A 57,671-nucleotide genomic window follows, 5' to 3' on the forward strand; every position below is an offset into this window, starting at 1 on the left:
GCTGATTGAAGAAGATGATACGTATGAAACGGCGTTATTAGCTTTTCAAAAGGGAGCATTCGTTGCTCGAAAAAATAAGTAGAAGTGAGCATGACATAATTATCACATTGAAAGATAACAAATGTCAAAAGATTGAGTGCTGTATGATTTGAAGGAGATTGACCAATTGAATTTCAAATTAGATTGAAGAGGTAATAAATAATGGGATTCGTAAAGAATCCGCCTTCAGCATGTTCCTCTCTAGGTCTTAAGTCTGAGGAAAATAATGAAGAGAACAGGTATACTTATACTATGAAACAGGGAATGACTGCATAAGCAGGTATTTCTTGAAAAATCGATTTCAAGCAAGCAAAATGTGTATGAAATACGATATGTTAGATGAAATATAGTGCATATAAATTCGCACATATAAATAAAGGAGCGATTTTGTTGACTGAACTCGAGAAAAAAGAACCTGTATCGATTGTGAAAGATAATAATGTAGAAGTAGTAGTGGATACAGTAATAAAAGATGCCGAACTTGAAGAATTAAATAAAGAAGCTGATCTGTATGTACAAAAGTTAAATAGCGAGCAAAATACAGATTTATCAAAAGTATTGTCGCAGCTTGGAGACTTAGGAGATAAAGAGCAACAAGCAGCAGGACAAACGTTATCAGCATTAAAACGTCCTGTAACAGCGATGATGAATGGAAAGAACGAAGAAATTCCAAATACATTGTTAGAATTACGCAAAGTGGTATCAGAGCTTGATCCGAATTCATTAAAAGCAAGTGGTATGAAAAAAATTATGTTTAAAGTATTCAAGAAAAATCCACTTGAAACATACGTGCATAAATATCAATCTATAGATAAGCAAATTGAGGAGATTATAAGATCCCTTTTAATTGGTCGTGATAACTTACAAGAAGATACAGTTGGTCTTGAAATGTTAAAAGAGCAATCACATGATAAAATCCACGCTCTTGATAAACAAGTATACTTAGGAAGAAAACTGGCTGGCATGCTTGAAGCTGAGAAGCAAAATCCAGAACGTCAAAGAGATATTCCGTTAATAAATGATGCATTAGAAAAGATACTTGTACGAACACGTAATATGCAGCAAGCAAAAAGTGTATTATTACAATCTATCGCATCTGTCGATATTATTAAGAAAAATAATGAAAAGCTAACAGAAGCAATTCGCAATGCAATTACGATGACACAAAACGTTGTAACGGTTTCAGCTGCAATACAGCTTGCATTAACAAATCAACGTAAAACAATTGATGCTGTTAATGCAACAAATGAAGCGATTGAATCAATGGTATTAAGCAATTCACAAGCATTAAAACAAAATACAGAAGAAACAACAAAACTCCTTGAAAATCCTGCAATTAGCATGGATAAATTACGTGAGTCATTCCAAAATGTATTCGCCGCTATTGAAGCATCTGAGAAATCGTCAGAACGTATTATTGAGTCTAGTAAGAAATTTGTAATTGAACTAGATACATTTAATGATGAGATGAAGCAGAAACTCATTCAGCGCCCAAGGAAATAACAGACTTTTAGAGGAGGTGAAAAAATGAGTTTCATTCAAACAGTATTAGTACTATTGGGTACATTGCTTTTAATCGCATTTACTGTCGTTGTTTTAGTTGTATACTTCGGACGTAAACTTTATTTTTCATGGACGAAACCATATAAGAGAGCGCAAGATTCCATTGAGAAATTATCGAACAAATCAACACCGTTTTTACAAGAATTTACGCAACATCCACTCTTTTATCGCTGGGTTCGTACAGAAGGGAAAAAAGAACAAAATACTTTAAACACTCTTTTCTGTACTTCAGGCCAACGTACGAGAGAGCAAGTTTTCTCAATGTTACCGAAAGAAAAGCAGAAAAAAGTGCATGTGATGGCAAAAACAACGAAAAAGCTTACGAATGAAGATATTGATATCGCAACAATGAAAGTGAAAGATTTCTTGAGACAAGAATCACAACAAACTGTAAAACCGACAGACTTATCGTTTTATAAATTGTATTTCTATGATCGATATCCAGATGCATTAAATACAATTCAAGCGTATAAACGCTCGATTAATCCTTCACTACAAAGAACGGTTGATGAGATTACAATTTCAGTATTAAATGCACTTCCGTATTATCAAGAACAACGTATGTTTGAACAACAACATAAACTTGAAACGTTCTTAATGAAAGATTTAACAGCGATGCTATCGTTGGTAGTACAATTACCACCTTCACAAAGACCAGAGAAGGAAGAAGAACTGAAAATCTACTTGCAAAATTTCCAAAAAGAAATGGAAGAAGTAGAACGAGATATTCGCGACGCCATTGATCATGATTTGAATGTAAAGATGAGAGCAGCGACTGAGAAGTTTAAGAATAAATAGAAGAGATCGCCTAAAAAGTTGAATGTTTCAGCTTTTAGGCGTTTTTTTTATGAATTGAGAGAGTGTAATCTTTTGTGAAATTGTATATCAAAACGTTTATAAATGGTAAAATATAGAGTGGTTTTTATACTTTGTGTAAACAATTATTATAAAAGGGGTATGATATTGTGTTATTTGAGTTAGTCATACTATTTGTAATTCTATTTTTATTTCTTGGCTATCCTACTAGTAAAGCCTGGGATAGTTTCCAATCGAAGAAGGAGAATTCCTCAAGTATACTAAAGTTCGAACCACAGGAAATATTATCAATATGTTTGAGTTATTTTATCTTTGGTTTAGGTATTTTGTGGAATGCAAATGATGTAAGAGGAGGAATACCATTACATAAATTTGAAAAGAACGGAATGATGTCTGATCAATATGCTTCTTTAGCACATGACCACATTGCTATAATAGTTCTCTTAGTTATTTTAGGTGGGGTTTCGTATTGGAGATTAACAACAGGCCTAACAAAACTTTCACCAATATTTTATATTTTTTATAGTACTTTAATGATAGTAAACATTGTATATACATTCATCTATATTACCCATACAGGCTTTGCCTTTTATACGGAACTCGGAGGATTGAGATACATTCCAGTTTTTTGTATTCAAGTTGGGATGCTTGCATTTAGTCTATTATTCATAGCTAAATTAAGAAATTCATTAAGTTATTTCATACAATCACAGCATGAGAAAGATTAAAAGCAGAGCAACAGAATTATATTATTTCTGTATCGTATTTCTTTTGGATATCAAAAAATGGCTACAATCTGGATGATAAGTTTATTTCCTGTCTTGTTAATTGTTCAATTTATTTTAATACTGTTTGGCCAAAAACCAGATAGTTTTATAAGAGTGTTTATGGAAACAAGTAGCTTTAATTATTCTAAGATTCCTGCCCCAAGTCCTCAAATTGTCTCTGGAGATGGGCATTATTTATGTACAGTTTCTGTGAAAGGGCATAAAAACATTGTTAAGCCATTACGAGCAGGAAGTAGGCATGGAGAAAGAATTACAGTTAATCGACAGTTATTAATTGCGAACGCCTTTGAAAATGTAATTGAGGAGCGCGTACCAAAATGTCATAAAGTTATTCGTAATTTTTATGATAAATACGGTTATCCGATTAGTAAACATATTAATACGAAATGGTCGGCTGATTTTGTTTATATTTTAATGAAGCCACTAGAATGGTTCTTCTTATTTGTACTTTACACAGTAGATAAAAACCCTGAGAATAGAATTCATATTCAATATAGTGAACTACGAAAATAAAAGTAAGAGCCCGCATTCAAAAATGGGGGCTCTTACTTTTATTTTGCTTGAATAGTAGATTTACTAGAAGCAACACTTTCATTATGCAATCGATCCACTGCTGTTACTACATACGTGTACGTTTCTCCAGAAATAACGGTTTTATCTACATAAATTTCTCCAAGTTTTGTTTTTCTTACAGTAGTAAGTAAATTTTTCGGATTTTGTATGTCCACTTTATTTTTTCTATTCACACGGTAAATAGCGTAATAAGCAGAATCATTCTCGCTATTGTCAATGATACCAACAGCAATACCTTCATCTCTTGGAATGGCACCTTTTAAAGTAGGTTGTTTTGGTGGATCATGATCAAGCCAAGGCATAGGCGGGATTAATGCAGGATGTTTATATATGTCTTTTGAGAGTCTATCTTTAATTCCTAGTGGATTATTATTTATATCTTTTAAGCTGAAATGCATGCTTCCTTTTATTTGAGGATATAGCCGATTTAATGCAATTTGTCTTGGATATTCTTCTGGATCAGACCAAGCAGGAACAGAGTTGTTATTAATTTTATAAGCCGCCTGACCGATGTATAGATGAATGGGTCTATTATTTGTTTCTTTTATCCACCAATCTACTAATATATCATATGCAGCAGGCGTGAAACCAACATTCCAATATATTTGCGGTGTAATGTAGTCAATGTATCCTTTTTGTATCCACTCACGTGTATCAGCGTAAAGGTCATCATAGTTTCTTTGACCTGCGGTTGTGTTAGAACCGGTTGGATCGTCAGCTATATTTCGCCATACGCCGAACGGACTTATGCCAAACTTTACGTATGATTTTTCTTGTTTAATAGCAGCGTGTAACCCTTTTACAAGTTCATTGACATTGTCACGTCGCCAATCTTCTATATTAGTAAATCTACCGTTATTATAAGTTTCGTACGTTTTTTGATCGGGAAACACTTCACCAACTACTTTATAGGGATAAAAATAATCGTCCATATGAATGGCATCAATGTCATAATTTCGAACGATTTCTAAAGCGCCTTCTGTTATAAATTTTTTAACTTCTGGAATGCCAGGATTGTAATATAACTTTCCGCCATAAGGTACAACCCAATCGGGATGTTGCCTTGCAGGGTGATTATTTGATAATCGATTTATATCAGTGTGATTCATCGTTATTCGGTATGGATTAATCCATGCGTGGAATTCTATATTTCTTTTATGAGCTTCTTCAATCATAAATGCGAGCGGGTCATAACCAGGATCTTTTCCTTGTATACCCGTAATGTACTCAGACCAAGGACCGTGATTTGAAGGGTAAAAAGCATCAGCGGTTGGTTTGATTTGTACAACGACTGCATTCATACCAGTGTTTTTTAAATCGTCTAATAGTCTTATAAATTCTTGTTTCTGATTTTCAATAGGTAAGCCAGTTTTTGAGGGCCAATCAATATTGAGAACAGATGCTATCCATACAGCGCGTAATTCATGTTTTTTGTACGTAGTAGTTACTTCAGCATAAGTAGAATGAGGGGAAATGAAAGAGAAAGGAATAAAAAAGATGACGATACAACATATCATTAATAAACGCTTAATGATCATTTATACGCCTCCCTATTATATGATTATTTAAAATATTATACGATGTGAGGTTGGCCTTGCAATTGAGAAAAATAAATATTGAAACATTAATTTAATAGGGGAAATATTTTTAATGAAATTTACTTTCAATATAACTAATTCATTTCATTACTTCATATGCTTGTTAGTAAAGTGAAACTTTCTTTCATTTGAAGGAAACAATTTATAAGTATAGGAGGATTCATAAATGAAAGTTTTATTCGTTTGTTCTGGAGGGATGTCCAGCGCAATTGTTGTAAACGCTTTAAAAAAAGAGGCGGAGAAAAAGGGTGTAAACATGGAAGTGCATGCAATTGGAACAAGTGAGGTGGAAGAAGAAGTAAAGAATGGTTGGGATGTTGTAATGGTTGCACCTCAAGTAAGACATCGATTTGACTCTGTAAAAAAATTTGCAGAAGAAGAATCTATCCCCTGCGGTATCATACCGCCGCAAGCATATACGCCGCTTGGTGGACCGACTTTATTAAAAACTGTAAATGAATTAATTAGTTAGGGGGAAGCGTTATGAATAAGTTTCTCACGTTTCTTGATAAAAACTTATCTGGACCGATGGCAAGGCTTTCTGAACAGAGGCATTTACAAGCGATCCGTGATGGAGTTATTTCGGCGTTACCATTTATTATTGTAGGAAGTTTCTTTTTAATAGTAGCATTTCCACCATTACCGAAAGATAGTTTCATATCCGTTTGGGCATTAAAAAATCAAACAAGTATATTAATACCATATCGTTTAACGATGTTTATTATGTCTTTATATATAGCATTTGGAATAGGTTATAATTTAGCGAAAAGTTATAAGCTAGATGCTTTATCAGGGGCACAGCTTGCAGTATGTTCATTACTATTAACATTAACACCTGAATTAATTGATAAAAAAGGCTTTATGCTTCCGATGACAAATCTCGGAGGTCATGGATTATTCGTGACGATGATTGTTTCTATTTTATCAGTTGAGATTTTAAGGTTTTGTAAGAAGAATAACGTAACAATCAAAATGCCAGAGCAAGTACCATCATCAGTATCGCGTTCGTTTGAAGCACTTATACCTGCAGCTTTTGTTATTATTATTATGAGTCTTATTACAGTCGTTTTTAAAGTGGATCTACATTACGTTGTAGATAAATTAGCCGCACCGTTAGTAAAAGCTGGTGATAGTTACTTTGGCGTTATTATACCTGTATTTTTAATTACATTTTTCTGGTCCTTTGGAATACATGGTGTATCAGTTGTAGGTACTGTGGCAAGACCGCTTTGGGATGTGTATTTAGGAAAGAACGGTGAAGCTGTAGCAAGTGGTGCGAGTCATTTTCCATTCATTGCACCAGAGCCGTTTTATCAATGGTTTATTTGGATTGGTGGCTCGGGAGCAACGTTAGGACTTGTGTTAGCGATGATCGTATTTGGGCGATCAAAATATTCGAAAGCGTTATCGAGAACTTGTATTGTACCTGGGATTTTTAATATTAATGAACCAGTTATATTCGGTTTGCCGATTGTATTGAATCCAATTTTAATTATTCCTTTCGTTATTACACCATTAGTAACCGCTACTATAGCGTATGCTGCAACTGCAATGGGATTTGTAACACCAACTCATATAATGCCGCCATGGACATTACCGGCCCCAATTGGTGCGTATTTAGCTACTGGAGGAGATTGGCGTGCAATTGTATTAGTTTTTATTAATATAGCAATATCATTCCTTATTTACTTACCATTCTTTAAAATGTACGACAAAAACATGCTTGAAATTGAGAAAAATGGTGATGGGGAATCTGTTAATCCGTAAGTTTTATATTTTATTTTTGAGTGATAGGCATTTTGTCTATCACTTCTTTCACATTAAGTCCAGAGAGGGTGAAATGGAATGAATATAAAATTTAGTTATAAAGGTGTATTTTTATTACTATTTGGAGTGATATGTGCGAATTTACTTTTTGTACCTTTATTAAGAATGCTAAATTTATCACAAATGCATAGTATATGGCTCGTTACAAGCATTGCGGCAAGTGTTTTGCTTACAGTAGTTGTTTCTTTCATTGATGGATCGTTTGCGTCGAAAGCTCAGTTGTTTTTTAGATTTATATTATTTTCGATTGGTTGTACGTTTGTAACTTACATGATTGTTTTTTAGTAAATAGGAGGTCATGCATGTTATGTATATTGTAGGGATAATGTCTGGTACATCGTTAGACGGAATAGATGTAGCACTCGTTTATATAGAAGGAAGCGGTGTAGATTCTAAAATCGAACTCATCCATTTTACTACAGTTCCATTTTGTCATGATATAAAAAATGAAATACAACAATCCTTATCAATAGAAAATTCAAATGTTCAACTTATATGCAGTTTGAATTTTAAGCTCGGTTTATGTTTTGCCAATGCTGTAAAGGAAGTTTGTAAAGAGGTCAATCTTTCTTTGAAACAATTAGGTTTAATAGGTTGTCATGGACAAACGATTTATCATCAACCAAAGCAAGATGATAATATGATACCTTCCACATTGCAAATTGGGGAACCAGCAGTAATAGCATACGAAACGAACACGACGGTTATCTCAAATTTCCGAACGATGGACATGGCAGCAGGAGGACAAGGTGCACCACTTGTACCATATTCAGAGATTATTTTGTATCGTCATCCAACTAAAAATAGACTACTACAAAACATTGGTGGGATTAGAAATGTTACAGTAATACCAAGTCACTTAAGTGATAAGAGCGTTATAGCTTTTGATACTGGTCCAGGGAATATGGTAATTGATGAAGTATGTCAAAGGTTATTTCAGTTGCTATATGATCAAAATGGTAGGATTGCAAAACAGGGAGTAGTTGTAGATGAAATTTTGACTTATTGTATGAACCATCCATTTTTGAAAATGAATCCACCAAAATCAACTGGTAGAGAACAGTTTGGAGAAGAATTTGTAAGTGAATTATTGAAGCGATATGAAAAGCATAGTAAAGAAAATATATTGACGACTGTCACGATGTTTACAGCAAGTTCAATTGTTCATCATTATAAGGAGTTTATTCTGCCATATTATGAAATCGATGAGGTGATTTTAGGTGGTGGGGGAAGTTATAATGATACACTTGTTGAAATGGTACGAAATGGATTGAAAGAAGAAAAATGCGCAATATGTATTCAAGAAGATTTAGGCTATTCTTCCGCAGCGAAAGAAGCTGTCGCATTTGCGATTTTAGCAAATGAAACGTATCATCGTAATCCGAGTAATGTGCCAAGCGCAACAGGTGCAAAGCAATCTGTAGTTTTAGGGAATATAACATTCCCTCCAATATGAAGAAAATGAGGCGAACATATATGAAGTATATGATTGGAGTAGATGGTGGGGGAACGAAGACAGAAGCAATTGCATTTAATCAAGACGGAAACGAAGTTGTACGAGGTATGAGTGGGTTTGGAAACATATTAATAGATTATGAAAAAGCAGTTTCGCATATTATGGAGGCGATCGATCAATGCAAGAAAGCTTTAATAGATGGGCACTGCGTTTGTATTTGTTTAGGATTAGCGGGTATAAGTGGAGCGAATACAAATGAATTAACATTACGTCTAAAAAATAAGTACGGAACACAAATTGAAGCTTTTAATGATGCAATGATTGCACATGCAGCTGCTTTAAAAGGGAAAGATGGAATTTTAACAATTGGCGGTACAGGCGCGATTTGTCTTGGAAAGAAAGGAGAAGTGTACGAATATAGCGGTGGATGGGGACATATTTTAGGAGATGAAGGAAGCGGGTATTGGATTGCGTTACAGGGTTTAAAGAGAATGGCAAATCAATTTGATCAAGGAGTTGCACTTTGCCCATTAAGCTTAAGTATTCAAGACGAGTTTCAACTTTTGACATCGTCACACATAAAAAGACTAGTATACACCTCTTCAAAAGATAAAGTTGCAGCAATTGCACCATTCATTATTGAGGAAGCGAGAAATGGGAATGATGATGCACATAAAATTATCCTGCAAGCGGCTACGGAATTAACGAGAATTACGGTGAATATTTATAATAAGATGCAGTTTGATTTATCCACTCCAATTGCAGTAAGTGGAAGCATATTACGTTTCGTTCCTGAAATATATACTGAATTTAAGAAATGCTGTGAGAAAAGTATAGGGGAAGTTACATTTGTATCACAATCAGAACCAGCAGTGAAAGGGACTTATTATTTAATGAAGAATATATATTTTAAAAAATAGCTGCATGAGAATTTTTGTATGATTTGTAAAAATATGATGTTAAGATGTATAAAGGGATGTAGATAAAAAGTACAATATACATAGTCATTGAATATTGTATAAGTACTCTCATGTAGAAAGTGAATGATTACATGATTAATAGTATGCAATTTTTGTATTTGGTCGCTTCTTATTTATTTGGAAACATATTGACCGCTTATATAGTAACGAAATGGAGACATAACGTTGATATTCGGAATGAAGGAAGCGGGAATCCTGGCGCAAGAAATATGGGGCGTGTATATGGAAAAGGATATTTTGTCGCTACATTTTTAGGTGATGCGATTAAAGGGGCAATTGTAGTTTCTATTGCAAAATACCTTTTTGAAGATTTTACATTTGTAATGTTAGCTTTACTGGCTGTTTTACTTGGACATATTTATCCAATTTTATTTAAAGGCAAGGGCGGTAAAGGGATTTCAACATTTATTGGAGGGTTAATCGCTTTTGATTATTTGATAGCGCTTACTCTAATAGGCGTTTTTATTGTATTTTATTTAATATTTAAAGGATTTACTAAGCCAGGATTAATTACAATCGCTTGTTTACCAATTTGCATGATTTTTTATTCTTACTCTATTGTTACGACTATTTTAAGTGCTCTTATAATTGTACTTATTTTATATGTAAATCGAGAATGAAATGAGCTTTTAATAAGTGGAGTTAATCTCCACTTATAATTTTTATTAAGTAGATAGTGAGGATAAGTAGAGAGATAAAGGGGATAGGACATGGGGTTAATTTATAAAGTTGCTGATCAAGATTGGGAATTTGAAAGTATACATAAATTGAACTATAAAACATTTGTAGAAGAGATTCCGCAACATGAAGAAACGAAAGAACGTTTTCGTATAGATCGTTTTCATGAAGAAAATACATATTTAATTTGTTTAGATGAGGATAAGTTAGTGGGGATGGTTGCGTTGCGAGGAAAACGACCATTCTCATTAGATCATAAAATTTCAAATTTAGGTTTTTACTTGCAAGAACATGGAGAAAACGTATATGAAATTCGTTTACTTTCAGTAGAACGTGAATATCGAAATGGAAGAGCGTTGTTAGGTTTAATTCGCTTTTTACATCGTTATTTGCTTCTAAATGGATATGAATTGGCACTCATTTCTGCAACAACACGTGAACTCCCTTTATATGAACAAATGGGATTCAAATCTTTCCATACGTTAGTTGGCACAGAAGCAGCAGCCTTCCAGCCAATGTATGTAACACCTGCTATGTTTGAAGAATCGAGTGTTGGAAGTATTATGACGAAAGAATACACGTTTTTACCTGGTCCAGTAGACATTGAAGACAATGTTCGAAAGGCATTTTCTACCCGGCCTATTTCGCATCGATCTAAGTCATTTCATGTGACGATGGATAATGTGAAAAAACGGTTACTTCAAATGACAAAAGCAAAACGTGTACAAATAATGTTAGGAACAGGGACATTAGCAAATGATGCGATTGCTTTACAATTACGTTCTTTAAAAGGGAAAGGACTAGTATTAACAAATGGGGAATTTGGTAATAGATTAGCTGGGCATGCAACACGCGCACAGTTACATTTTGATACGTATAAAAAAGAAATGGGAGAGCCGTTTATTTATACCGAATTAGAAGAAATAATGACAACTGGAAATTATGAATGGCTTTGGTTTGTTCATCATGAAACATCAACTGGAATTTTAAACGATTTAGACGAGCTAAATACTCTTTGTAACAAGTACCAAATGAAACTATGTGTAGATTGCATTAGCTCAATTGGAGCAATTTCGTTAGATTTGAATGATGTGTATTTTGCTAGTGGTGTTAGCGGTAAAGCGATTAAATCATATACAGGAATTTCTTTCGTTTTTCATAACCACATTGTAAAAATAAACGAGGCTGTGCCTGCCTATATGGACATTGGCATGTATGAAAAAAATGAAAGCATTCCATACTCACAATCATGGAATTTAATTTATGCATTGCAAGAAGCTTTGAAGAGATTTGAAGATGAAACGGCATTTGTAAAAATAAAAGAGACATATGATTATGTTGAAGAAGCTATTACTGGTATGGGTTTAAAGTTTGTTTCACCTAAAGAACATGCTGCGTCAATTATACTTACCATTCAATTACATAAAGGTCTTTCTTCTAAAGCGTTAGGAGATGCGTTAGCGTTACAAGGATATATCGTCCATTATGAATCAGCGTATTTACAAAAGAATAACTGGATCCAAATTGCCTGCCTAAATCATTACAAAGAACGTGATATGAAGAGGATGTTGAATTGTTTGCAAATGTGTGTATTACAGAGTGAGGTACATATATAAAGACTTTTACTTAATATACGTGGTTTCGTATAAAGGAGTTGCTACATACGAAAACTTAGGAATAGATCATTGGAAGAGGTGTTAGTATGATAACTGAAAAACTACCATTACATATAGCAGACATTAAAAAAGCTCAAAACATTCTAGACAGAAATGCTCGTAAAACCCCATTAGTAAAATCTTTTTATTTGACTAGTAAAACGGGCGGGGAAATTCACTTGAAATTGGAAAATATGCAATTAACAGGTTCTTTTAAATTCCGTGGCGCATTTAATAAAATGTCGCAACTCACGGATCAAGAAAAAGAACGAGGCGTAATTGCATGTTCAGCAGGTAATCATGCGCAAGGAGTTGCATTATCTGCACATTTACTTGGTATTAAGAGTAAAATTGTTATGCCAATTTCTGCACCACAGGCGAAAGTTGAAGCAACTAAAGGATATGGATCTGAAGTGATTTTACATGGTGAAACTTTTGATGATGCAAAGGCAAAATGTGAGGAGATTACAAGGGAAACAGGTGAAACATACTTACATCCATATGATGATGTAGAGGTAATGGCTGGTCAAGGTACAATTGGATTAGACATTCTGGATGATATGTGGGATGTTGATACTGTTATTGTACCAATCGGTGGAGGCGGAATTATTTCTGGTATTGCTGTTGCATTAAAATCTTTTAATCCATCCATTAATATAATTGGTGTCCAAGCAGCTAATGTACATGGGATGAAGGCATCTTATGACAAAGGTACAATTGTAGAACATTATGAGGCACCTACTATAGCAGATGGTTGCGCAGTTAAAATACCTGGGAATTTAACTTTTGAAGTTGTAAAAGAATTAGTAGATGATATTGTAACAGTATCAGAAAAAGAGCTGGAAGTAGCGATGAAAGATTTATTACAACGTGGAAAAGCTGTTGTAGAAGGTGCGGGTGCATTAGCTACTGCTGCTCTACTGGCAGGGAAAGTTGATCAATATATTAAAGGGAAAAAAGTAGTAGCGGTAATATCTGGTGGGAACGTAGACTTACAGCGTATTTCGAGTGTCTGTGAGCAATTTTTTGTAGCTAATGAAGTAAAATAGTATTTTAAAAACATTAATTATATGAAGTAAGAGCTAAGAGAGATTATCTTAGCTCTTACTTTTTGTCTATTGTTTACTGTAAGTAAAAATACACTTGTATTATTTGCTGTTTAATGAATTGTTTTATGTAATCGTCTATTTTTACGCATATCTTGTAATGTTACAATAATTATTTCAATATTGTCGAAACGTAAGCAGAAATTTAATATAATAGTTTTAATGTGCTAATGAGCGGTTAGGAGGGTAGGTCATGAATAAAGAAGAACAGGTCATTAACGGTTTAAGGGAATTATATAATAAGATGGTTTGGCTTAATAAAGATAAGATGGAAGAAGGTCTTAAGGGTTTTAAGTCTTCGGAAGTCCACTGCATTGAATATATTGAAAATAATGCGGATTCTAATGTGACACAACTTGCAGAGGCTTTTTATGTGACTCGTGGTGCTATAAGTAGAATGACTAAGAAGCTTATGCAAAAAGGCCTTATTGAAAGCTATCAAAAGTCGGAAAATAAGAAAGAAATTTATTTTAGGCTTACTGAACAAGGGAAAGAAATTTATAAAATCCATGAAGATCTGCACAAAGAGTTTCAAGAGCGAGATAAAGCCGTATTTGAGCAAGTAACTGAGGAAGAATTCGAAAGTATAATTAGCTTCGTGGAAAAGTATAGTAGGCATTTGGATGCAGAAATAAAGAAACAAGGTATACATATTAAGTCATAATAAAGTTGAAGCATTCGGGCTTTTACGGGTAGTTAATCCCAAAAACTAACTTATTTTTCCGTTCGTGCGGGATACATTTAAATAATAAAAAGGTAGCCTGTTCATAGTAAGGCTACCTTTTTATTATTGTATTTTTGTTGACTAATCAACAAAACAGGGTTATTATTTTGTTGACGAAGCAACAAAGTGTTTTGGGGAGAGAAGTTAAATGTCTATTTTTAGATCACAAAATGAAAGCGAAACTGAAAAAAACATAGATAAACATGCTTTAATATTCGGCCTTATTTCTGTATTTCTTTGTGGTATAGGTTTCAGCATCATTATGCCTGTAGTGCCATTCTTAGTGCAGCCTTATATAAGTAGTCCGGAAGAACAGGCTCTAGTTGTTACGCTATTGACCTCTGTTTATGCGGTTTGCGTGTTTTTTGCTGCTCCTGCACTCGGGGCTTTAAGCGATAAATATGGTCGTCGTCCATTACTTTTAATATGCCTTTTCGGTTCTGCACTCGGGTACTTAGTTTTTGGTATAGGAGGGGCTTTATGGGTACTATTTGCTGGACGCATAATAGAAGGTATAACAGGCGGGAGCATAAGTACTATCTTCGCATATTTTGCAGACATCATTCCTCCAGAACAGAGAACGAAATACTTTGGATGGGTGAGTGCAGTTGTAGGTGCGGGAACTATCATTGGCCCAACACTTGGGGGATTACTTGCCAAGTTTGGTGATACTGTACCTATGTATTTTGGAGCAATCATAACTTTATTAAATGTTGTTTATGGGATCAAATACATGCCTGAGAGCCTTGACAGAAATAATAGGTTGAAAGAGATTACTTTTGTAAGGTTGAATCCTTTTGCACAGCTTGCAAACATACTTTCCATGAAAAACTTAAAATGGTTACTTGTCTCAGCATTTTTACTTTGGATACCTAACGGATCTTTACAAGCAATTTTCACACAATTTACAATGGATACTTTCAGTTGGAAACCTGCATTAATCGGACTTATGTTTTCAATTTTGGGCTTTCAAGACATTATTTCACAAAGTTTTATAATGCCAAAGCTTTTGATCAAGCTTAGTGATAAACAAATAGCGATACTTGGGATGGTTTCGGAGATTATTGGCTACAGTTTTATTGCAGCATCAGCTTTATTTTCACTCTATCCACTTCTTATCGTTGGAATGTTACTGTTTGGTTTTGGTGATTCAATTTTCGGGCCTTCATTCAATGGGATGCTTTCAAAGTCTGTCAGTTCTAGTGAACAAGGAAGGATTCAAGGTGGAAGCCAATCTATTCAAGCTTTAGCAAGAATGATTGGCCCTATAATTGGAGGACAAATATATGTATCACTTGGTCATGCTGCACCCGCTTTTATGGGTATGATTCTTATAGCAGCTGCAATAGCGGTGTTGTATAGAGGTACGCATATAACTACGTAAACTACTTCTGGATTCTGTTGCTGAAAGCGTTTCGGACTCCACTGAATAACAGATGTATATAAGAATAAAAATAGGATGTCAGAACTTATGAGCAAGTTCTGACATCCTATTTGTCTCTAGTTTGAGAGCTAAGAGAAATTTTTTTCTTTCGAAAGGATGTATCCTGTAAAAGCATGGTGAAGAATAATATTCAGTGGGGTGCACAGAGTTCGCATTAATTAAAGTTCACTTTATTTGAAACTAGAAAAGTTAGGTAAATGAATAGATAGTTTAATTATGCTTGTGCTGAAGTAAATAATGACTCCATTTTTATTTTGCTCTTCTCTCGAATTTCAGCATCAGCATGTCGCATAACATATTTATGTGCGATAGCGATTGCTAAAACATCATCTAACAAGCCAATCCCGATAATAGCAGCTATATCTGGAATGAAATCAATTGTTAATACGTAATAGGATAAAGCGGCTAATATTATAAGTTTCGCTTTAGTAGGTAACGCTTTCTTTTTCATTGTGTAGAATAAAATAATACTTTCATATACGCTGGATTTACCGAGGTTTACAGAGCTTTTTTTGAATTTTTTCCAAAGTGTCTGTTTCTCCATATAAACACTCCTTTTACAAAAACATCGATTTTTTAAAAGGATAGACAAAGAAGTAGGGAAATAATCAATTTTATTGTTTTTCTTATTGTATATTCCATAAAAATAGGGAATTACCTGTTCAAAATAATAGAATGTTGGTTATGTAACGACTCACAGTGTTTTGTTACATAAGTATGTATAGTAAAATATATGTAGACGATTCAGTTATTATTAAACATTTAATAAGCGGTATGGGGGAAGAAAAATGAAGATAATAGAACTACCAATTGAATTCGAATTTAATGAGAGAAAACAATGTATTTATCCGAGCTTAATCATATTAAACAATGAATTAACTTTAGTAGATACAGGTTATACAAATTTTTCACCTTTAATTGAAGATGCAATTTTAAAACATGGATATGAGATGAAAAACTTAAAAAATATAATTATTACTCATTATGATGACGATCATATAGGGTCTTTATACGATTTTAAAGTGAAATATCCTCGAATTAATATAATTGCGAGTGAAATTGAATCTTACTATATTAGTGGTGATATAAAATCAGAGAGATTGGTTCAAGCTGAAGAAATGTTAGAACGTATGCCAAATGAAGAAAAAGAATTTGGTAAATGGTTTATACAGCAGTTAAAAAATGTAAGGCATATTCCTGTTGATGAAAAAGTACATGATGGTCAAATGATTTTGAATAATGAATGTAAAATAGTGACGACGCCAGGGCATACTTCGGGGCATATTTCATTATATTTTCCGAATTTAAACTGTGTAATTACGGGCGATGCAGCGGTTCAAGAGAATCAAGAATTAGTTATAGCTAATCGGAAGTTTTGTTTAAATATAGAAAAAGCGGAAGAGTCTTTAAAGAAAATTAAAAACCTTAAAGCGACAAGCTATTATTGCTATCATGGAGGAAAACTTACTGTATAAAAATTTATATTTGTTCACGAATAATAAAGTCACTTCAAAAATGAAATAGATGTTTAAAAATAGCATTGAAGTAGTGTCTATTGTTCTCCTATCATTTTTAAAATACAATTAGATAAAAAGGGGAATTATATGCATAAATTAGTTATTATTGTATTTAGTCTTATGCTAGGGTTTATAACGTTCCAAATCCCTGTAGTATCGGAATGGATACAAAACTCAGTCTTTTGGTTAATTGTTATTAGTTTGTTATCATATTCATATAAAAATGATCACAGTGATAAGAAAGATAAAAATGCTGATTAAGAATACTATTAAAAATTTTTTCACTTGTGTTAGCCCATTATTAGGAGGAACACTCGTTATATAAAATATTAAAAACCCGATCTTTCTTATATCGAAAAGATCGGGTTTTTAATTCATAGATTCCGCAATTCTTATCAAATCAGTAACATTGTATTTTCTTTTTATGTATAGTTTGTTACCAATTGCAATTGTATATTGAAAACCATTCTTCTGAAAGATAAGTTCATATGCTGAATCAAAATGAGGATTATATAATGCTTTTATATTATTTTTTAAGCTATAGAACTTAGCTCCCCTATGTACATAGAAGCCTAATTTGTTTTGAACTGGTGAAACAGTGATTTTAAAAATCCCATTAATATCTTCATTGTAGTATTGGAGGTTTAAGTAATCGTTATAGATGTACCCTTGAAATTCGTGAATTTCGAACGGGAATTTTGTAGGAGTAAGTATATGTTCCTTACACTTCATTTCATATTCTTTTACAGTAGTAGCTTCTTTCATAAATGGATTCGTTCCATCATAAATTTGATTAATTTGAGATATTTTATTATTCTTTGTTACTATTTCTAAAATGCAACCGATAGTAAATTCATTATCAGTGTCTTTGGAATAAGAAATAAGAATTGTAGTATCTTCTTTTGGAGATGGTACTATTTTAATTTCATGAATAGGTTTGTCCTTTTGGAAAGTAGGTAGTTCAACTCCTTCTGTTACATATGACTGCATTAATTTTTTATCATTTTTGAGTAAAGCATGTTTGAATTCACTGATTACATCTGTTTGAGATTTCGCCATTATAATTGTGGTGGATTGAAAATATAGTAAGAAAAATATGCAGAAAATCTTTATTAATGTAGTGGTCAATTTTATCACCCTATAATTATATTTCCGTAACATTGAAATATATATGTATGGGAGAACGTATATACTTTAAAAGTGGTTATAGGAGGGAGGAACGTGGGTTCGTTATTTGATGTAATAGCAAATGTTATTTTGTTTTATCCTCGAAATGATATGAAATTAAAACATCATATCGCAAAATTAAGTGAATTTGAGTGGTTTCGAAGGCTACACGAAGATACAAAGTATACAAGATTAATTTGGAGTAATAGAAAAATTAAAAGGTTCATTTTGTCTTCTACTAACATGGAAGCATTAATAAATTCCGAGAAAAAGCAAAAAGAATTTGTCCACCTAGTACATGATGAATATAAAAAAAGAAGATAAGAATTTTTTTATTTTTCATATTTGGCGAAACAAATGGTACAATGAAAGCTAATGTGAAAAATAAGGAAAAGAAGTGGTCTATTTGAAAAACTTTTTAGAATTAGGAATTAGTGAAACGTTTAATCATACATTACGTGAAAATGGAATTACAGAAGCAACACCGATTCAGGAGAAAGCAATTCCTGTTATACTGTCAGGTAAAGATATAATTGGTCAAGCAAAAACTGGAACAGGTAAAACACTCGCATTCGTTTTACCTATTTTAGAAAAAATCGATCCAGAGTCTAGTGATGTTCAGGCTTTAATTGTTGCACCAACAAGGGAACTAGCACTGCAAATTACAACTGAAATTAAAAAAATGCTTGTTCAAAGAGAAGATATTAATGTACTAGCGATTTACGGCGGACAAGATGTAGCGCAACAATTGAGAAAGTTAAAAGGTAATACACATATTGTTGTAGCAACACCAGGACGATTATTAGATCATATACGACGTGAAACAATTGATTTAAGTAATCTTTCAACGATTGTACTAGATGAAGCAGATCAAATGCTTTATTTCGGTTTCTTATATGATATTGAAGATATTTTAGATGAGACACCTGGTAGTAAACAAACGATGTTATTCTCAGCAACGATGCCAAAAGATATTAAAAAATTGGCGAAACGTTATATGGATGAGCCGCAAATGATTCAAGTACAAAGTGAAGAAGTAACGGTAGATACAATTGAGCAGCGTGTCATTGAGACGACAGATCGTGCAAAGCCAGATGCACTTCGTTTTGTTATGGATCGTGATCAGCCATTTTTAGCAGTTATTTTCTGTCGTACAAAGGTTAGAGCAAGTAAGCTTTATGATAATTTAAAAGGACTAGGTTATAATTGTGCTGAACTTCATGGTGATATACCTCAAGCGAAACGTGAAAGAGTTATGAAGAGTTTCCGCGAAGCTAAAATTCAGTACTTAATCGCAACGGATGTAGCAGCTCGTGGACTTGATGTAGATGGTGTAACGCACGTATTTAACTTTGATATCCCTGAAGATGTAGAAAGTTATATTCACCGCATTGGCCGAACAGGACGTGCAGGTGGATCAGGTCTTGCAATTACGTTCGTTGCAGCGAAAGATGAAAAACATTTAGAAGAAATTGAAAAAACGCTTGGTGCACCAATACAAAGACAAATAATCGAACAACCGATGATAAAAAATGTAGATGAAAATGGAAAACCGGTACAAAAGCCGGCTCCAAAGAAATCAGGTCAATATCGTCAAAGAGATAGCCGTGAAGGTTCAAGAAGTGAATCAAGACGTGATTCGAGAAATAGCTCAAGAAGTGATTCAAGAAATAGTTCGAGAATTGATAACAATCGATCATTTAATAAGCCAAGTAATAAAAAAGGTAGTACAAAACAAGGTCAGCAAAGACGTGGCCGTTAAACAGTTATTATTCAAAAAGAGTCGCAAAGCGTTGCGGCTCTTTTTTGTTTTTATGCAACGAAGTCGATATAAGTACAAGAGTGATTGCATAGAAACAACCTTTAAAATTTCATTCACCGTATTAAAAAATTTAAAATTCATAAAGGAAATAGAAAGTAGGATGGTGTATATGTACAATAATAGGAAACTTTTTACTAACTAAACATATAATTTAAATAGACCGACAGTCGGTCTGATGGGAAGGAGAACTTGAATGCGAATAGTAAAGGAGTATGAGGAGCGTAGAAAGGAAATTTTAGAAACTGCTGAACGTTTGTTTGTTACGAAAGGTTATACGAAAACAACAGTAAATGACATTTTAAAAGAGATAGGGATAGCGAAGGGGACGTTTTATCACTATTTTAAGTCGAAAGAAGAAGTAATGGATGAGATCATTATGAGGATCATTAAAGATGATGTTGCTAAAGCGAAAATAATCGTCTCTAATCCAAATATCCCAGTATTAGAAAAGTTATTTCGAGTTTTAATGGAGCAATCGCCAAAATCAGGGGATGTAAAAGATAAAATGATTGAGCAATTTCATCAGCCAAATAATGCAGAAATGCATCAAAAAAGTTTAGTGCAATCCATTATACATTTATCTCCTGTATTAACAGAAGTTTTAGTGCAAGGAATTGAAGAAGGAATATTTTCTACTCAATATCCACAAGAAACGATTGAACTATTACTATCCTCAGCGCAAGTTATATTTGATGATGGGTTATTCCAATGGAAACCTGAAGAAATGATGAGGAGAGCGAAAGCATATATTAAAATGATGGAAGCCTCTGTTGGAGCGAAAGAAGGATCCTTTGATTATATGATAGAGGTTTTAATGAAACAGAAATAATAGTTTTCTGTTTGTATATTATAGACCGACAGTCGGTCTAAATTAAAGGGAGGGTGTGATTATGATGTCTATTAGTATAAAACCTTCGATGAAAGATTTTTATTTAATGGTGAGTGGGCAAATTATTACTATTTTAGGTTCAACACTTTTACGTTTTGCTTTGTCATTATATGTACTAGATATAACAGGGCGTGCTGATATATTCGCAGGACTATATGCGGTAACGAGTATTCCATTTTTGCTAGCCCCTTTTGGCGGAGCGATAGCAGATCGTTTCAATCGCCGTAATTTAATGGTTATTTTTGATTTTATAAACGCTGCGATTGTATTAAGCTTTATAGTTTTATTATTTATTGGATCTGTATCTATTATATTGATTGGAACAATTATGTTTTTACTAGCAATCATCAGTGCAATGTACGCACCAGTTGTAATGGCGAGTATTCCTCAATTAGTTCCAGAGAAAAAGTTAGAACAAGCGAACGGTATCGTAAATGGTGTGCAAGCGTTATCTAATATAGTTGCCCCTGTATTAGGAGGAATATTGTACGGCATAATTGGTTTGAAAATGCTCGTAATAATAAGTTGCCTCGCTTTCTTTTTATCTGCGATTTTAGAAATGTTTATTAAAATACCATTTATAAAAAGAGCGCAAGAAAGCCATATAATACCGACAATTGTAAAGGATATGAAAGAAGGATTTATATATGTTTTAAAACAGCCATTTATTTTGAAGGCTATGTTACTTGCAGCTTTACTAAACTTAATTTTGACACCGTTATTTGTTGTTGGAGGACCTATTATTTTACGAGTAACTATGCAGAGTAGCGATACGATGTATGGAATTGGGATGGGGTTAATTGATTTTGCAACCATATTAGGTGCATTGTCAATCGGTTTTTTTGCTAAAAAGTTACAGATGAAAACATTATATTATTGGATGCTTATTATAGCTCTATTAGTAATACCAGTGGCGCTATCAGTCACACCATTTATTCTTAATTTAGGACACTACCCACCATTTATCCTCTTTATACTTTCTTCTATTCTAATTGCAATGATTATGACGATTGTATCCATCTATGTGATTACTGTAGTTCAAAAGAAAACACCAAATGAAAACCTAGGAAAGGTAATGGCAATTATAACAGCGGTATCTCAATGTATGGCGCCAATTGGGCAAGTTGTTTATGGTTTTATGTTTGAAGAATTCAGTGTGAAAATTTATTTACCTATATTAGCTATTAGTCTAATAATGATAATAATAGCGATAGTGACGAAGAAAATATTATGGAATGAAGGGAACTAGCTTAATATGATTAGGAAAATGTTAAAAAGAGATTTCTCTCAAAATAAAATGATAATTACCATTTTATTTATGTTTATCATGTTATCGAGTCTGTTAATGGCTAGTGCTTCAAGTAACGTTATAAATCTATTGAACTCAATGGAGCAATTGTTTAAAGTATCAAACGCACCACACTTCGTACAAATGCATGCTGGAGAAATAAATCAAAAGTCAATTGATTCATTTGTTGCAAAAACTTCTTTTGTAAAAAAGCAGCAAACGGCAGAGATGATTCAAGTAGGCGGATCTAACATTTTTATAAAGAAGAGAAATCAAGCGGAACATAATAGTGTAATGGACATTAGTCTCGTTAAACAAAATACTAATTTTGACTTTTTATTAGATTTAAATAATGAAGTGGTTGATGTTAGGAAAGGGGAAATAGGTGTACCAATTTATTATATGCAAAAATATAATTTGCGTATTGGAGATAAAATATGGGTTGTTAAAAATAATAATGAACTAGAATTTACTATTTCGGCATTTGTTCGTGATGTTCAAATGAGCCCATCAATTGTTAGTTCAAAACGATTTGTAATAAGCGATGAAGACTTCGAAAGAATAAAAAGAAATTTTGGAGAAAGCGAATATCTTATTGAATTTCAGCTAACAGATTTAGATAAAATAAATGTATTTGAAACTTTATACGAGTCATCGAACTTACCTCAAAAAGGTCCCTCTATTACTTATTCACTCTTTAAAACACTCAATTCATTAGCAGATGGAACAATAGCTGCAGTACTTATCATAATAAGTGCATTATTAATGCTAATCGCGATTTTATGTATTAGATTTACGATTATGACTTCAATGGAAGAAGATTATCGGGAAATTGGTGTTATGAAAGCTATCGGCATTACAAGTAAAGAGATTCAAAAATTATATGTAACAAAATATATTGTTATTGCTGCTAGCGGATGTATATGTGGATATATTTTTTCATTATTTGTTACAAAAATATTCACCTCTAATATCTCACTTTATATGGGAACAGCAAATACAAGTATTTTACATTTTATTGTACCATTAATAGTTATAACTCTGCTATTTATAGCAGTTATCCTTTTCTGTCGTATCATTTTGCGAAATTTCAGGAGAATTACAGCAATAGATGCTTTACGATCAAGAGATAATCTAGGAAAGAGGAAGTTTAAAAGTTCTTTTTCTCTCTATCAAACTAAAATTACAAATGTAAATATATTTATTGGTATACAAGATGTAGTAAAACGATTTAAGTTATATCGCGTATTAAGTATCGTTTTAATCATAGCTGTATTTATGATTGTTGTACCTGTTAATTGTTTGTATACGATTCAGTCACCGAAGTTTGTAAATTATATGGGAACAGGAAAAAGTGATATTCGAATAGATTTACAGCAAACTGAAAATATAGAGAAACGATTTAAGGACGTCATATCATATTTACGAAATGATGAAGAAGTAGAAAAATATGCAGCATTTGTAACGAGTACATTTAAAATAGTAAAAGCTGATGGTACACATGAAAACTTAAATGTAGAAGTGGGAGACTTCACTAAATTTCCATTAGACTTTATTCAAGGTATGGCACCAAAAAATGAAAATGAAATTTCTCTTTCTTATATGAACGCAAATGAATTAAAAAAGAATGTAGGGGATAAGATTGTTTTATTTGTAGAAGGAAAAGAGAAAGCATTAACTATTAGTGGTATGTACCAAGATGTAACGAATGGTGGGAAAACAGCTAAAGCGAGCTTCTCTTATAATAAAGAAAATATATTATGGTATGTAGTAAATGTAGATATGAAGCCTACTGTGAATCTGCAAGAAAAAGTGAAGGAATATAAACACAATTTTCATTCTGCAAAAATAACAGATACGGATGATTATTTAACGCAAACTTTAGGAGAAACAATTAAACAATTAAGACTCGTAACTCAAGTAGCTATTTTGATTGCGATATTGATATCAGTTTTAATTACTGCGATGTTTTTTAAAATGCAATTGGCAAAAGACTCTTCGCAAATATTAATTATGAAAAGTATAGGCTTTTCTTACAAGGATATTCGTATACAGTATATAACTCGTTCTATTGCTATAGTGTTAATTGGTATTTTAACAGGGACATTTCTAGCTGCTACGTTTGGAGAAATGTTAGTAAGTTGGTTAGGCTCATTTATAGGAATGGCTCACATAAAATTTATTGTTAATCCAATCGTATCTTACGTAATATGTCCAGCTATTTTATTTATATCTGTGGCCGCAACATCATTTTTCAGTAGTTTTACTGTGAAACAAACAAATGATTTAAAAGGAAATGGGGAGTAGGAGGTGTGTAATTTGAAAAAAATTTTAGAAGTAAAACAATTAAATAAAAAATACTCAATAGATGGAAACAGAAATTATCATGTGTTAAAAAATATAGATTTAGAGATAAATGAAGGAGAGTTTGTATCGGTCATGGGACCATCGGGTTCTGGGAAATCGACGTTACTATATAATATTAGTGGAATGGATCAAATGTCATCAGGAAGTGTGAAAATTAATAGTAAAGAAATATCATGTATGAAAGAAGTGGCATTAGCAAAAATACGTCTTAATGAAATAGGATTTATTTTTCAACAAAGTAATCTTCTTAGAAATTTGAATCTACTTGATAATATCATCTTGTCAGCATATTTAGCGAAATGCGAGAGTAAGAAAACGATAAATAAACGTGCTTTTGAATTGATGGAAAAGATGGGGATAAGCGATATAGCGACCCATTATATAACCGAATCATCTGGAGGACAATTACAAAGAGTCTCCATTTGTAGAGCGCTCATCAATAATCCAAATATTATTTTTGCTGATGAACCAACCGGTGCCCTAAATTTAAAATCAACAGAAGAGGTAATGCAAATATTATTAAATATTAACCGTGATGGAACTACTATTATGTTAGTGACTCATGATGTAAAGGTAGCAGCGAAAACAGAAAGAGTCCTATTTATGGTGGACGGAGAAATTGTAAGTGAAATACAGTTAGGTAAGCTTAGGAACGATGATTTAAAAGCGCGAGAAGAGAAGTTGTTAAAATGGTTATCTATACTTGGATTTTAAAGAGAGAATATTTTTGACTCCTATTGAATGTAGGAGTTTTTTCTTTGTCAGAAAATCAAAAAGGATATATAATAATTTTCTGACTATTGAAACGTGGAGGCGTACAAATGAAAAATGAAACGTTACATACACAAGAAGATATTTTAAAAATGCTTGATTCATTATTAAGACCAGCAGAACCATTTTGGAATGAATTTTATGCAAATAGAGAAAAGGACGTTCCGTTTTTTGCAAATGTTCCAGATGAGAATCTAGTTTCGTATATACAAAAAGAAAGAGTTTTAAAAGGGAAAGTATTAGAACTTGGATGTGGTCCAGGAAGAAATGCAATTTATTTAGCGACTGAAGGATTTGATGTAACTGCAGTGGATTTATCTGTAGAAGGAATTAATTGGGCGAAAGAGAGGGCATTGGCAAAAGGAATAGAAATTGATTTTATTTGTGATTCGATTTTTAATTTAGAGGGTCAAAATGAATTTGATTTTGTATACGATTCGGGTTGTTTACATCATATTCCACCGCATAGAAGAATAAATTATGTGGATTTAATTAAAAACGCATTGAAATCGGGTGGTTATTTTGGATTAACGTGTTTTGCAGCAGGCGATTTAGATGAGAGAAATGGTTCAGAAATAACAGATTGGGATGTATATAGAGGGTGGAGTCTACAAGGTGGTCTTGCTTATTCGGAAGAAAAATTAAGAGAGATATTTAAGGGATTTGAAGTGATTGAAATTAGAAAGATGGAACAGATTGAGCAACCAAATGATATGTTTGGAGAATCATTTCTTTGGGCAGCATTATTTAAGAAGAAATAATAATGTAGATAATTGACAAACTCATCGTTTTTATAGACAATACATTTATAGGAATGTATGTTCGGTTTTTGTTAGCCGATGTATGTTTTACATAAATACATAACAAGGGGTTGTGTCCATATGAGTAACACAAATCAAAAAATTACTACGTTTTTAATGTTTGAGGGCAAAGCTGAGGAAGCGATGAACTTTTATACGTCGCTATTTGATCAATCAGAAATTGTAAATATTTCTCGCTATGATGAAAATGGACCTGGTAAAGAGGGAACTGTAATTCATGCAACTTTTACGTTACACGGGCAAGAGTTCATGTGCATTGATAGTTATGTAAATCATAATTTTACATTTACACCAGCTATGTCTCTTTATGTAACTTGTGATACGGAAGAAGAAATTGAAACGGCTTTTAATAAACTAGCTCAAGATGGAGCAGTACTTATGCCTCTAGGATCTTATCCGTTTAGTAAAAAATTTGGCTGGTTAAATGATAAGTATGGTGTGTCTTGGCAGTTAACGCTTGCTGAATAAAAAAGAAGCGTCGCTTATTTGTATAATGTGTTCAGTTAAGAGGTGTAAAACTTGTTTTGATAATAGTTTTGACACTCAAAATACACAAGGGAAAAAGGATGGCAAGTGCCATCCTTTTTGACATATATTGAATTTTTACCGTTTTTAAGAGCCTTCTTCGACTAATACCCCGTGTAACAAGCCAAAATTCTTAATCAACCTGTAACTTTATAGCTTTAGTGGCAATAAAGGTTTTAATATGCTTATCTAATATCCTTGTTCCACCAAAATCATCCTCATAAAAACCCGTTATAACAAAACCAGCTTCAATTTGACCTTTGATTTGGTCTTCTAAAGTATGTGCGTATTCTATTGTTTGATTTGAATTGATGTAATCTTGAACTTCATTCTCTGGTAAATAATCCAATGTTGATGAAGGTATTGAATGTTTAACATCAAGAATGCCTTTTTGTTCTTGGTTGTCATCAAAAATCCATAGTAAAGGATTTGTAAATCCAGAAATAAGAATGCCTTTATTCTTTAAAACTCTTGAAACTTCATTCCATACAAGATGAACATCTTTTACAAACAAATTAGAAACAGGATTTACAACAATATCAAAATATCTATCTTCAAAATCACTAAGGTCTGACATATCTCCTTGTACTGTTTTTAAAGTCAAACCCTCCCGTTTTGCTACCTTTTCATCTTGTTCCAATTGCTTCTTAGATATATCAGTAACTGTTACATCTGCTCCAGCAGCAGCTAGAACTGGTGCTTGTTGTCCGCCACCTGATGCTAAACAAAGTATCTTTAATCCCTCTAATGACTTTGGAAACCAATCTCTAGGAACTGATTTTTCTGTGGTGACTGTGATTTCCCATTCACCTGATTTACTTTTTTCAATAATCTCGCTACTTACAGGTTGCGTGTATCTAGAACCTTCTTCAACCTTCTTATCCCATGCATTACTGTTTTGTTGTATAGTATCCATTATGATTATTCCTCCTAACTGTCTAGTTGTATTTTAAATGTAAATTTAATACTTATTTATACATTCCCTTTAATTGATTTATGGGAGCTCTTTTCATTTACTTAAGGACAGAAGGCGTAGTCTTTTCTAACCATAGAATGCCATCATATTGTTCTGTCGGAATCATGATTTCTTCATTTTCTTTTATTCCCCAATAACTTGCTGCAGTAGGAGTAAACATCCATGAAGTTTCTGGTCGGTTACTTTCTCCTTTTAAGTTAACGAAAACATGGGGACTTCCCACTGTGCTGATGATTTTTTCAACGCTTTGTTCTTCATGTTCGTTATTTACAAGAATAACATCTTTATTGCGATCATCCCAACTGCTTTCACTATACGCAAATACGCCAATCGTGTACATTTGGTCTTTGATACGCTGCGGAAGATAATCCATCATATTAGGGGCTACATAATTGTATTGTTGCACCTTCGACCAGTCTGATATCATTTTCGAATTTTGTTTTCGAATATGATAATTATGCCCCCACACAATGATTTTTTTGTTTTTATACTGCATTTCAGTGAGCCATGCGAAGTTTTGTGCCATTTTTCGATCTCGGATGTAAAAAGAATAGTCTGTCAGGTTAGGTGAGGGGATGCCACCTCTGACTTTCATATCTGCATCTAAATGCGTTTTAATCGCATCAATCCGTATACTGATTGATTTCTCAAGGAAATTCACATCATACGCAGCATGAGGTGCAACTTGAGTCAATTCAGATTTATGATTCTGAATAAATGTTCTAACCTTTTCAAACTTGTTAATTACGGGCTGTATTTCTGCTTTAAATCGATCATAAGGATACGTACCTTCATATTTACTGTAATACCTATCTAGTTCAATTAACTCTGACACTGCTTCATCAAACTCACTCGCCACTTCTGGATTTACTTTTTGCAACCATTCTTTTGCATAGGAGCGGAATGAAGAATTATAAAACAAATTCATATCAAAACCAGCTAATGTGAGTGGCTTTCCTTTTTCTTTTTGTTCTTTCATATAGGTAAATAATTGTTCAAGTTCCTCAGTTTGCCATACAAGGTATAAAGATTGTTTCATTGCTTCTGTAGCAGTTAAGTGATCAATATTTTGCTGAACAGCTGCTGCTTCCCCAAGCCCTGTTTCAAATGCAATCACATCATATCCCATTTCCTCATGTAAGTACTTAATCATACGTATTTTGGATTGATTCATTTCCTTTGCACCATGCGTACTTTCACCAAGTACAACAATACGCTTGTCCTGTACAGCCTCTTTAAGAAATGATAAATCTTCTGTTGTTTGGGAAGTTGGTTCATTTAATTTTTTTGCATGACCGTTTAACCATTCCTCCCATTTGGGTTGATCGACTGGTTTTTCTGCCGCGAATGCTACAGATGTAAAAGTGGTACAGGCAAGAAGAGTACTCATTAGTCCAAGTTTCCATTTATTACACACAACAACGCCTCCAAGTATCATAGTTTACAAGTTAAAAAAGTAATACTAAAATTTACTAATATACCATTATTTGTAATAATGAATATGAGAATTTTTAACAATATTAATATTACGAAAATTTAAAAGGCTCCTTCGATGTAGAGAAGAAACCTTTCTTTCTATAGCACATTTTGCATGAATGCTTACTACTTTATTCTTGTGTTATCATTTCTCTTCACATTGTTTTACTTTGCTCAAGCAGTTCCATTACCTCAGGATCTTATGTGGAATCTGGAATGAGTACATGAATTTCAAAGTTCATTTTTATGCTTTTCGTATCTATTTACTTATATTTTCATTCTTACTGAACGCTACATCATTAGCAGTTTGTTTATATCCAAGGTTGCCTCGTGTGAAAATAAGTATAAGCAAAGCTAAAAGGCCTAATCCTATCACTACAAATATATCCGTATTCTTTAAAACTGCGTTGGTGGAATGAGTTTGTACCAAACTAAACGTATTTACACTCGTATGAACGAGCATGACAATAAATAAGTTTCCGTGATGGCAGTTATAGACCCAAGTGAGAATGATTGAAATCGGTAAACACAGCAAAATAAAAATTGGCAAATGAATATATAGGATTGAAAGGTCAGAACTTGGTCCACCCCTTTGTGCAGCCGTTAAGAAATGCGGAAGATGCCAAAATGCCCACAAAACACTTAGTAGTAATGTACCTTTTAGTGGTCCAAATTTCGATTGTAATCGAGGTAGAGCAAAACCGCGCCATCCGATTTCCTCAGGGAAGGGTCCGCCGAGAAAGAAAATAGCTACAAAAGAGATGAGATAGTTTACAAAAAATTCAATATTTAAGCTATGGAAAGTAGGTATCCCTCCATTTACTATCACCATACCTAGAAACATTACAGCAGGGATAACGATGAGAGTAAACAAGTACCACTTCAAACCAACTTTAATAGATATGATGCTTTTTCTAACTTTTTTCCATGACTCTTTGCCTTCAAGAGTGTGAAACATAATATACGCTGCTAACATAGGACCTGCAAATACATTGGCATAAAAGAAAATATCAAACGCTTTTGATTTAGGGAGAATACCCCATTGCGATAAGATAAATGGAATTAAAACAACCCACGAGAATACATATGCCATTATAAAAAATGAAGTTAACGGATAGGATTCCAAATACCCTCTCAGACCACGTGATGAGTTTTGTGATTTTGTTAAATCCTTCAGCATAATCACCTCTTCAATTATAAAATACTGCGATATATGCTAATTCTACATGATCTCATAATGAACCTTTTTGATGTAATAAAGTTAAGGTTTTTGTAAGAAAGGAGCGATACTTTACAAATAAAAGTAGAAATTTCTATAACCGTTTCATTCATTTCTTTGTCTACATTTAGTGCATCTGGGGGGCACCACATTACCATCATGTTAAATGTAAGTAAAATTCCGTTTAACTAGATTTCTTTCTGTTTATTTTTACAAAAAGAATAGCGCTTTTTTGTTTTTGAATACAATTTTTAGTTTGGTAACATTGGGTGATATCTAGTTATTAAACAATTTAAACATCGATACCCCCACTTGAAATTGTTATAATTAAAATGTTTTCAATATTTTAATAATGGAGGCTGGAGAATGAAAATTGCAATAGTCTGTTTCGATAACTTTACTGATATAGATGTTTTTTTACCATGGGATTTATTAAATCGCGTACGTTTAGTTGGCGGTATTTCTGATTGGAATGTCCAACTATTAGGAACGGAAAAAACTCATATATCCTCGTCTGGTTTACGCATCCCCATGACAGGAAGCATAACTGATATTCCTTCCGCTGACGCTGTAATATTTGCAAGTGGTAAGGGTGTACAGGATTTATATCAAAATCAAGAATATCTTAATAGCATTCATGTAGATCCTCATAGACAATTAATAGGCTCTATGTGTTCTGGTTCACTACTACTAGGAGCTAAAAAATTGTTAACTGGCAAAAAAGCAACTACATATCCATCCGCAGTAGAACTACTTAAAGAATATGATGTAGACGTTATTGAGCAAAGTTTCGTAAATGAAGGAAATATCTCGACTGCCGCAGGTTGTTTTGCTGCTCAAGATCTCTCAGCTTGGATTATAAGAACCCTAATTAATGAAGAAATGGTTGATACTGTGCTAGAAACTGTTCAGCCAGTGGGAAAAGGTCTATATTTTTAATTTTAAATCAAGTCAGAAATAGATAATCTGACTTGATTATTTATAATATAACGTTTTTGTTCAACGTCTTCTTCAGTGAATCCAAGTAATTCTCCTAAGTAGGGCTACCGTCACATCGCTATCAAGCTAAGGATTTGAAATCATCTCAAAATAGAAAAATTCACCTTTTGCAGTTAATTGCTGAATTCGGCTTATTTTTTGCGTGTTGGGGAACTACCAATTTCTTAAGTTGATGGTGATGGGCATGTGGTGCAACCCCATCACCATCAACTTAAAAGTACTAAAAAACATATGTAATAAAATAGAGTTTTTTCACCTAAACTTTTGATATTCTACAAGAATATTAGTAGACATATTCAAATAAGCTCTCGCAGGCCTATTTTTAAAAATTCATTATTGTACGCAGAACGTGATTTTTGTGTACACTCATACACCACACCCAGGATATCAAATGCCGTTTTCTTCTTATATTGATGGGATTTCCAACCATTTTTCTCAATCATCTGTAAGATTTTCTGGAGGACTTGTACAATGTCTTCTACATCCTTGTTTAATGCATTATGAAGGGCGAAAAAATAAGTTTTCAGGATTTATATAAGCAATTCTGACAACTAAGAGATGAACTAAGTTATCTGAAGCAACCGCCCCCTTGAAACCGAATAGGAGAGCAACATTTCAAATAATGTTCCATGATATAACTATCTATGTAATATAACTATGTTTGAACAAGGAGATGGGAGCATGAGTAAGTTAACAGGCAAAATAGCTTTAGTTACAGGATCAAGTCGAGGAATTGGTCGCAATATTGCATTGCGTCTGGCACAAGAGGGGGCCTTTGTCGTCGTTCATTACGGGAAAAGACGTAAGGAGGCAGAAGCAGTTGTTCATCAGATCGAGCAAAGCGGAGGAAATGCTTGCGCAATTGGTGCTGACCTTAGTACTTTAGATGGTATTCAAGATTTATTTACTACTTTGGATGATACTATTCGGGAATATATGGGCGGTGACGGATTCGATATTCTTGTCAACAATGCTGGAATTGGTCAAATTATCAGTTTAGAAGAGACGACGGAAGAATCATATGACGAGGTAATGAAGATTAATGTCAAAGCACCACTTTTTGTTACTCAACAAGCTTTGCCACGTTTAAAAGATGGAGGACGCATCATTAATATTTCATCTTTTGTGACACGTGCAGCTTCTCCAAGTGTCTTCGCGTACAGTATGTCTAAAGGTGCTATCGACACATTTACGCGCCTTCTAGCCAAACAACTAGGGAGCCGTAATATTACGGTAAACGCCATCCAGCCTGGAATTATTAATACAGAGATGAATGCTGAGACTTTGGAAAACCTTGATGGACAAAAATATGCGGCTAGTCTTTCAATCTTTAACAGATGGGGAGAACCCGAGGATGTGGCAGATATTACCGCCTTTCTCGCTTCCTCAGACAGCCGTTGGGTAACTGGTCAATTACTGGATGCAAGTGGCGGATCTCACCTATAGAACTTGTAAGATAACGAATTTATAAGGATCTTCAAATGAAGTGACCCCAAAAAGTTAGGCGCATATTTTAAGCAGTTACTGAGGAATGAACTCTGTATTGGACAGGGCTCATTCCTTTTAATTCGTTTGTTAAGGAACAATAAGATAGGTGTTGCATAAGGAGGGATTAAGCGAGGAGTAAAGGCATTATGTAGAGAAACGAGATCTTATCACTTGTAAAACCAGTGATACATTAAAACAAGCATAGAGCACTTTACAATAAAGTGGGTTTCGCTATATTCCAGTATTAGATGAGGAAGAAGGGTATTTCAATAGATATATATATAGTCGATTAGCTTAAAAAAATGGATCCTAGTAGTAAAAAGCTGCCTGTTCATAGTTTTATTAAGGAGACAAGGAAATATATCAAAAAAGATGCTTCATTTTACTAAATCTTCTTTACGATTAAGCGTTTTCCGTATATTATATAATTTTTTTGGGAGAATGAAACTATATTAAGGGATTCATATCCATGCAAAGATAATTGGACTGCTGCCAAAAGGGTGGGGAGATGGGTACAGACTTACCCTTGGAACAATGCAATATGAAAAAGCCCTGCAACATTTAACAAAAGCAATTAACAAATATACGACAATTAAAAGTTTAGTAACATTAGATAATGAATCTCTCGTATGGCCTATTCATGTGACAATTGTTAGTTGAAAAAATGTATTAGACTCCAACTATATGAAATTAGGAGTGTAGAGAAGATGTCAAAAACTTACTTTATAGAAGATTTATATGATTTAAGCTTTGAACATAAAAAAGACTTATTGAAATTATTTGTTAGTGAAAATGAAACATTATGTTTTTTCTACGCAGAAGAAAATTTAAAAAGTCTAAATAATAAAGAGAAAAAAATGGTTTTAACAAATTTATATGAAAAAAGTCAAAAGTGGATCGTTCCATTGGGGCAAGTAAGAGAACTTAAAGGAATGATGTGGTATAAAGTAAAAATTGATGAAGAAATTATTCAAGCTATTGAGATAGAACAATTATTTTGGCGTGTAATTGTAAAGGACGGGTATCCTGTAAAAGATTTTTCATATAGCTTTGCATTAATTGAAGATGATTGTATAGAAGAATTGGTTATAGAAGAAAAAGAAAAAGAAAAAAATAGCTTTATTAATAAAGTTTGTCCTAAAATAAGAGAGATGTTTGGAGAGAAATTGAAAATTAGTTAAAGTAGTTTCTTCTTATGCAAAAACTTTAAGTAGTCTCTATGCCTAGGACATACTGATACTAATAGTTCCGATAAGGTATATCATTCAACTGGTATTATCATCTGAAATTGTAAAATTAAATCAATTGTGATGCAAATTAAACAACGATGATTCCTAAGTGTGGAAGGATCATCGTTGTTTTGAATGAAGCGCCAATAGTAAAGTTTGGTGAAATGAATTTAATAAACCTTATTATTGATTGGTACAAACAGATAATACATGTTTTGAAAAATATAACACGTAAAACAATCAATCCAGAAAAACTGAATTACTGGATGTACATGATATTTTAAACTCTACAACAGTAGTTTCTCGGTTTTTTTCTGTTTAGAGTGATTGTTGTTTCCTCAGTATTTTTCCAAGTTTAGCTAACAGTTCAGGCTGATCCCCTTGGCTCATTACAACTTCAATAAAGATAAGTCGATTCATATTAAAACTGATTTTATTGAAGACTTCTGCTAACTCTATTTCATTTTCTACTTTAAATGTGAGACTTTTTTCTTCTGATCCGAACACGTTTGCTAGTTTCGTGTAATCCCACATTTGTATGTCATTATACGGTTGGTTTTGGCCGTGAATCGCACGTTCAACAGTGTATCCGTTGTTATTGATTAAAAATATAATTGGTTTTAAATTTTGACGTAGTATAGTGGACAACTCTTGAACAGTTAACTGGAAAGAACCATCACCAATAATTAAAATGTTACGCCGTGTTACATTAGCGAGTTGTGTTCCTAATAAAGCAGGGAGTGTATATCCGATAGATCCCCATAACGGTTGTCCTACATATGTAGCGTTATTAGGTAAAGGGATAGCGGCACTACCGAAATATGGTGTTCCTTGCTCTGCAATTAAGACGTCGTTTTCTTGTAAGAAGTGGTACAATTGTTGCCAAAAACGTTGTTGCGTAACGATTTGTGCTTTTGGATTGAACTCTTTAGTAATAGATGATGATTCTGAAATAAACGACTTAATTTCAAGTGTTTCTTCATTACGATGCTCGATTGAATCACTTAAATGTTGTAGTACATCTTTCATTACAACCGGTCCGTATTTTTTATCTATAATTTTCACAGTATAGGGATGAATTTCTATAACTTGTTCTTTCGTAAAACCTTGTGTAAAGCCACCGGTAATAGTATCAGTTAATTTCACACCGATACTAATGATACAGTCAGATTCATCAACTCTTTTTCGCAAGTATGGAGGACTAACATCGCCAGTGTAAATTCCTATAAATTGAGGATGTTTTTCTGGGAATATGCCCTTGCCCATACTTAGTGAAGCGATTGGGAAGCCAGTTTTTTCTACGAATTGATGTAAATCCTCATCAGCATGAAAACGATTCACTTCAAAATCAGCTAATATAACCGGTTTTTTGGCGCTATTTATTTTGGAAGTGGCATGTAGAAGCATTTTATCTAATGCGTCTTTATTACTTACTATGGGATGATTTAAGATTGGTTCCGTAGGTTTATTAATTGGTTTATTATATACATCGATCGGTAAATTAATATGAACAGGGCGTTTTTCATTCCAACATGCACGGAGTACACGGTCAATTTCCTCAGCGGCATGCTCAGGGGTTAAATTAGTTTGTGCCACAGTAATTTCTCGATACATATTGGAAAAGTGATCGAACTTTCCATCACCTAATGTATGATGAACGAGTTCTCCATTTTCCATTACAGTTGTTGTTGGTGTGCCAGTTATTTTTATAACTGGTACGTTTTCGGCATATGAGCCGGCAATGCCGTTTATGGCACTCAATTCCCCGACACCAAAAGTGGTAATAAGAGCAGCGACACCTTTTATGCGAGCATATCCATCTGCTGCATATGCCGCATTTAATTCATTACAGTTGCCAATCCACTCTAAATTTTTATGTGCAATCACATCATCTAAAAAGGCAAGATTATAATCACCAGGAACACCAAATATATGCTCAATTCCTAATTCGTATAATCGATCTAATAAATATGTACTTACAGTATATTGCGTTTTCAAGAGAATCATCTCCTAATTATTTTAGTTCGTGTAGTGAATGCTGCAATAGACTACAGAAGTTCAAGTGCGTTGATTAAAATATTCATTACTGGATTGTGGTATAATTTACATACAGGGGGAAAGTAGATGACACAACATAAAGAAGAACAGATGAATGAGGCATTGGCATTATTTTATTTTGCATATAAAACATTTACTGAAAAACCAGATGAAATTATAAAAGAATATGGTATACAACGAGTACATCACCGAATTTTATTTTTTATCGCACGTTTTCCAGGGATAAGTGTAAATGAGTTACTATCGCTATTAGAAATAAGTAAACAAGCTCTTCACGGACCACTGCGTCAACTTGTGGAAAAGGGACTAATTGAAAGTAATGAAGCTACTCATGATCGTCGAGTAAAACAATTATCCTTAACAGAAGAAGGGACAGATTTAGAGAAAAAACTAAGTGATGTTCAAAGAAAGCAAATGGGTGCTATTTTTTCAAAATTTGGTGAATCATGTGAAGAGAATTGGCATCAAGTTATGAACGAAATGGCGAATAGCCGTTCAGGTCATGATGCATGGATATCGAAAAGAGAAATTCCAGTTGATCAAAAATAATGAGAAATAGGCCTTTCTTTATAGTTTGAAAAAGAAAGAATTTTATCCATGCATTTGGCAACTATGGATAAATCATAGAGTGAATGGATAAAAAGATGCATTACTAGATACTTTATACGTGTACGCGATGGAACAATAAAATTCACATTTCCGAGAGGGGAATTATAATGATAAAACTTGTACTTATTCGTCACGGACAAAGTTTATGGAACCTTGAAAATCGCTTTACTGGATGGACGGATGTAGATCTATCAGAGAATGGATTAAGTGAAGCAAGAGAAGCAGGAGCAATATTAAAGGAAAATGGTTATACTTTCGATGTTGCTTACACATCTGTATTAAAACGGGCAATCCGGACTTTATGGATTGTGCTACATGAAATGGATCTTACTTGGGTGCCTGTACATAAATCGTGGAAACTAAATGAAAGACATTATGGCGCACTACAAGGATTGAATAAAGAAGAAACTGCAAAAAAATATGGAGAAGAACAAGTTCATATTTGGAGAAGGAGTGTTGATGTAAGACCACCTGCTCTTACTGAAGATGACCCTAGATATGAAGCGAACGATCCAAGATATAAAACACTTCAAAAAGGTGAATTCCCATTAACTGAATGTTTAGAGGATACGGAGAAACGAGTGCTTAATTATTGGCATTCAGAAATTGCACCGTCATTAAAAAGTGGTGAGAATGTAATTATTTCATCTCATGGTAATACAATTCGATCGCTAGTGAAATACTTAGACAACCTTTCAAATGATGGTGTAGTTTCATTAAATATTCCAACTAGCATTCCGCTTGTTTATGAATTAGACGAAAATTTACGTCCAATTCGTCATTATTACTTAAGTATGGATGGAGAAGTACCTGAAGGAGAAATTCCGAAACATATTTCTTTTTAACATGAAAATTTGTAACGCATGCTTGTCTACATATACAATGTAGATTCATGATAAAGTGAAACTTTAATCAGTGAGGGTTTTGTTCATCCCCACTGATTATTAGTTGAACCAATCGGGCTGCCCACAAATAGCGGGATAAAAGACGTGGCCTGCTTCTAATGTATATGCGATGTAGCTAACTTTAGAAGGTTGTCCACGTCTTTTGTCATAAAGAGAGCTGCTTGTGCATGTAATGATATCGTGAGTAGTTTTTGAATGGAGGGTGATGTGATTGGTGATCTCTAACATTCGAATCGGATTATTTATTTTAGCGATCATTTTTGTAGTTCTTGTTTTTTTTTATTGGAGAAATGAAGAGTTATACGAAGAGAAAAAACAGAGAATTCGAAAAACTTGGTATGGATTATTCATAACATCAGTCACAGTTTATTTCATGATAAAAGGAATCGATTTAACCCTCTGGAAAAACTTACTAATGTTTACTGCGATGGTCATTTTCGTTGATATTGCGTTTATTTTAACACCTAACATCTCGGAAATATGGGGAGCGAAATTTAGCGATATCGGTAAAACTGTTCAATCCATAAAGCGGTCATTAATCGCTTCAAAAGCAAGAGGAGAAATATATACGAACATTATCCAAAATATTAATCCAGCAGCATTTGGGACGATGGAATGGCATACAGAAGAGGAATATACAAAAAGCTTAAACTCATTTTTAGATTCATATGGGGAAAAAATTGGAGCAAAAATTGTTGTATTTGAAGCAGCAAATGAATTAAATACGGGCTTTCGTGGTATTCGCTCTCAATTTAGTATTACAGTACCTTTAGAACATATAGAGCAATTAAATGAACAAAAAGCAGTACAAGTAGAGAACGTTGGGATTATACCAGCAAAAATAATGAATGACGTTTTTATAGTTATTGATGGGAAGAAAAATAGCCTTCAAGATCGAGATTTTGAAAATGTATATAATTTAACCATACATCATAGTTATTTTAGTAAGTAGGACAGAATCATTTTTCTGTCCTTTTCTTCTATACATAAATTCAAAACAAAATACGACAAAGTTGAATAAAATGGGACAATCATTCCTACACTAGCACGTAGAGGTGATTGTAGTGATAAAGGATTATGACAATGATTTTTTTAAAGAAGATGATGAGGATGCAACAGATTTCTCTTTAATAAAAGGAGATACTTTGCAGCAAGTAGAAGAGTTAGAAGAAGAATTAAAAAGAAAATCATAAGTATACAACTCTGTCTGCATCTGCTATATAATATAAATAAAAGGTTGTATCTTTTGAAAAGGGGGAGAAGAGATGGCTGAAATCAGTGTACAAAAGTCTTCGTTTTTTAAAGAAAAAAAAGAAGAATCAAATACAGATTTCTCTCTTGTGAAAGGTGCATTAACGGAAAATATAAATCGGTTAGAGAAACTGATGAATAATAGCAGTTCAAAATATATACGAGTGAAAAAAACAAAAGAAAATGCATAGTACATTTTCTTTTGTTTTTTTATTTAATAGTAAACTTATCTTTTACTTTTTCAGGTAAATCTGCTTTCTGAATCTCTTCATAGGACTTTACTTCAATTGATGATATTTCATTTTTGTTATTATCATCTTGATCAACACCCTTACAATGTTGTAAGAGTGTTGTACATAAAATGAACAATATATATAAAATATTAAAAAAGTTAAAACAAAGGTAAAATAATGAATCATGGTATAATGATAAAAGACTTACATATTATTTTGTCATTTGGAGAGGAGCTTGAAAAATGTATTCTACTTTAGAACAATTAACAAAGCACCCTGTATTTTATCATTTTGCAGAAATTTCAAAGATTCCTAGAGGATCAGGTAATGAAAAGGAAATTAGTGATTATTTAGTTGGCTTTGCTAAAGAGCGTAACTTAGAAGTGATTCAAGATGAAGCATTAAATGTCATTATTAAAAAAGAAGCAACTGCTGGCTATGAAAATGTAGCAGCTATTATCATTCAAGGTCATATGGATATGGTTTGCGAAAAAAACCAAGCAACAGTACATGATTTTGAAAAAGATCCAATTGAATTACGAATTATTGGAGACATGTTATACGCAAATCAAACAACTTTAGGTGCTGATAATGGTATTGCAGTTGCGTATGCATTAGCTTTATTAGATTCAAAAGACATTCCACATCCAGCACTTGAAGTCGTTATCACTACCGAAGAAGAAACGACAATGGGCGGGGCTTTTGCTGTTGATCCAAATCATTTTGAAGGAAAGATTTTTATAAATATTGATTCTGAAGAAGATCACAAATTACTTGTAAGTAGTGCAGGTGGTGCGAAAGCTGTTGAAACAATTCCAGTAATTTGGGATGAAGCGCCAGCGAATACGGATGCATACCGTCTATATGTTGGTGGTCTAAAAGGCGGACATTCTGGTATGGAAATTGATAAGCAACGTGGTAATGCGAACAAAACATTAGGGCGAGTATTACATGATTTATCAACAAATATGGAGTTTAATATAAGTGAAGTTCACGGCGGATTAAAAACGAATGCAATTCCGCGTGAAAGTGTAGCTACAATTTTATTACGTCAAGAAGATGTAGAGAAGGTAGAAGAAAAGCTTGAGTCATGGACAAGAGTATTACAAGAAGAAATGCGTGCTGTTGATCCAGATGTTCATGTTACACTTACAAAGTTGGATGAGAAAGTAGAAAAAGTATTTGCTAAAGAAACACAAAAGCAGCTTATTTCATCATTATTCTTAATTCCGAATGGTATTCAAAGTATGAGCATGGATATTAAAGGTCTAGTAGAAAGCTCAACAAATTTAGGTGTTATTGAAACATTGCAAGATGAAATTAAATTACGTAACGAAGTACGAAGTTCTGTAAGTAGTTTAAAACAGCATGTTGCAGAAGAAATCAAATATATTGCCGAATTAGTTGGTGCTACGTTTGAAATTGAGTCAGAGTATCCAGAATGGCCATACAATCCAAATTCACAAATTCGTAATTTATTTGAAAAAGTTCATCAAGAAAAATACAATAAAGATATTGAAATTTTCGCTGTGCATGCAGGGATTGAATGTAGCGCATTCGTTCAAAAAATGCCTGAATTAGATGCAATTTCATTCGGACCAGACATTTTCAACGTGCACACTCCGGATGAACATATCAGTATCTCTTCTGTAGTGAATAACTGGGGATTCTTCATTGATGTAATGAAGGGTACGAAAGAATTAGCTAAATAATAATGATGAAATAAAAGTAGCCTATAAAACTTTATAGGCTACTTTTTTGTGTTGGAATTTATCCCGCATTAACGGGCAGTAAGACCCCCACCTCAAAATTCAGCGAGAGCAAAGAAGTTAGGTGGGGGATCAACTGCCCGTAAAAGCCCGATTGGTTTAACTAATAATCAGTGGGGGATGAATAAAACCCCCACTGATTAAATTTTCACTTTATGAGAAATCATTTTTCGTTAGTATGTAATATTAAGCTTGAACAATTAATAAGGATGAATTGTTGATGTTTTTTAGTACTGATGAAGGGGTGGAGAAATGAAGGGAAGAAAGCATTTTATTGTTTGTATGTTTTTATTGTTTTTCACATTTAGTTTTATTGGTGTTCAGAAAATAATAGCGGAAGAAGTTGAATTTTCAGGGACAACAGCTCCATTGAATGTAAATGTTAGAGAGGCAAAAAGTTTGAGTGCAAGTATTGTAGATGTGATTCCCGGAAATACAAAAATATCTTTTAAAGGATGGGAGTATGGTGAAGCGGTTAAAGATTACTGGACAGGAAATTTAGATAATCGTTGGTTTTATTATTTTAAAGATGGAAAAAAAGTATATGTAACGTCAGCGTATATTAATGGAAATCCTCCAAATACATCAACAAATCGTAAATTATCTGTACCTAACATATTACAAGAAAGATCAAATTGGTGTTGGGCAGGCACTTCGGTTTCAGTTTTAAATTATTTTGGGAAAACTCCTTCACAAGATCAGTACGTTAGGTATGTCAAGGGTGGATCATATAATAATCCTGCAACTTCACGTGAAATACAATATGGATTATCGGGATATGGTGTTAGCTCAGCTATAAGTCCTGGAGCAAAATCGTATGATTGGTTCAAAAATCAAATTAATAGTGATCAACCGATGATTGCACTCATTATGTGGCAAAATGGAGCTAACATCGGACACTTTCTAGTACTTGATGGATTTTATAAAGGAACAAATGGAACAGATTATATAACGTACATGGACCCTTGGTATGGTGATCATTATAATCATAATTTCAGTACGTTCCATAACAATAATAATTTTTGGTGGAGTGAAACTGTTTATAATATCCATGCAAACTAATAATATTAAAAGCGGGGGTTCATTAATGGGAAAACTACTTAAGCTTGTAATACCGTGCATTTGTTTAATGACCGTTATTATTTTCGCTAGTAAAATTAGTTATGCATCAAAAAATAAAAATGAACCAGTACAATCGATTGCATTAAAAGATTATCAATATAGTAAGGGAAGTTCTTCTGAAAATTTAAGTTTTGAAAAAATAACAACATCCTCATTTTCGTTACCAATCTATGAAACAATTCCAGCACAGCAAATTTTAAATAGCTCTGAATTTAAGCATTTACTATTACCAACAAATGAAAAACTGTGGTTTATTATGAAGGGTGAGCAGCCAGAAGGATTAATTGTTGCGAATGATACTGAACCGATTCGAACGGGCGGAGAAAATAGAAGTAAAGATTTATATGGGTTATATAAAGCAATAAAAAATAATACAAATGAAACAAAAGATATTAGTTATTTTGAATTTGAAGGGCAAGGAATATTGGTAGTAAATCAAAATAATGATCAAGAAATATATCTTAGTAAAGGTGCCGCTGCCATATTAAAACTTCCTGCTGGTCAAAAAGCATTGAGCAGTGAAGTAATACAGAAAATGAAAGAGAGAATCGTAACTGCTTTTGAATAGTTAATTATAAACTGAACAAATATATGTATTTAATATGAAATTTCATGTACTGTATTATTTTTAAAAATGAATCATTTCATAAATAATACAGTAGAAGGTGTAGAAAAGATAACAAGAGAAACCAGTGTGGGATGTTATGAAAAATGATGATTATAGTAGGAATAGTTGATTCTTATTTGTTATTTATACGTGGGTGAAAAGAGATCAGGTAAGAGGATTCATGCCAGGGGTATAAACATAATAATGCATATAAAAAGGTTAGAGAGGCTAATTCTCTAGCCTTTTTATGTGCATTCCAGAAGTTTTAAAAATAGTGAAGTTACTCCCTACTCATCAAGGTGAAATCTCATACCATCTCCAAAAAGAAAATATTATATATTTTGTTTGGAAGGATACTGTTCGTTTTGTATAGAGTTCGATTCAAATCACGACTATCATTTGGAATGTTTAAATAATTTAAATAAATCAAACAGAAAAGCTTGACCTTCACACTATGTAAAGGTTTACAGTAAGACAGAAAAGGAGGTTAAGAAATGAAAAAAATAACGAATTTGTGTATGAGTGCTGTACTAACCACATCTATTATCAGTGGTTATGTTTTAGGTAAGGGGATTGAGAAAGTTCAGGCGAAGGAAATTGAAAAAACGCAGAGAAAAGATATGAAGAAAGTAGAGGTGCAAAAACAAGTAGGAAAGTATACAATGCCAGATGAAAAAAGCAAACATGAAGGAACGTGGCTACAATGGCCTCATGAATTTACATATGGGCAAAAATATCAGCAAGAGGTAGAGCCGATTTGGATTCAAATGACAAATACTTTAAGCAAAGGCGAAAAAGTTCATATTGTTGCATATGATCAAGAAGAAAAAGAAAGAATTACTGAAGTTTTAATGGATCAGGGGGTGAATATGGGAAAAGTTGATTTCTTTATCGCACCTACTGACGATGTATGGGCTAGAGATACTGGACCGATTTTTGTTTATGATAATGACAAAAACCTAAAGATATTAGATCCAGGATTTAACGGATGGGGAAAGAAAACACCATATAAGAAAGATGCTCGTCTTCGTGAGAGTCTTAGCAAACAGTTAGGTATTGAAAGAATTGATTGGAATAAATTTGTTCTTGAAGGCGGCGCATTTGAATTAGATGGTAATGGAACTGCTTTATTAACTAGAAGTGCTGTGACGAATAAAAATAGAAACGCTAAATTGTCAGAAAAAGATATTGAAAAATATATGAGTGACCTTGGGATAACAAATTTTATTTGGTTAGATGGAGTACCCAACTTAGATATTACTGATTTTCATATTGATGGATTTGCAAAATTTCACGATAAATCTACTATTATAACGTTAAACAAAAAAGATTTAGCTGAATGGGGAACGTCTGATAAAGATATTAACAAGTTGTTGCAGGCAAAAGATGCTGAGGGGAATAAATACAAGTATGTATATCTGCCGCTAAGCAAGAATAATGTTACATTAGCAAATGGGAAGCAGCTTGATTATAAAGGTTCATATATTAATTATTATATAGCGAATCAAGTTATCTTAGTTCCTAACTATAATGATCCTAATGATAAAATAGCAAATGAGATGATTCAAAAACTTTATCCTGATCGTAAAGTGGTGGGGATTGATGTAAGAGAGCTTTATAAAAATGGTGGTATGATTCATTGTATTACTCAACAACAACCAATCAATTTGAAATAATATATTTATAGATTTTTTTAGTTGTCTATTTCTTATGAAGACTTGTTTATCCATAAGATAGGTAAAGATGCCATGGTATTTTTACCTATTTTGTTGTGTTTTTTATGAGTTAATTATTATTTTCCTATAAACTGCAGAAACTAATATATTTTATGTATAAAAGTTAGATTATTTTAATGCTCTTATTGCAGTAATATGCTGTTTAAGGGGAGTTCAAAATTACACAATTTGACTTGTGTAATTTATTGCGTTATGCTTTTTTTTAGTATAAACGAAAGGCTTGAAGATAATGATTCGTCGTTTGAGAAAGCTAAAGAATGTAGCAGTCGTAGTAAGCTTCTAAGTAAATTGCAAAAATCTACACTACTTAGAAGCGAGGAATAAAGTTATGAAGCATCCATTATTTAATCATTGGTCAGAAACAAAGTATATAAAAGATATAGTAACAAATCCACTCATTGAGGTAGGAGAGTACTCCTATTATTCAGGCTATTATGGTCATCAAAATTTTGAAGATGGCTGTGTAAGGTATTTGTGGGGGGATGCTAAGTCCCGAGCGCTTTTCAATCCAATTGAACAGATGGGTTGGAAACTTGATAAACTCATTATTGGAAATTATGTTTGTATTGCAAGTGGAGTTGTCATTCTAATGGGTGGGAATCATAATCATCATCCTGAATGGATTACAGTATATCCATTCGCTGAGCAAATTGAACAATCATATGAACCGAAGGGTGATACAGTCATTAAAAGTGATGCTTGGATTGGAATGAATGCTATCATAATGCCTGGTGTTACAATCGGTGAGGGTGCAATTGTTGCAGCAGGAACTGTCGTAAGTAAAGATGTTCCGCCGTATACAATAGTTGGTGGAAATCCTGCTAAGGAAATAAAGAAACGATTCACTGATACAGAAATGAAAATGCTAATGGAAATGCGTTGGTTTGATTGGAATAGAGAATTAGTTGAGCAGGCAATTCCTATTTTATCTAGTGCATCCATAGAATTATTATATGATTTTTATAAAAAGGAAGTAAAAAATAAATAAATCAGCTAGAAAAACTACATTCAATATAGGGTGTAGTTTTTTTATTACAAAAAAATAATAGATTAGACTAAAGAAAATTCATCTCTGGTATGAGTCTAGCAATAGCTGAATTGAATAATTAAAATCCTTGATAGCTAATAAACGTATGCTTGGTTACCAGTGTGTCTCGATATTTAATCGGGACACACTGGTTTTATCCCGCTATTCGCCGGGCAGTAAGGCCCCCACCTCAAAATTCAGCGAAAGCGAAGAAGTTAGGTGGGGGATCAACTGCCCGTAAAAGCCCGATTGGTGTGGGCTGATAATCAATGGGGGATGAACAAAACCCCCACTGATTAAAGTTTCACTTTATTTTTTGTAAATGTGGAACAAATGTATTATTTAGATTGTCTATTAATTGTAATCCTAAAAAATATGAAAGTACGGATCATTTTGAAAAATACAAAGGTATTAAAAAGAGGGATGTGTGTGGGAATACGAAGTGTCAGTGCCCTAAAAGGGTTTGATGAGATGGTCTATATGAAAGCGATCCTAACGTCTTATATGTATATAGAATTTGAGAACACTGTCTATTTTTTGGGGGATTATGTTAGAATAACGTTTTTTTGAGTACAAAGATATTGGAGGTAACAGAAGTGAAAGGTATGTTTTGCAAGAGATTTATTGCAATAGTAACAGTGCTTACACTATTTTGTAGCATTGTTGTTACATCTGGAAGAGCATCAGCGGAAACAGTTCCTGCTATAGACGTTGAAGCAGGATCAGCAATTTTAGTAGAAGCAAATTCTGGGAAAATTTTATATGAAAAAAATGCAGATGAATCATTAGCAATTGCTAGTATGACAAAAATGATGAGTGAATACTTAGTACATGAAGCGGTGGATAAAGGAAAACTTAAATGGGATCAAAAAGTTAAAATTTCTGAATATGCATATAAGATTTCGCAAGATCGCTCATTATCAAACGTTCCATTAGAAAATGGTGGCTCTTATACAGTTAAAGAGTTATATGAGGCAATGGCAATTTACTCTGCAAACGGTGCAACAATTGCTTTAGTTGAAGAGATTGCTGGAAAAGAAGTTAATTTCGTAAAAATGATGAACGCTAAGTCAAAAGAGTTTGGAATGAAAAATTATAAATTTGTAAACTCTACAGGTTTAACAAACCATGATTTAAAAGGACATCACCCAGAAGGAACAACTCCAGACGAGAAAAATAAAATGTCTGCAAGGGATTGTGCGATTTTAGCGCAACGTCTCATTCAAGATTTCCCAAAAATATTAGATACAGCAAAAATCCCCAAAAAAACATTCCAAAAGGGTGGCAAGTATCCAATTGATATGGTGAATTTTAACATGATGTTACAAGGCTTAATTAAGCAATACGAAGGTGTAGATGGGTTGAAAACAGGAACTACTCCAGAAGCTGGTGATTGCTTCACTGGTACAGTAGAAAGAAACGGTATGCGCCTAATTTCTGTAGTGATAAAAGCAAACTCTCATACAGCACGTTTTGATGAGACGAAGAAATTATATGATTATGGATTTGCGAATTTTGAAGTGAAGAAAGTTTATGGGAAAGATGCAGTAGTAAAAGGGCATGAAACAGTGCGAGTAGCAAATGCAAAAGACAAAGATGTAGTTGTTCAAACGAAGCAAGCTGTTTCACTTCCAATGCCAAAGGGCAACAATGACGTTTATAAAAAAGAATTTAAAGTACCGAATAAAGAACAAGAAGCGCCTATTAAAAAGGATGTAACAATTAGTAAAATGATTATTTCGCCTAAAGATAGTACAGATCCTGGATTTTTATCAGGTAAATCATTACAAGTAGACCTTGTAACAAACTCTGATGTAGAACAAGCAAATTGGTTTACACGTTTTATGCGCGAAATCGGATCTTTCTTTAGCGGTATGTGGGATAGTGCGGTTGATATAGTAAAAAGCTAATTTTATGGGATGAAACTAAATGTTAGTCTGAAACAAAAAGTTTCAAAGTATTATAGATTTTTATGTGGATAGCTTGGAATTGAAGATTACATTAATTTTCAAATTTGGTCCTTCGGAACTTTTGGTATTGCAATCAAGCTAAGATAAATTTGTATCCATATAATCAAAAAACGCTATTCTTTTTGTAGAAATATACAGAAAGGATGGCGTTTATTATGAATCTTTCGATTTAAAGGGTTCTGATGCAAGGTTAGTTTAATAAAGTTACATGATGAAAGAACATTCATTATTCCACCAAGTGAAAATGAAAATTGATACCTGGTACTTATTTCTGTTATCAAATTTTATAAAAATTTAATAAAATCTTTTCTTTCTATTAAATATTTTGCTTTAAATTAATTATATAAAGAAATGGAGGCCAAAAAATGAATTTTTTAAAGAAGTTTAAGTATCTTTTTATAGCATTTATCCCTTTGTATATAGTTATTCTTTAATTTCAATCGAATAGAAAACAAAGTATTCGAGAAAAAAGTACGATTTTAATGGGATATACCATATAGAGGGCTCCCTAATAATTTCACTTGAAAATCGGTAATTAATGAAACCAAGAATAATCATATGATACACGATTACGAGTTAATATACCCAAAAGATATGATTACTAGAGACAATCTTTGATACTGACAAGTGAGGTGACGTCGATGAGAGGGACATTAATAAAAATCGGAGTATTTATTTTGGTTTTAACAGTAGGGATATATCTTGCGAAATCCGTATATGACCATCATACGAACCGAGCTAAAGTAAGAGACACGATTCAACAAATATCAATAGAGCATGGTATACCGCCATGGATTCCTTTATCTATTGCATTCCATGAAAGTAAGTTTGATCGAAATGCAGTTGGAGATCAGGGCACATCATTTGGATTGTTTCAGCTTCATCGAGGTGGACTAGCACCTAAAGATTTAACGAATGAAGATTTGAAAAATGCAGAAACCAATACTCGAATTGCAATATCTAATATGATAAATGCGTATAACCGTGGTTTACAGCAAAATTTAAAAGGGCCAGAGCTATTAAAACATGTTGCAAATACCTCAGGGTGGCCTGGAAATAAGGGGGTTCAATGGACAGATAAACAGACAGACTATAACGAGGGTTTAGAAAACAGTTTTAAAATGTTTTCTAAACGACAATACGATTTTATAGAATGAAATTTCTTTTTTCTTTCTATTATTATATAAATTATGCCTAGATACGAAAGTTCCCTAAAACAGATACATAGATTAACTTTGTACTGCTTACATTAGGAATTTAAAGAAACAATATGTACAATTCTCCCACTACATTCGCATAGTGGCCTTTATGAACAGCAAAATTTACAATTTACAAGGAGAACATTTTATGAGTAAGAGAATAAAAGAATTAGATTCCATACGAGGGTTAGCGGCACTTACTGTGGTATTTGGACATTTTTGTTTAATGCTACCATCGTTGCCTAATTCTATTAAATTTTCCCCGCTTAGGTTTTTATGGGCGGGTGGGGAAGCTGTTATCGTTTTTTATGTACTAAGTGGTTTTGTGTTATCTATGGCACTTTATCATTCAAAAACAAATTATTGGGGATATTTAATTAAGAGATTTGTAAGAATCTATATTCCTTATTATTTTTGGATAATCGTTACCTTTGTTTTATTTATTTTATTTTCGTCGTATGAAGTGGTAGGACTACGGGATTGGTTCTATGATAGGTGGCAAGGGTCTATAACAAAATTAGATATTCTAAACCACTTTGTGCTTCTTAATAACTTTTTTACGGAAAATTATAATCCAGTTATTTGGTCATTGGCTCAAGAAATGCGTATATCTATTGTGTTTCCTTTGTTATTCCTTCTTTTTTATAAACTGAATTGGAAGAAAACGATACTATTTGCTTTGAGCTTTTCTTTAATTAGTGTTGTTCTTAATATGTTGCATATTGGGAAAGCTGAAGGATTTTATAATGGTTATGCTGATACACTGCATTTTACATCTATGTTTATGGTTGGAATGTTACTTTTTAAGTATCAGGAAAAACTTATCTACTCATATAGGAATATGAAAAAATTTAAAAAAGGATTTCTTATTGCATTAGGGATTATTCTATATTTATATTCCATTTTAATTTATGGTTTTTCCCGTAATGATACAACTTTCTTATTAAAAGATTGGGGTGTCGTAATGGGGGTTAGTATATTTATTATAATGGCTATGAGTAACCTAAAAGTAAAAGCATTTTTAAATAAGAGTGTATTTGTATATTTAGGAGAAATTTCATACAGTATCTATTTGTGTCATTTTCCAATCATGATGGTACTATTTAAACTTTTGTATACAAAGATACCTATCTTTTTCCTTCTTACTTTGTGCATTGCAATGACACTACTTTTTTCTATAGTTTCATATCATTTAATCGAAAAGAAATGTATCAACTGGGCAAAACAAAGAACAACAAATTTTTTGAAAAAAGTATAATTCCTAGATAGATTTTATTTCTTTAGTAAATATATGAATATGACCGATTCCTAAGTATACTTAGGAATCGGTCAATTTTGGATTCTAAATGTAAATATAGTAAAGTGGAATATAATTGAAATCGAAAATCACTTAGAAATAACAATACGGTGTGAGCTATTGTATAGTATAGATATGGTTAATAATAAAGGGGGAATACATATGTGGAAGCGATTTGTAGCAATTGGTGATAGTTTTACAGAGGGGATAGGGGATGAAGTTGAGGGAATTGCATTAAAAAGCTGGGTAGATCATTTTGTTCAACTGTGTGAAAACGATATAGAATATGCCAATTTTGCAAAGCGTGGGTTAGTAACTAAAGAAATTCGCTCGCAGCAATTGGAAAAGGCTTTAACTTTTAATCCAGATTTGGTTAGTCTCATTGCAGGGGCAAACGATGTTTTAAAAGGACGTTGGAATCATGATGCATATAAGAACGATATGGAATTTATGATAGATACATTAAGTAAAGCAGGGGCTGATATTATTATAGCAAACCTTCCAGATTTTACAGTTAGGCTTCCTTTTGCTTCTGAAAAAAAACAAGTAATAAAAGAACAATTATTAGAGGCAAATGAAGTTATACATTCACTGAGCAGAGAGTATAAGCTTCATCATGTTGATTTTTGGAATCATCATTTAGTTAATGATAATACGCTTTGGTCTAAGGATTTAATTCATCCAAACTCAAAAGGATATGTAAAAGTTGCTGAATTGATTTTTAGTAGTTTGCCTGTACATGACTCTTCTAAATAAGCTGTAGAATGACCTAAACCCCTGTCGCATGCTGTACAGGGGTTTTTGGTGCGAAAAAGAAGGATATAGAGTGCTTATAAATTATACTTTAAGTAATTCTTTTTATTGTTTATATTTTTGTTATTTTCTGTTGCAGAATCCTTAGTATAAGGATTCTTTTTTTGTATCAAAAATCTATAAAGAAAAAAAGATAAGATCGGTGAAAATGAACTAAAAGGTATTTTAAATGAAATTGTTAAAACAACACTAATAATGATAACGTTCGCTAAATATATTCGCTCCTTATGTTTGGAAGAAACTTGAAATCTTCCCTCTCGGAATGCAGCTTAACCATAAATTTAATCTTTTTGTAAATATGGAACAATTTTATAACTTACACTGTCTATTAAGCGTTAAAACATTTTTAACTAAGGGAGAAGATTGAATTGAAAAAATTATGGATACTGCTTTTCTTTTGTTTTGCAGTTATGTTGGTAGGATGTAATAAAAATGAACCGCCAAAACAAGCATTTGAAGAATATATCAATTTATGGAATGATAAAAAGTTTGCAAATATGTATGATCATTTATCAGAACATGCAAAAAAGACGATTTCCAAAAAGGATTTCGCAGAGAAATATCAAAAAATCTATGATGGTATTGGAGTTAAGAATTTAAAAGTCAAAACGAAAGGAGAGAATACGAAAGATAAAGAACTTTTTCTTTTTGAAGTTAATATGGATACGGATGGAGGAACTGTTTCATTCATCCATGAAGCAAAACTCGTGAAAGATAAAGATAAGGAGTCTTGGAAAATAGATTGGACACCAGACTTCATTTTCCCAGGTATGAAAAAAGATTACAAAGTCCGTATGCAAACAGAACAAGGAAAACGCGGAGAAATATATGATCGAAATGGAAAAGGGCTTGCAACGAATGGTAAAGCGACTGAGGTTGGAATTATTCCAGAGAAACTAGGTGAAACGGCAGCGCAGACAAAAGAAATAGTAGCACAATTACTTGATATGTCTACAGAAGAGGTCAATCAGAAGCTCGCAGCGAAATGGATAAAACCAGACTCCTTTGTACCAATTGGTATTTTAAAAGAGGGAACTAGACAGAATGATTATATTGAATTAGAAGGGGTTTCATCTCGCCCAGTAAATATTCGTACGTATCCATTAGGAGAAGCAGCCGCACACTTAACTGGATATATAGGAAAGGTGAATGCAGAGGAGTTAAAATCGCTTCAAAAAAAAGGTTATCAAGCAGATGATTTAGTAGGTAAGACGGGTTTAGAGAAAGTACTTGAGAATAAATTGCGTGGTGAAAAGGGTGGACGCGTATTTATAGAAGATGAGAATGGGAAAGAGATTAAAAACGTAGCAAAAAAAGAAGCAAAAGAAGGGGAAAATGTTACGTTAACAATTGATGCTGCAATTCAAGAAAAAATCTTTAATGAGATGAAAAATGAAGCAGGATCTAGTGCAGCGGTCAATCCTAAAACGGGTGAAACAATCGCACTTGTAAGTAGCCCTGCTTATAATCCAAATACAATAGTTAGAGGAGCATCAAAAGCCCAACGAGAAGCATGGAATAACGACTCGAAACTGCCAATGATGAATCGTTTCACACAAGCATTTGTACCAGGTTCCGTATTTAAAACGATTACAGGTGCAATTGGTTTGGAAACAAACACAATAAACCCTAAGGAAGAATTTAAAATTCAAGGATTAAAGTGGACAAAAGATTCATCTTGGGGAAATTATTATGTAACACGTGTGAAGGAAGCTAGTCCAGTTGATTTTGATAAGGCAATGAAGTACTCTGATAATATTTATTTTGCTCAACAAGCTTTGAAAATGCGAAAAGATCAGTATGTAAATGAATTTAAGAAATACGGATTTCATGAAAAATTACCAATCGAATACGAATTTCCTATTTCATTAATTGCAAAAGATGGAATAAAAAATGATATTCAACTAGCAGACACGGGATACGGACAAGGACAAGTATTAATGACACCACTTCATTTAGCATTAACATATGCGCCAATTGTGAATGAAGGAAATATTCCGTCGCCACATCTTTTAAAAGAAGCAACAGGAGCGGGGAATTGGAAAGAAAATGTGGTTTCTAAAAAGAATCAAGAGATATTAAAGAGTGCATTAATAAAAGTGATTAATGACCCTGATGGCGCGGGGAGAATTGCTAAGGTTGATGGTGTAACTCTTGCTGGTAAAACTGGTACAGCAGAACTGAAAGAGTCGAAAGAAGCAGACGGAAAAGAACTTGGATGGTTTGCAGCTTTTGATGCAAATGCGCCAGACATGATTGTTACCATGATGATCGAAGATGTAAAAGGAAGAGGAGGAAGTAACGTTCCAGGTGAAAAAGTAAAACATGTATTTCAGAAATAACACTTAATTATAAGGTGAACTTTTTCACTAAATTTATCCCGCATTAACGGGCAGTAAGACCTCCATCTCAAAATTCAGCGAAAGCGAAGAAGTTAGGTGGGGGTCGGGCTACCCGTAAAAGTCCGATTGGTGAGGGCTGATTAAAGTTTACTTTATTATATGTTTGCTTAACTCAAAGGTATAAACTGGTGGAAATATAGAACAATTAAATTTCAAAAAAGCATTCTTTCTAATCGAGAATGCTTTTTTGCTGCGACTCTAGAAAATTGATACCTTATCTTTATTTTCATTTCTGAAAAGTTGGCATTGCTAATGGTAAATAGAAGAGTATAGCAAATTGAAATGGACAAGTGGAGTGTTACGTTAAATTCAAAAAAACAGATTTTTATGAGTGGATTTTTATCATTGTATGCTTTACTTGTTTTTTAGTAGTATTATTCTGCCTGAAAAAAGATAAACAATGGAACAAATGAAACTTGTATCTTGTCTATATATTGAAACCATAATAAAAGTGAGGGCAGTTTTATGTTTATTCAAATAAGTTTGAGGTGTGGAAATGGAACAGACGTTTATTGAAAAGTGTAATCATGATGAGCTGGACTATGTTATAAGAGACTATTGGCAAGATGTATGGAATTATTCATTTATTATTACGAAAGATCCACACTTATCAGATGATATCACGCAAGATGTATTTATAAAGGTGTTTAAAAATTGGAATTCATTTCGAAAGGAGTCATCTATTAAAACGTGGATATTAAAAATCACAAGAAATACGGCAATAAACTATTTGAAATCCTCCTATTTTAAAAGGATATCTTTAATAGGATTTTTTAGTGACGATAAGCAATCCCTGTCAGCAGAACAAGAATTTTTTAACCAAGAAGAAATGAATGAGGTGTGGAAGGTTGTATTAAAACTACCTAAAAAGCACCGTGAAATAATTATATTGGACGCAAAATATGAATTATCTTATGAAGAAATGGCTGAAACATTAGGAGTATCCATTGGAACTGTAAAATCGAGATTAAGTAGAGCGAGAAGTAAGGTTTCAAAATTAATAGGGGAGGGTAGTAGTGATGAACAATAAACAAAATCCTGACTGGTATAGAAAAATAAAAAAAGGTCCAATGGAGAATCGTAAAGATGAAGAAGAATTTATTTTTAAAATTAAGCAGTCTATATACGAAAATAATGAAAGGGATTTTGTAAAACATAAAAGCCCGTTTCGTAAAAAAGCATTACCTATTGTAGTTGTTTTCGTTTGTACAATGTTATTTTTTATTGTTCAACAACCTTGGTTTGATGATAATAAATCACCGGTACAAAGTAGTACTCAAATTAAGTCGAAAACAAAAGATGAATCTGATCAAGATCCCTCACTAAAACAATTTATGAATGATTTATATCGAAGTACAAATTCAAAAAATGAAAATGACCTTTATAGAGCGTTAAATGATGAAGTTCTATTTAAAGGGATTATGTATAAGAAGGATGAATTACAGATTGATGATGATATTTTTCATGAGTTGCAAGTCGCTCTTACAATGGGGGGAGAATTTGTGAATGATACGAAGAAAGTTTACAAAGTGCCAAGTGGATCGACAGAAAGTAATCAATCAAATCAAGAACACTTTATATATGCAACTGTTACTGGAAACAAAACGAAAATTTTAGCTGAACCAAAACTAGAATCACAAGTTTTGTATGAAGTATCTAATGATATGGTAAAAGCTTGGATCCCGGAAAAATTGCAAAATGATGGATATATAAAAATATCGACTATTAACGGTGATACTACTGGATATGTACAAAAAGAGTATGTTTTAACTGATATTAAATATTCTTTCATGTTCGAAAAGAATCATGAAGGTATATGGAAAATAACGAATATAGAATCTATATGGTAAAAGAGGAAGGTTCACTTTAATGAACCTTCCTCTTTATTTTTATTCTCTTTTTGAAGAGTATCCCAGGAATCTAAAATTTCTGCTGTAACAAGAGCGGCACTATTCTTTTCTGAATTACCACCAGGAATAACAACAGAAATGGCGATTTGTGGATCTTTGGCAGGAGCATATGCAATGAAAAGAGAATGATTTATCACTCTTTCTTGCTCATTCGGTGAACCTGTTATACCCGTTTTACCTGCGACATCAAAGGGCAAGTTTTTAATCTCCTCTATATTGTGACTCATCCCACCTTGCACGACACTCCAAAATTTCATCGGATATCGATTAGAACTTTCTAAGATTGGTTTAAACTTTTTTGAATCATTACCGTCATGATCAATAATGGCACTTACGATTTGAGGTTTATATTTATCACCTTTACTTGCAAAAGTTGCTGCATATTGGGCAAGCTGAAGAGGAGTGTGCACTTCATTTCCTCCCCAAGAAGCATTTAATAAAGCGGAGATTCCATTTTCAAACTTATTAGATGGATGAAATTCATATTTTCCGTCTTCTTCAAAGGGTAAATCGATCCCAGTTTTAGAACGAAGGCCGAATTGCATTAAATAATCTGTCCATATATTTGCTACTTTTTCTATATTCCCATTATTTTGGTTGAATAAGGGTAGCGCTACTTTTGCTGTCATAAATGTGTTAGATGAATTAATGATAGCCTGACTCGGTGTGATCTCACCTGTTGGCGTTCCAGGTGCATTCGTAATGTTATTTTGATTATCATACTGAAAAGTACCTTTATCTAAATAAGTATCTTCAGGTTGAAAAAGCTTTTCGTTTAATCCAATTAAAATAATAAGGGGCTTTATAGTAGAGGCCATATTTACATAAGATTCACCATACTTTAATTTTTGAATTGCTTTATTTTGCGACAATGATTTGATGTTTTCTTTTTTAGATGATACATGTGTATGTAATGTATTTGGATCAAAAACTGCTGAGTTGGCCATAGTTAAAATTGCACCAGTTTTTACATCGGTCACTACAGCATAACCAGCATTAGCATCAGGTATTTTCTTAAGTTGAGATCTTAATGCTTCCTCTGTTTTTTGCTGCAGCTTAGAATCTAAAGCTAGCCGGACATCTTTTCCTTTTTGTACTTTTTGAATGTTCCATAAGAACTTTTTATTATTCATTTTAAAAATCAGAGTTTTTTCTGGTTTTCCTTTTAAATCATTTTCATATTGAAGCTCAATCCCACTTTTACCAACAGGTACATACTTAGAATTAAGGTCATTTTCTACATAACCAATTACTTGTGAAGCAATTTCGTGCTTTGGATAATATCGAATCCATTCATCTTTGATTATTACATTATTGGGTTTGTTCTTGTTTATGAATGTAAGTTCACTCTCATTTATGTCAGAGTATAACGGTATATCATTCATAGTCTGCTTTTTACAAGATTGTTGTAATTGTGATTTCATGTCCTCTGCAGAAATGTCATGTTGAAACTCGCTTGAAAATTGATTGAAAAAAGCTAATGTGTTTGATGTATCTTGATTCGATAGTTTTTCATCATTAGAAGTGCAATATAGAGATTTAACTTTCTTATTTGTAGCTAGTATTACACCATTTTGATCAAAAATTTTTCCTCTTTCAGCTGAAGAAGTTGCGATAGTAATTGAAATGAAGTTGATTTTTAATAAAATTAGTAAAATCAAACCTACAAAAGAAAGAATCGCAAAAAATCTCCATCTTTTTATTTTTTTATGTAACATAAAACCCTCCCTTTTTTAGCTTATTTCATCTTATAGTTAATTATTTTTTTTGTAAATGTGGAACAACTTTATTGTTTAGGTTGTCTATTAAGTATTACAGCAGTCAGAAAGGAACAATCAGTATGAAAAATTAATAGTAAGTCTACGTGTAAGTTTAATATGAGTCATTATACAGTTTAGCATTTCTAATGCAAGCGACAAAAAAATAACAGGAAGGGAGATTTATTAATTACCCGGCTAAACCAAAAGGAATGGATGCTTACAAGGATTTAGCAAAAAAGTTGAGACGATATTTATAACCGGCCAGCGGTATCTAATATATAGGGAACGCTTTTTGTATTTACTAAGTATTAGAAGCAATTCTCAGAAGAATTATATGGAGGATTTATGATAAAACAAAAAGGAAATAAGCAGAAAACATATATATCTATTCGATTAAATATAATGTTCCTTTGCATCTTTCTGCTATTCTCGGCTATTATTATGCAGCTAGGAAAGGTACAAATTGTTGAAGGAGAGGCTTATAAGAACCAAGTGGAAAACAGTCAAAATGAAAAAACTAGTATTCCGGTTCCACGTGGACAAATTCTAGATCGAGAAGGAAAAATGGTTGTTAATAATCAATCTCTTCGTACGATTACGTATACAAGGGTGAAGGGGATAACGAGTAAAGACATTTTAAAAACAGCAAAAGACTTGGCAATAGTACTTGAAATGCCTGAGCAAGATATAAATAAATTAACTGATATCGATAAAAAAGATTTCTGGATGCAATTGAATACAAAACGTGCGGAATCAAAGATTACTAAAAAAGACATAGGAAAGTTTAAAGAAAAGGGAATAGAGGGAAAAGAGCTAGACAAAAAGATTGAAGATTTAAGACGAAGTCGTGTGACAGAAGTGGAATTGGCAGAATTAACAGCACAAGACTTAAAGGTGTTAGCTATTAAAAGTAAAATGAGTTCAGGTTATCAACTGACACCACAAATTATTAAAAAAGATGTAACAGATCAAGAGTATGCGCGCATAAGTGAAAACCTTGCGGAGTTTCCAGGAGTAGATGCAACAGTTGATTGGGAACGGAATTATGTAAATGGTAATTTATTTCGTTCCGTGTTAGGTAATATTACAAGTAGTGAAGAAGGATTACCGAAAGAAAACTTAGATTCTTATTTGGTACGTGGATATAACCGTAATGATCGTGTAGGAAAAAGTTATATTGAACAACGATATGAAGATGTGTT

Annotated in this window: 52 protein-coding genes and 2 pseudogenes (2 of these 54 running past the window's edge); 45 read left to right on the forward strand and 9 right to left on the reverse strand. The window is 33.1% G+C overall.

Annotated features, from left to right (window positions below):
* From LUS72_RS12210 to LUS72_RS27260, 4 genes and pseudogenes are all read left to right on the forward strand, one after another.
* Nucleotides 1–82, forward strand: partial view of an O-methyltransferase gene (locus LUS72_RS12210; RefSeq protein WP_097833290.1) — the final stretch only. 512 nt of this gene lie to the left of the window's left edge; only the last 82 of its 594 coding nucleotides appear in the window; its start codon lies beyond the left edge, outside the window; the stop codon is at nucleotides 80–82.
* Nucleotides 83–429: 347 nt separating this feature from the next.
* Entirely contained in the window at nucleotides 430–1,542 is a 1,113-nt protein-coding gene (locus tag LUS72_RS12215; RefSeq protein WP_000137398.1) for a toxic anion resistance protein, read from the forward strand.
* A gap of 24 nt (nucleotides 1,543–1,566) precedes the next feature.
* On the forward strand, nucleotides 1,567–2,400 hold the full coding sequence (locus LUS72_RS12220; protein WP_097833253.1) for a DUF3974 domain-containing protein: 834 nt from the start codon (nucleotides 1,567–1,569) through the stop codon (nucleotides 2,398–2,400).
* A gap of 167 nt (nucleotides 2,401–2,567) precedes the next feature.
* A pseudogene (locus LUS72_RS27260) lies at nucleotides 2,568–3,719 on the forward strand (DUF6688 domain-containing protein).
* A gap of 38 nt (nucleotides 3,720–3,757) precedes the next feature.
* Here the strand turns inward: LUS72_RS27260 and LUS72_RS12235 are convergent.
* A complete protein-coding gene (locus LUS72_RS12235; RefSeq protein ID WP_264448992.1) occupies nucleotides 3,758–5,317 on the reverse strand; it encodes a glycoside hydrolase family 10-like protein in 1,560 nt (519 codons plus the stop codon).
* Nucleotides 5,318–5,543: 226 nt separating this feature from the next.
* Between LUS72_RS12235 and LUS72_RS12240 the strand changes: the two genes are divergently transcribed.
* From LUS72_RS12240 to LUS72_RS12285, 10 genes are all read left to right on the forward strand, one after another.
* The gene (locus tag LUS72_RS12240; RefSeq protein ID WP_097833255.1) at nucleotides 5,544–5,849 is read left to right on the forward strand and encodes a PTS sugar transporter subunit IIB; all 306 of its coding nucleotides are present in this window, start codon (nucleotides 5,544–5,546) and stop codon (nucleotides 5,847–5,849) included.
* 11 nt (nucleotides 5,850–5,860) lie between these two features.
* Nucleotides 5,861–7,144, forward strand: coding sequence for a PTS sugar transporter subunit IIC (locus LUS72_RS12245; RefSeq protein WP_264448993.1), 1,284 nt, complete (start codon nucleotides 5,861–5,863; stop codon nucleotides 7,142–7,144).
* A gap of 78 nt (nucleotides 7,145–7,222) precedes the next feature.
* Entirely contained in the window at nucleotides 7,223–7,489 is a 267-nt protein-coding gene (locus tag LUS72_RS12250) for a hypothetical protein (RefSeq protein ID WP_264448994.1), read from the forward strand.
* Nucleotides 7,490–7,511: 22 nt separating this feature from the next.
* Nucleotides 7,512–8,660 (forward strand): anhydro-N-acetylmuramic acid kinase AnmK, encoded by a 1,149-nt coding sequence (anmK, locus tag LUS72_RS12255; protein WP_264448995.1) that lies wholly within the window; start codon nucleotides 7,512–7,514, stop codon nucleotides 8,658–8,660.
* A 20-nt stretch (nucleotides 8,661–8,680) separates the two neighbouring features.
* Entirely contained in the window at nucleotides 8,681–9,580 is a 900-nt protein-coding gene (locus tag LUS72_RS12260) for a BadF/BadG/BcrA/BcrD ATPase family protein (RefSeq protein WP_264448996.1), read from the forward strand.
* A 131-nt stretch (nucleotides 9,581–9,711) separates the two neighbouring features.
* Complete coding sequence (gene plsY, locus LUS72_RS12265; RefSeq protein ID WP_264448997.1) at nucleotides 9,712–10,260, forward strand: glycerol-3-phosphate 1-O-acyltransferase PlsY; 549 nt, start codon at nucleotides 9,712–9,714, stop codon at nucleotides 10,258–10,260.
* Between the two features lie 90 nt (nucleotides 10,261–10,350).
* On the forward strand, nucleotides 10,351–11,934 hold the full coding sequence (locus tag LUS72_RS12270) for an aminotransferase class V-fold PLP-dependent enzyme (protein ID WP_097833261.1): 1,584 nt from the start codon (nucleotides 10,351–10,353) through the stop codon (nucleotides 11,932–11,934).
* An 86-nt stretch (nucleotides 11,935–12,020) separates the two neighbouring features.
* Nucleotides 12,021–13,022, forward strand: a complete 1,002-nt coding sequence (tdcB, locus tag LUS72_RS12275; RefSeq protein ID WP_098362049.1) for a bifunctional threonine ammonia-lyase/L-serine ammonia-lyase TdcB — start codon at nucleotides 12,021–12,023, stop codon at nucleotides 13,020–13,022.
* A 250-nt stretch (nucleotides 13,023–13,272) separates the two neighbouring features.
* Nucleotides 13,273–13,743 (forward strand): MarR family transcriptional regulator, encoded by a 471-nt coding sequence (locus LUS72_RS12280; protein ID WP_097833262.1) that lies wholly within the window; start codon nucleotides 13,273–13,275, stop codon nucleotides 13,741–13,743.
* Between the two features lie 208 nt (nucleotides 13,744–13,951).
* The gene (locus LUS72_RS12285) at nucleotides 13,952–15,187 is read left to right on the forward strand and encodes an MFS transporter (protein ID WP_097833263.1); all 1,236 of its coding nucleotides are present in this window, start codon (nucleotides 13,952–13,954) and stop codon (nucleotides 15,185–15,187) included.
* 274 nt (nucleotides 15,188–15,461) lie between these two features.
* Here the strand turns inward: LUS72_RS12285 and LUS72_RS12290 are convergent, their stop codons facing one another.
* A complete protein-coding gene (locus LUS72_RS12290) occupies nucleotides 15,462–15,791 on the reverse strand; it encodes a YkvA family protein (protein ID WP_097833264.1) in 330 nt (109 codons plus the stop codon).
* A 244-nt stretch (nucleotides 15,792–16,035) separates the two neighbouring features.
* On the opposite strand from LUS72_RS12290, the gene LUS72_RS12295 reads away from it, so the two are divergent.
* Nucleotides 16,036–16,722 carry an MBL fold metallo-hydrolase gene (locus LUS72_RS12295; RefSeq protein ID WP_097833265.1) on the forward strand — a complete coding sequence of 229 codons (687 nt, stop codon included), beginning with the start codon at nucleotides 16,036–16,038 and terminating at the stop codon, nucleotides 16,720–16,722.
* Nucleotides 16,723–16,851: 129 nt separating this feature from the next.
* Nucleotides 16,852–17,025 (forward strand): hypothetical protein, encoded by a 174-nt coding sequence (locus tag LUS72_RS12300; RefSeq protein ID WP_170961069.1) that lies wholly within the window; start codon nucleotides 16,852–16,854, stop codon nucleotides 17,023–17,025.
* A gap of 108 nt (nucleotides 17,026–17,133) precedes the next feature.
* On the opposite strand, the gene LUS72_RS12305 is transcribed toward LUS72_RS12300, so the two are convergent.
* Nucleotides 17,134–17,925 carry a hypothetical protein gene (locus tag LUS72_RS12305; RefSeq protein ID WP_097833266.1) on the reverse strand — a complete coding sequence of 264 codons (792 nt, stop codon included), beginning with the start codon at nucleotides 17,923–17,925 and terminating at the stop codon, nucleotides 17,134–17,136.
* 60 nt (nucleotides 17,926–17,985) lie between these two features.
* Between LUS72_RS12305 and LUS72_RS12310 the strand changes: the two genes are divergently transcribed.
* From LUS72_RS12310 to LUS72_RS12345, 8 genes are all read left to right on the forward strand, one after another.
* Nucleotides 17,986–18,255, forward strand: coding sequence for a hypothetical protein (locus tag LUS72_RS12310; RefSeq protein WP_097833267.1), 270 nt, complete (start codon nucleotides 17,986–17,988; stop codon nucleotides 18,253–18,255).
* Nucleotides 18,256–18,328: 73 nt separating this feature from the next.
* A complete protein-coding gene (locus tag LUS72_RS12315) occupies nucleotides 18,329–19,693 on the forward strand; it encodes a DEAD/DEAH box helicase (protein ID WP_097833268.1) in 1,365 nt (454 codons plus the stop codon).
* Between the two features lie 253 nt (nucleotides 19,694–19,946).
* The gene (locus LUS72_RS12320; protein WP_097833269.1) at nucleotides 19,947–20,582 is read left to right on the forward strand and encodes a TetR/AcrR family transcriptional regulator; all 636 of its coding nucleotides are present in this window, start codon (nucleotides 19,947–19,949) and stop codon (nucleotides 20,580–20,582) included.
* 61 nt (nucleotides 20,583–20,643) lie between these two features.
* Nucleotides 20,644–21,891, forward strand: coding sequence for an MFS transporter (locus LUS72_RS12325; protein WP_097833270.1), 1,248 nt, complete (start codon nucleotides 20,644–20,646; stop codon nucleotides 21,889–21,891).
* 6 nt (nucleotides 21,892–21,897) lie between these two features.
* Complete coding sequence (locus LUS72_RS12330; protein WP_264448998.1) at nucleotides 21,898–24,237, forward strand: ABC transporter permease; 2,340 nt, start codon at nucleotides 21,898–21,900, stop codon at nucleotides 24,235–24,237.
* Between the two features lie 12 nt (nucleotides 24,238–24,249).
* Nucleotides 24,250–25,011, forward strand: a complete 762-nt coding sequence (locus LUS72_RS12335) for an ABC transporter ATP-binding protein (protein ID WP_141536789.1) — start codon at nucleotides 24,250–24,252, stop codon at nucleotides 25,009–25,011.
* 107 nt (nucleotides 25,012–25,118) lie between these two features.
* The gene (locus LUS72_RS12340; protein ID WP_097833273.1) at nucleotides 25,119–25,829 is read left to right on the forward strand and encodes a class I SAM-dependent methyltransferase; all 711 of its coding nucleotides are present in this window, start codon (nucleotides 25,119–25,121) and stop codon (nucleotides 25,827–25,829) included.
* A gap of 120 nt (nucleotides 25,830–25,949) precedes the next feature.
* Nucleotides 25,950–26,357 (forward strand): VOC family protein, encoded by a 408-nt coding sequence (locus tag LUS72_RS12345; RefSeq protein ID WP_097833274.1) that lies wholly within the window; start codon nucleotides 25,950–25,952, stop codon nucleotides 26,355–26,357.
* Nucleotides 26,358–26,547: 190 nt separating this feature from the next.
* Here LUS72_RS12345 and LUS72_RS12350 read toward each other — a convergent pair whose 3' ends face one another.
* From LUS72_RS12350 to LUS72_RS12360, 3 genes are all read right to left on the reverse strand, one after another.
* Nucleotides 26,548–27,330, reverse strand: coding sequence for a class I SAM-dependent methyltransferase (locus LUS72_RS12350; RefSeq protein WP_097833275.1), 783 nt, complete (start codon nucleotides 27,328–27,330; stop codon nucleotides 26,548–26,550).
* Nucleotides 27,331–27,427: 97 nt separating this feature from the next.
* The gene (locus LUS72_RS12355; protein WP_141533587.1) at nucleotides 27,428–28,807 is read right to left on the reverse strand and encodes an erythromycin esterase family protein; all 1,380 of its coding nucleotides are present in this window, start codon (nucleotides 28,805–28,807) and stop codon (nucleotides 27,428–27,430) included.
* Nucleotides 28,808–29,125: 318 nt separating this feature from the next.
* The gene (locus tag LUS72_RS12360; protein WP_097833276.1) at nucleotides 29,126–30,046 is read right to left on the reverse strand and encodes a CPBP family intramembrane glutamic endopeptidase; all 921 of its coding nucleotides are present in this window, start codon (nucleotides 30,044–30,046) and stop codon (nucleotides 29,126–29,128) included.
* 405 nt (nucleotides 30,047–30,451) lie between these two features.
* Between LUS72_RS12360 and LUS72_RS12365 the strand changes: the two genes are divergently transcribed.
* The 3 genes from LUS72_RS12365 (at nucleotide 30,452) to LUS72_RS12375 (ending at nucleotide 33,753) form a co-directional block, all read left to right on the forward strand.
* A complete protein-coding gene (locus LUS72_RS12365; protein ID WP_097833277.1) occupies nucleotides 30,452–31,024 on the forward strand; it encodes a DJ-1/PfpI family protein in 573 nt (190 codons plus the stop codon).
* A gap of 741 nt (nucleotides 31,025–31,765) precedes the next feature.
* Nucleotides 31,766–32,530 (forward strand): SDR family oxidoreductase, encoded by a 765-nt coding sequence (locus tag LUS72_RS12370; protein WP_097833278.1) that lies wholly within the window; start codon nucleotides 31,766–31,768, stop codon nucleotides 32,528–32,530.
* Nucleotides 32,531–33,279: 749 nt separating this feature from the next.
* On the forward strand, nucleotides 33,280–33,753 hold the full coding sequence (locus LUS72_RS12375; RefSeq protein WP_097833279.1) for a hypothetical protein: 474 nt from the start codon (nucleotides 33,280–33,282) through the stop codon (nucleotides 33,751–33,753).
* 366 nt (nucleotides 33,754–34,119) lie between these two features.
* Here LUS72_RS12375 and LUS72_RS12380 read toward each other — a convergent pair whose 3' ends face one another.
* A complete protein-coding gene (locus LUS72_RS12380; RefSeq protein ID WP_141533588.1) occupies nucleotides 34,120–35,799 on the reverse strand; it encodes an alpha-keto acid decarboxylase family protein in 1,680 nt (559 codons plus the stop codon).
* Nucleotides 35,800–35,925: 126 nt separating this feature from the next.
* Here LUS72_RS12380 and LUS72_RS12385 point away from each other — a divergent pair, with 126 nt between their 5' ends.
* From LUS72_RS12385 to spoIISB, 5 genes are all read left to right on the forward strand, one after another.
* Nucleotides 35,926–36,408: a MarR family winged helix-turn-helix transcriptional regulator gene (locus LUS72_RS12385; protein ID WP_000191893.1), complete on the forward strand. Its 483-nt coding sequence runs from the start codon at nucleotides 35,926–35,928 to the stop codon at nucleotides 36,406–36,408.
* A 167-nt stretch (nucleotides 36,409–36,575) separates the two neighbouring features.
* Nucleotides 36,576–37,313, forward strand: coding sequence for a 2,3-diphosphoglycerate-dependent phosphoglycerate mutase (gpmA, locus tag LUS72_RS12390; RefSeq protein WP_097833281.1), 738 nt, complete (start codon nucleotides 36,576–36,578; stop codon nucleotides 37,311–37,313).
* A 271-nt stretch (nucleotides 37,314–37,584) separates the two neighbouring features.
* Nucleotides 37,585–38,325 (forward strand): type II toxin-antitoxin system SpoIISA family toxin, encoded by a 741-nt coding sequence (locus LUS72_RS12395; protein ID WP_097833282.1) that lies wholly within the window; start codon nucleotides 37,585–37,587, stop codon nucleotides 38,323–38,325.
* 112 nt (nucleotides 38,326–38,437) lie between these two features.
* On the forward strand, nucleotides 38,438–38,566 hold the full coding sequence (locus LUS72_RS12400) for a D-alanyl-D-alanine carboxypeptidase (protein ID WP_141533590.1): 129 nt from the start codon (nucleotides 38,438–38,440) through the stop codon (nucleotides 38,564–38,566).
* A gap of 72 nt (nucleotides 38,567–38,638) precedes the next feature.
* A complete protein-coding gene (gene spoIISB, locus LUS72_RS12405; RefSeq protein ID WP_097833284.1) occupies nucleotides 38,639–38,815 on the forward strand; it encodes a stage II sporulation protein SB in 177 nt (58 codons plus the stop codon).
* Between the two features lie 19 nt (nucleotides 38,816–38,834).
* On the opposite strand, the pseudogene LUS72_RS12410 reads toward spoIISB, so the two are convergent.
* A pseudogene (locus LUS72_RS12410) lies at nucleotides 38,835–38,951 on the reverse strand (cytoplasmic protein); the annotation flags it as partial.
* A 148-nt stretch (nucleotides 38,952–39,099) separates the two neighbouring features.
* On the opposite strand from LUS72_RS12410, the gene pepD reads away from it, so the two are divergent.
* The 12 genes from pepD to LUS72_RS12470 all read left to right on the forward strand — a co-directional run bounded on the left by pepD (nucleotide 39,100) and on the right by LUS72_RS12470 (nucleotide 54,649).
* Entirely contained in the window at nucleotides 39,100–40,569 is a 1,470-nt protein-coding gene (gene pepD, locus LUS72_RS12415; RefSeq protein WP_097833285.1) for a beta-Ala-His dipeptidase, read from the forward strand.
* Nucleotides 40,570–40,878: 309 nt separating this feature from the next.
* Nucleotides 40,879–41,688: a papain-like cysteine protease family protein gene (locus tag LUS72_RS12420; protein WP_097833286.1), complete on the forward strand. Its 810-nt coding sequence runs from the start codon at nucleotides 40,879–40,881 to the stop codon at nucleotides 41,686–41,688.
* Between the two features lie 25 nt (nucleotides 41,689–41,713).
* Nucleotides 41,714–42,316: a hypothetical protein gene (locus LUS72_RS12425; RefSeq protein WP_071772520.1), complete on the forward strand. Its 603-nt coding sequence runs from the start codon at nucleotides 41,714–41,716 to the stop codon at nucleotides 42,314–42,316.
* A gap of 533 nt (nucleotides 42,317–42,849) precedes the next feature.
* Nucleotides 42,850–44,031, forward strand: a complete 1,182-nt coding sequence (locus LUS72_RS12430; protein ID WP_264448999.1) for an agmatine deiminase family protein — start codon at nucleotides 42,850–42,852, stop codon at nucleotides 44,029–44,031.
* A gap of 388 nt (nucleotides 44,032–44,419) precedes the next feature.
* Nucleotides 44,420–45,079 carry a CatB-related O-acetyltransferase gene (locus LUS72_RS12435; protein WP_097833287.1) on the forward strand — a complete coding sequence of 220 codons (660 nt, stop codon included), beginning with the start codon at nucleotides 44,420–44,422 and terminating at the stop codon, nucleotides 45,077–45,079.
* Nucleotides 45,080–45,714: 635 nt separating this feature from the next.
* On the forward strand, nucleotides 45,715–47,028 hold the full coding sequence (locus LUS72_RS12440) for a D-alanyl-D-alanine carboxypeptidase family protein (protein WP_097833289.1): 1,314 nt from the start codon (nucleotides 45,715–45,717) through the stop codon (nucleotides 47,026–47,028).
* Between the two features lie 701 nt (nucleotides 47,029–47,729).
* Nucleotides 47,730–48,245: a transglycosylase SLT domain-containing protein gene (locus LUS72_RS12445; protein ID WP_071772524.1), complete on the forward strand. Its 516-nt coding sequence runs from the start codon at nucleotides 47,730–47,732 to the stop codon at nucleotides 48,243–48,245.
* 151 nt (nucleotides 48,246–48,396) lie between these two features.
* Complete coding sequence (locus LUS72_RS12450; RefSeq protein WP_080990780.1) at nucleotides 48,397–49,545, forward strand: acyltransferase family protein; 1,149 nt, start codon at nucleotides 48,397–48,399, stop codon at nucleotides 49,543–49,545.
* 201 nt (nucleotides 49,546–49,746) lie between these two features.
* Nucleotides 49,747–50,340: an SGNH/GDSL hydrolase family protein gene (locus tag LUS72_RS12455; protein WP_141536808.1), complete on the forward strand. Its 594-nt coding sequence runs from the start codon at nucleotides 49,747–49,749 to the stop codon at nucleotides 50,338–50,340.
* A 425-nt stretch (nucleotides 50,341–50,765) separates the two neighbouring features.
* The gene (locus LUS72_RS12460) at nucleotides 50,766–52,739 is read left to right on the forward strand and encodes a penicillin-binding transpeptidase domain-containing protein (protein WP_097833452.1); all 1,974 of its coding nucleotides are present in this window, start codon (nucleotides 50,766–50,768) and stop codon (nucleotides 52,737–52,739) included.
* A 556-nt stretch (nucleotides 52,740–53,295) separates the two neighbouring features.
* Nucleotides 53,296–53,829, forward strand: coding sequence for an RNA polymerase sigma factor (locus LUS72_RS12465; RefSeq protein ID WP_141533582.1), 534 nt, complete (start codon nucleotides 53,296–53,298; stop codon nucleotides 53,827–53,829).
* Entirely contained in the window at nucleotides 53,819–54,649 is an 831-nt protein-coding gene (locus LUS72_RS12470) for an SH3 domain-containing protein (RefSeq protein WP_264449000.1), read from the forward strand. Before LUS72_RS12465 ends, LUS72_RS12470 begins: the two co-directional genes overlap by 11 nt.
* 11 nt (nucleotides 54,650–54,660) lie before the next feature.
* On the opposite strand, the gene LUS72_RS12475 is transcribed toward LUS72_RS12470, so the two are convergent.
* Nucleotides 54,661–56,427, reverse strand: a complete 1,767-nt coding sequence (locus LUS72_RS12475; protein ID WP_264449001.1) for a peptidoglycan D,D-transpeptidase FtsI family protein — start codon at nucleotides 56,425–56,427, stop codon at nucleotides 54,661–54,663.
* A gap of 387 nt (nucleotides 56,428–56,814) precedes the next feature.
* Here LUS72_RS12475 and LUS72_RS12480 point away from each other — a divergent pair, with 387 nt between their 5' ends.
* Nucleotides 56,815–57,671 carry the beginning of a peptidoglycan D,D-transpeptidase FtsI family protein gene (locus tag LUS72_RS12480; protein WP_097829179.1) on the forward strand. The gene runs 1,279 nt beyond the window's last position, so the window shows 857 of its 2,136 coding nt (coding positions 1–857); it begins with the start codon at nucleotides 56,815–56,817; its stop codon lies off the right edge, out of view.

Origin of the sequence: Bacillus cereus (assembly GCF_025917685.1) — a bacterium.
In the GTDB taxonomy this organism is placed as follows: Bacteria; Bacillota; Bacilli; order Bacillales; family Bacillaceae_G; genus Bacillus_A; species Bacillus_A cereus_AT.

Excerpts from the sequence above, each read along its gene's own strand:
- LUS72_RS12220 (WP_097833253.1), top strand. The coding sequence starts at position 1,567 with ATGAGTTTCATTCAAACAGTATTAGTACTATTGGGTACATTGCTTTTA.
- LUS72_RS12235 (WP_264448992.1), bottom strand. The coding sequence starts at position 5,317 with ATGATCATTAAGCGTTTATTAATGATATGTTGTATCGTCATCTTTTTT.
- LUS72_RS12240 (WP_097833255.1), top strand. The coding sequence starts at position 5,544 with ATGAAAGTTTTATTCGTTTGTTCTGGAGGGATGTCCAGCGCAATTGTT.
- LUS72_RS12245 (WP_264448993.1), top strand. The coding sequence starts at position 5,861 with ATGAATAAGTTTCTCACGTTTCTTGATAAAAACTTATCTGGACCGATG.
- LUS72_RS12250 (WP_264448994.1), top strand. The coding sequence starts at position 7,223 with ATGAATATAAAATTTAGTTATAAAGGTGTATTTTTATTACTATTTGGA.
- anmK (WP_264448995.1), top strand. The coding sequence starts at position 7,512 with ATGTATATTGTAGGGATAATGTCTGGTACATCGTTAGACGGAATAGAT.
- LUS72_RS12260 (WP_264448996.1), top strand. The coding sequence starts at position 8,681 with ATGAAGTATATGATTGGAGTAGATGGTGGGGGAACGAAGACAGAAGCA.
- plsY (WP_264448997.1), top strand. The coding sequence starts at position 9,712 with ATGATTAATAGTATGCAATTTTTGTATTTGGTCGCTTCTTATTTATTT.
- LUS72_RS12270 (WP_097833261.1), top strand. The coding sequence starts at position 10,351 with ATGGGGTTAATTTATAAAGTTGCTGATCAAGATTGGGAATTTGAAAGT.
- tdcB (WP_098362049.1), top strand. The coding sequence starts at position 12,021 with ATGATAACTGAAAAACTACCATTACATATAGCAGACATTAAAAAAGCT.
- LUS72_RS12280 (WP_097833262.1), top strand. The coding sequence starts at position 13,273 with ATGAATAAAGAAGAACAGGTCATTAACGGTTTAAGGGAATTATATAAT.
- LUS72_RS12285 (WP_097833263.1), top strand. The coding sequence starts at position 13,952 with ATGTCTATTTTTAGATCACAAAATGAAAGCGAAACTGAAAAAAACATA.
- LUS72_RS12290 (WP_097833264.1), bottom strand. The coding sequence starts at position 15,791 with ATGGAGAAACAGACACTTTGGAAAAAATTCAAAAAAAGCTCTGTAAAC.
- LUS72_RS12295 (WP_097833265.1), top strand. The coding sequence starts at position 16,036 with ATGAAGATAATAGAACTACCAATTGAATTCGAATTTAATGAGAGAAAA.
- LUS72_RS12300 (WP_170961069.1), top strand. The coding sequence starts at position 16,852 with ATGCATAAATTAGTTATTATTGTATTTAGTCTTATGCTAGGGTTTATA.
- LUS72_RS12305 (WP_097833266.1), bottom strand. The coding sequence starts at position 17,925 with ATGTTACGGAAATATAATTATAGGGTGATAAAATTGACCACTACATTA.
- LUS72_RS12320 (WP_097833269.1), top strand. The coding sequence starts at position 19,947 with ATGCGAATAGTAAAGGAGTATGAGGAGCGTAGAAAGGAAATTTTAGAA.
- LUS72_RS12325 (WP_097833270.1), top strand. The coding sequence starts at position 20,644 with ATGATGTCTATTAGTATAAAACCTTCGATGAAAGATTTTTATTTAATG.
- LUS72_RS12330 (WP_264448998.1), top strand. The coding sequence starts at position 21,898 with ATGATTAGGAAAATGTTAAAAAGAGATTTCTCTCAAAATAAAATGATA.
- LUS72_RS12340 (WP_097833273.1), top strand. The coding sequence starts at position 25,119 with ATGAAAAATGAAACGTTACATACACAAGAAGATATTTTAAAAATGCTT.
- LUS72_RS12345 (WP_097833274.1), top strand. The coding sequence starts at position 25,950 with ATGAGTAACACAAATCAAAAAATTACTACGTTTTTAATGTTTGAGGGC.
- LUS72_RS12350 (WP_097833275.1), bottom strand. The coding sequence starts at position 27,330 with ATGGATACTATACAACAAAACAGTAATGCATGGGATAAGAAGGTTGAA.
- LUS72_RS12360 (WP_097833276.1), bottom strand. The coding sequence starts at position 30,046 with ATGCTGAAGGATTTAACAAAATCACAAAACTCATCACGTGGTCTGAGA.
- LUS72_RS12365 (WP_097833277.1), top strand. The coding sequence starts at position 30,452 with ATGAAAATTGCAATAGTCTGTTTCGATAACTTTACTGATATAGATGTT.
- LUS72_RS12370 (WP_097833278.1), top strand. The coding sequence starts at position 31,766 with ATGAGTAAGTTAACAGGCAAAATAGCTTTAGTTACAGGATCAAGTCGA.
- LUS72_RS12375 (WP_097833279.1), top strand. The coding sequence starts at position 33,280 with ATGTCAAAAACTTACTTTATAGAAGATTTATATGATTTAAGCTTTGAA.
- LUS72_RS12385 (WP_000191893.1), top strand. The coding sequence starts at position 35,926 with ATGACACAACATAAAGAAGAACAGATGAATGAGGCATTGGCATTATTT.
- gpmA (WP_097833281.1), top strand. The coding sequence starts at position 36,576 with ATGATAAAACTTGTACTTATTCGTCACGGACAAAGTTTATGGAACCTT.
- spoIISB (WP_097833284.1), top strand. The coding sequence starts at position 38,639 with ATGGCTGAAATCAGTGTACAAAAGTCTTCGTTTTTTAAAGAAAAAAAA.
- pepD (WP_097833285.1), top strand. The coding sequence starts at position 39,100 with ATGTATTCTACTTTAGAACAATTAACAAAGCACCCTGTATTTTATCAT.
- LUS72_RS12420 (WP_097833286.1), top strand. The coding sequence starts at position 40,879 with ATGAAGGGAAGAAAGCATTTTATTGTTTGTATGTTTTTATTGTTTTTC.
- LUS72_RS12425 (WP_071772520.1), top strand. The coding sequence starts at position 41,714 with ATGGGAAAACTACTTAAGCTTGTAATACCGTGCATTTGTTTAATGACC.
- LUS72_RS12430 (WP_264448999.1), top strand. The coding sequence starts at position 42,850 with ATGAAAAAAATAACGAATTTGTGTATGAGTGCTGTACTAACCACATCT.
- LUS72_RS12435 (WP_097833287.1), top strand. The coding sequence starts at position 44,420 with ATGAAGCATCCATTATTTAATCATTGGTCAGAAACAAAGTATATAAAA.
- LUS72_RS12445 (WP_071772524.1), top strand. The coding sequence starts at position 47,730 with ATGAGAGGGACATTAATAAAAATCGGAGTATTTATTTTGGTTTTAACA.
- LUS72_RS12450 (WP_080990780.1), top strand. The coding sequence starts at position 48,397 with ATGAACAGCAAAATTTACAATTTACAAGGAGAACATTTTATGAGTAAG.
- LUS72_RS12455 (WP_141536808.1), top strand. The coding sequence starts at position 49,747 with ATGTGGAAGCGATTTGTAGCAATTGGTGATAGTTTTACAGAGGGGATA.
- LUS72_RS12465 (WP_141533582.1), top strand. The coding sequence starts at position 53,296 with ATGGAACAGACGTTTATTGAAAAGTGTAATCATGATGAGCTGGACTAT.
- LUS72_RS12470 (WP_264449000.1), top strand. The coding sequence starts at position 53,819 with ATGAACAATAAACAAAATCCTGACTGGTATAGAAAAATAAAAAAAGGT.
- LUS72_RS12475 (WP_264449001.1), bottom strand. The coding sequence starts at position 56,427 with ATGTTACATAAAAAAATAAAAAGATGGAGATTTTTTGCGATTCTTTCT.